This is a genomic window from Anaerotignum sp., assembly GCF_051877975.1.
In the GTDB taxonomy this organism is placed as follows: domain Bacteria; phylum Bacillota; class Clostridia; order Lachnospirales; family Anaerotignaceae; genus Anaerotignum_A.
Window position 1 is genome coordinate 57,672 of the sequence record NZ_JBJEJK010000057.1, and the last position, 50,426, is coordinate 108,097.

Below are 50,426 nucleotides of genomic sequence, written 5' to 3' on the forward strand. Positions count from 1 at the left end.
ATTATTATGAAGCAGCTTCGGTTATCCTCTTTGGCATTGGATTCATGAATCTGCTTCTGCAAAACAATCTGATTAAAAAATTCATTGGTTTGAATATCATGGATACGGCCACCTACCTTTTTCTGGCATCCAAGGGCTATGTTTCAGGCAGAGTTGCGCCGATCCTGACAAATGGCATCATTGATGCGGATTACTATGTCAATCCCATTCCGGCCGGTCTGGTTCTGACAGGTATCGTAGTATCCGTAAGTGTAACTGCGTTCTCTCTCGCTTTGGTTCTGAGATTATATAAGCATTATGGCTCTCTGAACATGGACGAGATCCTGCGTATGATGAGAGAGGAGGAAGGGGAATAATATGGAGCATCATTTGAATTTAGTACATAATATACCTTTCTTCAGCATCTTTTTTGCGATGTTCTGCGGTATTATCACACCATTGATTAAAAACGGACGTACTGCCCGCCGTCTGCACGGGTTCATGGTGCTGCTGGTGGGGGCTTTGTCTGTAGTCCTCCTGGTCAATGTTACCCAAAATGGGGAAGCATTTACCTTTATGATGGGGCATTTCCCTGCGCCTTGGGGCAATGAACTGCGTGTTGGCCCACTGGAAGCACTGCTGGCAGTATTGGTTAGCGTAGTTATGTTCCTGACGATTACGGGCGGCAGCGATATCATTTTTAAAGAAATTGTTCCGGAAAAACAGAATTTCTACTTCATTATGCTGAATGCTACCTTTGGTGCAATGTTGGCGATGACCTATACAAACGATATCTTCACAGGCTATGTTTTTATTGAGATTTTAACGATCGCATCCTGTACGCTGATCTTGGCGAAAGGAACAAAACAGGCAATTGTAGGTACCACCCATTACTTGGTATTTGGCTGTATGGGTTCCGGTCTGTTTTTGTTGGGGGTATGTATCCTGTATGGTATCACAGGGCAGCTGTTATTCCCCCAGATCAAAGAAGGGGTTGCGGCGCTGATGGCAACCGGGGAATATCATTTTGCCCTGATGATTGTAGTCAGCCTGATGTTTGTTGGTCTTGGTATCAAGAGCGCGTTGTTCCCGTTCCATTCCGCACTGCCTACCGCTTACGGTTCTACGATGACAACTTCCAGTGGGATCCTGTCTGGTCTGGTTTTGAAAGCATATATCATTTTGGCAATCAAACTGACCTTTGAAGTATTTACAATACAGACACTGGTAGATTTGAAGATTGCGGACGTTATGTTCGTTTTGGGTGTCCTTGGCATGGTCATGGGGTCTGTTTATGCCGTAAAGGAAAGCCGTATGAAGCGTATGCTGGCTTATTCCTCTGTGGCACAGATTGGTTATATCTTCATGGGCATTGGCCTGGGTTCTGTAGCCGGTATGCTGGCAGCATGTTTCCATGTATTTGCCCATGCAGTTACAAAATCTATGCTGTTCGTATGCTGTGGTGCGTTTATTGAAGATGCCGGCGGCAAGGAACAGCTGGAAAACCTAAAAGGTGCGGCTCACAGAAATCTTTTGGCGGGTATTGCATTTACGGTGGGCACCCTGTCTATGATTGGTGTGCCTTTGTTTGCAGGCTTTATTTCCAAGCTGTATTTTGCAATTGCGGCTGTGGAAATGACGGGTCTGCGGCTGATACTGGTTTTGGCGGCTCTGGCAATCTCCATGATTCTGAACGCCATGTATTTCCTGCCTTCTGTTATTGCTATTTGGACTCGTCCGAAAGAAGAAGGAGAAGAGACAACCAAAAAAGCTCAGGTTTCTCCTACATTCGCTCTGGCGATGGTATTGTTTATCGTAGTCAATCTGGTATTGGGGATCGGTTACCGTCCCATTATCGATGTAATGAAATTAGGCATCGAATTGATCCAGATGACATTGTGATGAGAGAATGAGGTGAGAAAAAATGAGCGGAACTGTACTTTTGCTGCTCCCAATGATTTTACCTTTTATCTTTGGTCTCATCATTGGCTTCCAGAAGGAAGAAAAGCAGCGCAATACTTTAGTTTTTATCGCAATGGCTGTTGAAGCAGGTCTGGTGTGGTATCTGTGCATGGGAGATCATTCCTTCCTTTTGTGGCAGATTACAGATCGTCTTTCCCTTGCGTATCATACGGACGGGCTGGCAAAATTCTTTGCATGCCTGATCAGTACGATCTGGCTGATCGTAGCAGTATTTTCCATGGAATATATGAAGCATGAGCATAAACCGGAACGGTTTTTCATGTTTTACACCTTTTCCTTGGGGGCATTGATGAGCCTGTGTTTTTCCGAAAATATGATGACATTGTATCTGTCCTATGAATTTATGACAATTCTGACAGCTCCAATGGTTATTCATACGGGTACACCGGAAGCAGTCCGTGCCGGTCTGAAATATCTGGGTTACTCTTTCTTTGGTGCAGGCTTGGGGCTGATGGGTTTCTTCTTCCTGAACACCTATTGCGAAACAACCACTTTCGCTGCCGGCGGTACGCTGAATATGGCGTTGGTGGCAGGGAATGAAAACCTGATGCTGATCGTGTTCTTCCTGATGGCTCTGGGCTTTGGCTGTAAGGCGGGTATGTTCCCCCTGCATGCTTGGCTGCCCACGGCCCACCCGGTAGCACCTTCCCCTGCATCTGCAGTCCTTTCCGGTATCATCACAAAGGGCGGCGTTATCGCTATCATCCGTGTGACATATTATCTGTTCGGCGTGGATTTCCTTCGGGGAACCTGGGCACAGACCGCACTGCTGGTGTTGTCCATCATCACTATCTTCATGGGCTCCATGCTGGCTTATAAAGAAAAACTGTTGAAAAGAAGATTAGCCTATTCCACCGTTTCCAACGTTTCCTACGTTGTGTTTGGGCTGATGCTGATGTGCCCCGCAGGTTTCATGGGTGCACTGCTGCAGGTAGTTTTCCATGCTGTTGCAAAGAACATCCTGTTCCTTTGCGCCGGTGCTATCATCTACAAAACCCATAAAACCTTCGTTTATGAACTGAAGGGAATTGGAAAGGAAATGCCTATCGTTATGTGGACATTTGCCTTGGCAGCATTGTCCCTGATCGGGATTCCTCCTACCAGCGGTTTTGTCAGCAAGTGGTATCTGGCACAGGGCGGTTTGCTGCCGGAAGCAGGCGTTTTGGGCATCGTCGGCGTAGCAGTGCTGATGGTCAGCGCATTGCTGACAGCAGGCTACCTGATGAGCATTGTGGTAAACGCATTCTTCCCCGGCAAGGACTTCAACTATGCTTCTTTGCAGAAAAAAGAACCAAATTGCTTGATGACGGTACCTCTGGTATTGCTGAGTATTGCAGTGGTTGGCTTTGGTATCCTGCCGCTGCCTTTGATGGATATCATCAGCAGTATCAGCGGAATGATTTTCTAAGGGAAAGGGAGGAAACATTATGAACGCATTTGCGACATTGTTACCGGTGATCTTTCCGATCATTGCAGGTGCTTGCCTGCTGCCGGTAAAATTTAGTGACAGAAAAGCCCGTGAAAGAGTTGTGCTGCCTATCGTTGTATTGAATGCGATTTTCGCTCTATATGCGATTTACGGCACAGAACCAGGCATGTTCACGCTTTTCCGATTCAGCGATAAACTGTCTCTGGCGCTGCAGATAGATGGCATGTCCAAGGTGTTTGGTACGATGGTTTCCCTTTTGTGGATCGTCACTACCATTTATGCCTTTGAATATATGACCCATGAAGGCCATGAGGACAGATTCTTCGCATTCTTTATTATGACATTTGGCGTCGTTGTTGGTATCGCTTTTGCTGCCAACTTCCTGACTATGTATTTGTTCTATGAATTCCTGACACTGGCCACATTGCCTCTGGTTATGCATCAGTTTGACAATAAGGCGCGCCATGCCGGGAAAATGTACATACTTTATATGATGTTCGGTGCATCTTTGGCATTCATCGGCTTCGTATTCATTCTGAGCTATGGCACAACGACGGATTTCCTCTATGGCGGTGTGCTGGATCCTGCATTGGTGGCAGGACATGAGGATATGCTTCGCTTTGTATTCGTGCTGGCATTCTTCGGCTTTGGCGTAAAAGCTGCGGTATTTCCTTTTTACCGCTGGCTGCCGAAGGCATCCGTTGCGCCTACACCCGTTACAGCATTGCTGCACGCGGTAGCAGTCGTAAAATCCGGTATTTTTGCCATCATCCGTCTGACATATTTTGCCTTTGGTACGGAATTTTTGGCAGGCACATGGGCACAGTATGTGATGCTGATTGCCGCTGCCATCACCATCGTGTTCGGTTCTACAGTAGCCCTGAGAACCCCTCACATCAAAAGAAGATTTGCATACTCTACCGTTTCCAATCTGTCCTATATCATCTTTGGCATTGCCGTGATGACACCGGCAGGCTTGGCGGCAGGTATGCTGCATATGGTTTACCATGCTGTTATCAAAATCACGCTGTTCTTTACTGCTGGCGCGATCCTGTATAAGACCCATCGGGAATACCTCTACGAGGTGGAAGGCTTTGGCAGGCTGATGCCCATTACCTTTGCCACCATGGCGATCACAGGCCTGGGGCTGGTAGGGGTGCCTCCCTTTGCCGGTTTCCATAGTAAATGGGCGTTGGCAACGGCAGCAGTTTCCAGCGGCAATCCTGTAACCTATATTGGTGTTGTTGCGTTGATTTTGTCTGCACTCTTGACGGCATTGTATATTTTCTCCATCATCATCCGGGCATATTTCCCCAGAGAAAAGGAATATCCTGCGGATTATTACCATCATGTATCTGACCCGAATAAATACATGACAGTGCCTTTGGTGATTTTGGCTATCGTTTCTATTATCATGGGTCTGATGCCCGACACACTGCTGGGTATTATGAATGACGCTATCTTGGGCGTACTGTAAAAGGAGGGGAGAAAGAATGGAACCTATTGCAACAACAAGTATCATATTACCGTTTTTGGTGTTCTTTCCTTTTCTGGGCGCAGTGATAAGCTATCTCATCGGCCGCAGCAATAAGGGCGCAAGAGACCTTTGGACATGGATTCTCTCCGCGGTGATTTTCGTTGCCAGCCTGATGCTCATTGGTAAGGAAACCGTTTATGAAATCTCCGGCTTCTGCGGATTGGGTATGAGCTTTGCCGCAGATGGATTTGGAACCATCCTGGCAGTGCTGACTTCTTCCATTTGGCTGATCACAACACTGTTTTCCAAGGAATATATGGCAGCAGAACGGAACAGGAATCGCTATTATTTCTTCGTATTCCTGACATTGGGTGCGACCATGGGTATTTTCCTTTCTGCTGATCTGTTTACAACATTTATCTTCTTCGAAATCATGTCCTTCACCTCCTTTGTATTGGTTATGCACGATGAAGAAGAATTTACAGTGCGTGCGGCGAAAACCTATCTGGCGGTGGCAGTTATCGGCGGTCTGGTAACGCTGATGGGTCTGTTTATGATGTATCAGAAAGCCGGCACATTGAATATGAGCGAGTTGACAGCCTTCATGCAGGCTCAGGAAAATCCTGCAGATTTCTATGCCATCGGCGTCTTGATCCTGTTTGGCTTTGCTGCAAAGGCCGGTCTGTTCCCGCTGCATATTTGGCTGCCCAATGCCTACACCGTGGCACCTGCGCCTTCCAGCGCGCTGCTTTCCTGCCTGCTGACAAAAACCGGTGTATTCGGCACGATTATCGTAAGCTGCAAGCTGTTCCTGCACGATGCAGTTTGGGGAAACTTTATTTTGATTCTGGGCATCATTACCATGGTCATGGGGGCAGTTCTGGCGGTATTCTCCGTAAATCTGAAGAGAACACTGGCTTGCTCCTCCATGTCTCAGATTGGCTTTATCATCATTGCCATCGGGATGCAGGGCTTGCTGGGCGAACATAACGCCCTGGCGGCCAGCGGTACTTTTCTGCATTTCCTGAATCACTCGCTGTTCAAGCTGCTGCTGTTTATCGGCGCAGGGGTGATTTTCATGAACCTGAGAGAACTGAACCTGAACAAGATACGTGGATATGGGAAAGAGAAACCTCTGCTGAAATTTATCTTCCTGATGCCTATTTTGGGGATCGGCGGTATCCCTCTGTGGAACGGATATATTTCCAAGACATTGATTCACGAAAGCATGGTGGAATATATCGAGCTTCTGGCGGAAGCAGGGCAGTCCACAACATTCATGCATTGCGCGGAAGCATTATTCCTGTTCTCTGGCGGGCTGACATTGGCATATATGACAAAGATTTTTGTATGTATCTTTATTGAGGATAACCCCTATGGCGTGCCTCAGTCTGTGAGAAAAGGCCCTTATATGAGCAAAATGATGGCTGTCATTTTGGCGGCAATCGCGATCCTGCTGCCCGTTTTGGGCTGCTTGCCGCATCAGACACAGGATGTTCTGGCGGCTATGGGCGCGCATTTCATGAATGCCCATACACCTGACCATGCCATCCATTATTTCGCATGGGTGAACCTGAAAGGTGCAGTCATTTCCATCTGTGTTGGCGTTATCGTTTACTTCCTGTTCATCCGCAAGGTGCTGATGAGAAAGGACGAAAACGGCAATTTGGTTTATGTGGATTGCTGGCCTGCATGGTGCAATATCGAAGAGAAGATCTATCGTCCTCTGCTGCTGATTGTTCTGCCCTATATCGGCGGTTTCTTCGCCCGTATCGCAGGCAACCTGCTGGACGGTTTTATCTCCATATTGCGTATGCTGATCTTCAATGATGACAATGGCCGTGTGGTTCCTCCGGAAGATAAATATTTCTCTGCTTATACGGATTATGAAGCAGACCACGAAATGTACCGGGAAGGCTTCGCGACCAGCCTGCTGCTGATCGGCATTGGTTTGACAATCGCGGTTATCTATATTATTCTTGCATAAGGCATAAGATTTTTGCCCCTGCTCCCAAAGAGCGGGGGCTTTTGCGTTAGAGGGAAGAAAGGAAGCAAAAAACAGCGATGGATTTTCTGTCTGCGGAAACTCTGTGATTGACAGCCGCATTTCCACAAGGTAAAATCAATATAGAGTATTCTGCAAAAAAAGGAGCAGGGAATATGAATTTTAAAAAATGGATCTCATTTGGCCTAGCTGGGTGTTTTCTTTTCAGCGGCTGCGCTGCGCAGAGGGAACAGGCACAGGCTGCACTGGAAAACAGTCAGCAGGAAAATAGATATGAAGCGACTTCTTTCGCTATGGATACGGTGATGACATTTACCATTATCCATGAGGATGGAGAAGAATTGCTGATTGATGCGGAACAGGAAATTAGAAGATTAGAAAATTTATTTTCTGTAACATTGGATGACAGCGAAGTAAGACAGATCAATGAGAATGCGGGAGACAAACCGGTTCATGTATCAGCGGATACACTGGCTTTGTTAAAGACAGGGGAAGAGTTGGGCGAGAAAACAGGAAATGCGTTTGATATTGCGATTTACCCAGTGGTAAAAGCATGGGGATTTACAGAAGAAGAACATAGTGTACCCTCGCAGGAAACGATTGACAGATTGCTTCCTTTGACAAATTTGGACGGTTTGATCCTGAATGAGGAGGATTCTACAGCATATCTGGAAAAAGAGGGCATGGCAATAGATTTGGGCGGTGTTGCCAAAGGATATGCTTCCGATCGGGTGAAGGATTTACTGAAAGAAAAAGGCGTAGAATCGGCATTGTTATCTTTGGGTGGCAATATCTGTGCCATTGGCAGCAAGCCTGACGGTAACCCCTGGAAAACAGCTGTGCAAAATCCCATAGATGAAAATGATTATGTAGGCCTGTTGGAGGCGACAGATACCTGTATCATCACTTCCGGCGGTTATCAGAGATATTTTGAAGAAGACGGCAAGCGGTATCATCATATTATCGACCCTGCCACAGGCTGGCCTGCAGAAAGCGGTCTGCTTTCTGTGACGATTGTTTGTGAGAGCGGTACGAAAGCTGATGCACTTTCTACGGCGTTGTTCGTGATGGGGCTGGAGGATGCACTGTCCTATTGGAAGAGCCAAAATGATTTTGAAGCAATTTTTGTGACAGAAGACGGAGAAGTTGTAGCCACAGAAGGGTTGAAAGACAGCTTTACATTTGAAGGAAAAGATAATGATTTTACTTATCGGCTGGCAGAAAGATAAAAGGAGGAACTTGATATGGGGAAATGCAGAGATTTTTTGAACACAGTAACATTTGAATGTGATTGGAAAGATATGGGGCTAATGGGCATTTGCGCGGGCTCCTTGGGGGCACTGGCAGGCATGGTTGTGCCTGAAAAATATAAAAATGCGGCAGCCTTTGGCGCAGGGGCAGGCTTTTTTCTCTCTGCGGTGGCAGTGACAGTGAAAAGCATTGAAGCGTCAAGAGAAAAGGATTTTGATAAAGATTTTGACGAGTGGGAAGATTTCGATGAGGAAGACTGCTTGACGGAGCATGCCGAAAAAGAAACCGAAGGGGAATAAACGAGAAAAAGAAAGGGTATTCAAGGAAAATTAGATTTTTTGATGCCCTTTTGTCATATATTGCGGAAAAACGGAAGGGTATCTGTTTTTTCGCTGTAAGGAGGTAAGGTTATGGGTATTTTGAAGGTAGGCATCGGCGCAGCCCAAGGGGTGCTGGCGGATACATGGAGAGAGTATTTCTATTGTCCCTCCATGGAGGCGGATGTTTTGGTGCAGAAGGGGGAACAGCGCCAATCCAAAAGAGGCTTGAATGCGAAAAAGAGTGAAAATATTATTTCCAACGGTTCCATCATTGCAGTCAATGAGGGACAATGCATGATGATTGTGGAGCAGGGAAAGGTGGTAGAGGTTTGCGCGGAAGCGGGGGAATTTCTTTATGATACTTCTGCAGAGCCCAGCATTTTTTATGGTGACCTGAAGGAAAGCATCAAAGAAAGCTTCCAACAGTTTGGTAAGCGTGTGGGGTTTGGCGGCGATACTGCCGGAGACCAGAGGGTATATTTTTTCAATACGAAAGAAATTTTGGGTAACAAATACGGCACATCCAACCCCGTACCGTTTCGTGTGGTAGATGCGAATATTGGTCTGGATATTGATATTTCCATTCGATGCCATGGGGAATATGCGTATCGAATGACAGACCCGGTTTTGTTCTATAAAAATATTTGTGGCAATGTGGAGGATACATATACCAGAGACCGCATTGATTCTCAGCTGAAAAGTGAAATGCTGACAGCTTTGCAGCCTGCCTTTGGCAAAATTTCCGCTATGGGTATCCGCTACAGTGCGTTGCCTGGCCATGCGATGGAACTTTCCCAGGCACTGAATGAGGTTTTAGCGGAAAAGTGGGGCGGCAGATATGGAATTGAAATCACATCCATCGGTGTGAACAGCGTGAAGGCTTCTGAGGAAGACGAAGCCATGATCAAAGAATTGCAGAGAAATGCCGCCCTTCGCAATCCTTCCATGGCGGTGGCGCATCTGGTGAATGCACAGGCGGAAGCTATGCAGGCAGCGGCGGCAAATAATAATGCAGGGCCTATGATGGCCTTTGCTGGTATGAATCTGGCGAATCAGGCGGGCGGCATGAATGCAGGTCAGTTGTTCCAAATGGCGGCTCAGCAGCAACAGCCCCCACAGCCTATGCAAGGCTGGAACTGTGCCTGCGGCAAAGCAGGAAATACAGGGAATTTTTGTACAGAATGCGGCGGCAGCAAGCCTGCGGAAAACTGCTGGATCTGTGAATGTGGTTCTCAGAATAAAGGCAAATTCTGCCCCCAGTGCGGGAAACCAAAGCCCACAGGCGTACCCCAGTACAAATGCGATAAATGCGGATGGGAGCCGGAAGACCCCACAAAGCCGCCCCGTTTCTGCCCGGAATGCGGCGATCCTTTTGGTGATGAAGACAGAAAATAAGACGGAGAAGAAAAAAGTCATCCACTCATTTCGGTGTGGATGACTTTTTCTTTATGGCAGGGGCAGAATCAAAGGTATGATTCCTGCCCAGCATATAAGCCAGTTTGACAAGACCTTTTTCCTCTTCTGAAAGCTCTCGGTTTAATTTTTCTTCTACATACAGAAAAAGAGATTTCGTATTTGTCCGCAGGCGTTTTGGTTTTTTCGCCAGCATAGTCAGCGGTTGAAAGGTCTCTGGTCTGATCTTTTGGGGATGGGTGATGGCGAAGATTTTTGCGGTATAGACTGCATCATTGAGGGCATCATGAAAATTTTCTTCCTCAGGAATGCCCAATTCTGTCACGGCATTTTTCAGCCCGATGGCTTTTCCTTCTTCATGGTGCAGATATTCCGCCGCGAAGGGTTGAATATTCAAAAACTGATCTGTCATGGCTTCTCCATCCAGATTGTAGAAGTAGATATTGCGGTAAAGGGATTTGATATCATCCCCGCCCCAAGTGCAAAGGATGGCAGGTTCTTTTCCGATGAAGGCCAAAAATGCCTGATAAGCTTCGGCAAAGGTGGGCTTGTCCGCCAGTTGTTCCGGGTGGATGCCTGTGATTTTTTCCACAAAAGGATGCAGCCGCGGGTAGATTTGGGGGCGGATCATGTAGTTGAAGGTGCCCAGCTGTTGGAAATTTTCATTTAGCTTCACGGCGCCGATTTGGATGATTTCAAAGGGACATTCGGGGTTGGGTTCTACTTTTTTTCCTGTTTTGAAGGGAAAGGACTGGTTGAATTCCAAGTCCAGTACGATATAATTCATTTTGCGTACCTCCTGTTCTGTTTCATAGTGTATCATGTTTTACAAGGGAAAGGAAGGGAAACTTGTATGTATCCGGTGCGTAAAGGGAAAAGCGGTGCAAAAGCTTTGGCAGAGGAAGTCCCTCTTGTGCATCCGAGGGGGGAATGATAAAATGATAGGCAAGAAGAAATGCGAAAGTGGGTGATAAAGACATGAAACTGACGTTTACAGAAGAACAGATCAAGCAAGAACTGAATAAAATCTATCTGGAGGAGGACGACCTTCTGATGGAAGGGGAATTTGTGACGGGCGAAGGAAAGCATTACATTATCACTGGCGTTGCTACCATTGAAGGAGAACGCTACCATGAATTTGAGATTGAATTTGAACTGGCGGAAGAGCCGGCGGAGGAAACACTGGAATCCATCATGGAAACAGAGTGGGATTGGTATGATTTTCTTTGTTGATTGGAGAGGAGGAAACTAAGATGGAGCAATTTCGGTTTTTTATGCCTGCGGATGCGTATTTTGGGCGGGGGTGTATTGCTGCCCATAAGGATGCAATGGCGAAGCTGGGGAAAAAGGCAATGGTCGTAACAGGGCGGACTTCTGCCAAGAAGAATGGCGCCCAGAAGGATATCACAGATGCTTTGGACAGTCTGGGGATCCAGTGGATTCTGTTCGATGAGATCGGCGAAAACCCTGATGTGGAGACAGTGGAAAAAGCGGCGGCTCTTGCTGTTCAGGAAAAAGTCGAATTTTTCATTGGCATCGGCGGCGGCTCTCCCATGGATGCATCGAAAGCCATTGCTGTGATGGCGGCACAACCGGAAAGAGGAACGGATGCCCTTTGGGATGCCAACAGCAAAGCATTGCCTATTGTGGCCGTGCCTACCACGGCGGGGACAGGTTCTGAAGTGACCCAGTATGCGATTGTAACCCTCCACGCAAAGCGAACGAAATCCAGTATCGCAGCTCATATTTTCGCAACAGTATCCTATCTTGACCCGAAATATATGGATACGCTGCCTGCGAAAACAACAAATAATACGGCTGTGGATGCCCTGACCCATCTCATTGAAAGCTATCTTTCCGCTAAGGCAAACTATGTCAGCAGAAAGATCGTGGAAATGGGTCTGTCAATTTTTAAGGAGTGCATTCCTGATTTGAAAGCCAGAAACTATCCTGCGGAAACAAGAGATAAGCTGATGCTGATGTCTGCCTTAGGCGGTGCGGCGATTGCCCAGACGATGACTTCTCTGCCCCATGGTATGGGATATTTCCTGACTTATGAAAAGGGATTGCCCCATGGTATGGCCAATGGCGTGCTGACCCAAGCCTATGTGGAACAGTTTCCCGCGGGAGATGTACATGTGGCAAAGCTGCTGGAATGCTTGGGATTCAAAGACACCAAGGAATTAGGCGCATTTTTGGATGATGTGCTTGATCATGAAGCAGCCTATACGGAAGAGGATATTAACTATTATACAGATCGTTTTATGGAACAGCCCGGGAAAATCGCAACCTTTCCTTATCCATTGACAAGGGAGGATGTTTATAATATGTACAAAAAATCCTTGATGAAATAAGTGAAAAGACTGGAAAGGCAACTTTCCGGTCTTTTTTCATATATTGAGGGAAAAAGGGGAGAAATGCCCATGCCCAGAGTATATTTAAGTCCATCCTTACAGGAATATAATCCCTTTATCAATGGCGGTTCAGAGGAGGAGATCATGAACTTGATCACAGATGCTATGGAGCCCTATCTGACCGCATCCGGCATCGAATTTCTGCGGAATGAGCCGGAAATGACCCTCGGCGAAGCCATTGCCGATTCCAATGCAAATAATGTAGATTTCCACCTTGCCATCCATTCCAATGCCTCTCCGGAATCCATTGCCGGCACCAGACAGGGACCGGTGGTTTATTATTACAGCACCAGCCCCTATGGCAGAGAAATGGCAGAGTTGATTGCAGAACAAATGCGGCAGATTTATCCAGACCCCAGCAAGGTACAGGTTATGCCTACAACAACCCTGCGGGAACTGCGGCGGACCAATGCGCCTTCTGCTCTGGTGGAAGTAGCTTATCACGATAATTATCAGGATGCCAACTGGATCAAACAAAATATCCAGCCCATTGCACGGGCGCTCAGCAAATCCTTGGCGGAATATTTTGGGATTCCTTTTGTGGAACCGGAAACAACATAAAGCTTGCACAGGCGCGAAAACATCGCGCCATTTTTTTATTATTAGAAAAATGGGAAAGAGTTAATTTTATTTTATACAAAAATCCAATGAGAAAAGGGAAATAGATTTAGCAGAATTTCCGAAACTAAAAATATTTGAAAATTTTTGCAGGAAATTTCGAATAATGGTCGAATAAAATTAAAAGTACAGATTGTGTATTCTCAATATACTGTATACATAAATAAGCCCCTGACGGACAGGCTCCGTTAAATTATATTTTAGGGAGGGAAACAAACTATGAAAAATTATGCAGCAAACAGAGTTAGAAACGTAGTTCTTTTGGGACACAGTGGTTCTGGTAAAACAACTTACTCCGAAGCAGCACTGTATTACTCCGGTGCAACAAAACGTTTCGGTAAAGTGGAAGAAGGAAACACTGTATCTGACTATGAAGCAGAAGAAATCCGCCGTAAGGTGTCTATCAATACATCCGTAATTCCTGTTGAATGGCAGGATACAAAGATCAACTTCCTGGATACACCCGGTTATTTCGACTTCGCAGCGGAAGTAAAACTGGCAATGAACGTAGCGGATACAGGCCTGATTATGGTTTCCGCCAAATCCGGCGTTGAAGTTGGTACAGAAAAAGCATGGGAATACTGTGAAGAAATGCACCTGCCCAGAATCATCTTCATCAACCAGATGGATGATGAAAATGCAGACTTTGAAAAAACATTGGCTGAACTGAGAAAAGACTTCGGGAAAGCTGTTGCGCCTCTGCAGATTCCCTTCGATGATGAAAACGGCAACTTTATTGGTTTTATCAATCTGATTAAGAGAGACGCAAGAAAGAAAGTAAACGGCAAGCTGCAGAAATGCGAAATGCCTGAAGAAAAGAAGGATCAGGTAGAAGTTCTGCGTTCCATGCTGGTTGAAGTAGCGGCAGAAAGCAGCGAAGAACTGATGGAAAAATTCTTCAACGATGAAGAACTGACAGAAGAAGAAATTTACGATGGTCTGCTGGCAGGTATCTCCAACCACAGCATTGCGCCTGTTATGTGCGGTTCTGCTACATTGGGCTATGGTGTTAAACTGCTGATGAACACTATCGTTCGTTTCACTCCTCCTGCTATCGAAGCAAGAGCAAACTTCCATGCTTTCCATGATGGCAAGGATGTTGTATTCTGCTCCACCGATGACGAAAGATTCTCCGCTTATGTATTCAAAACCATTGCTGACCCTTACATTGGCCGCCTGAACCTGTTCCGTGTGATGACAGGGAAACTGGATACAACCATGAGCGTTTATAATGAAGAAAAGGATACTGTTGAAAAAGTTGGCCGTTTGTATGTAGTACGAGGCAAAGAGCAGATCGAAGTGGATGAACTTCACTCTGGCGATATTGGCGCATTGGCAAAACTGTCCAATACATCCACACAGGATACCCTGTCCCTGAAAGATGCCAACATCATCATTCCTAAGATCGCACTGCCCGGTTCTGTTCTGTGCATGGCAATCCAGCCTAAAGGCAAGGGGGATGAAGATAAACTGTCCGCAGCTTTGTCGAAGATCAGAGAAGAAGATCCTACGATCAAAATGGAAGTTAACGCTGAAACAAAACAGACACTGGTTTATGGCGTTGGCGAACAGCAGCTGGATGTTATGGTACAGAAACTGAAAAATAAATATAAGATTGAGGTTGAACTGAAAGATCCCATTATTCCTTACAGAGAAACCATCAAAGGCAAAGCCTCCGTTCGCGGCAGATACAAAAAACAGTCCGGCGGTCATGGTCAATTTGGTGATGTTGTAATGGAATTTGAACCCAGCTATGATACAACAACACCGTATATTTTTGAAGAAAAGATCTTCGGCGGTTCCGTTCCCAAGCAGTACTTCCCTGCGGTTGAAAAAGGCTTGCAGGAATGTGTACAGAGCGGTGTTTTGGCTGGCTACCCTGTAGTAGGCCTGAAAGCAACACTGACAGATGGTTCCTACCATCCCGTTGACTCCTCTGAAATGGCATTCAAGATGGCAACATCTGTTGCTTTCAAGGAAGGTATCCCTCAGGCAAACCCTGTTATCTTGGAACCCATCGAACATGTTGAAGTGCTGATTCCTGATAAATACATGGGCGATATCATGGGCGATATCACAAAACGCCGCGGCCGCATCCTGAGCATGGATGCAGTTGGCATGAAGAAATGCATCGTTGCAGAAGTTCCTACAGCGGAAATGCACAAATATGCTACAGATCTGCGTTCTATGACCCAGAGCCGTGGGGAATACAGACATCGCTTTGAAAGATACGAAGAAGCTCCTATGGATGTGCAGAAACGTATCATCGAAGCTCGTGCAGCTGAAAAAGATAAATAATCTGTGGCATCTGCAACAGACAATCATAGGTTTCTATGATATAATGACTGCGAGAGGTAAATTTTACCTTTCGCAGTTTTTTTTGATGATTCATACTATTTTTGGATAAATTGATTGTAATTGCAAAAGCGTATGCTTTTGCGTATCGGGTTAAGAGGCCCTTACGGGTGGATTGAGGGCAGAGCCCTCAAGGTCTTAAAGGAGGAATCGTTATGTTGGATGTTGCAATCATTGGCGGTGGCCCTGCGGCTCTGTCTGCCGCTGTGAACTGCCGCCAGCGGAATAAATCTGTTTGTGTTTTTGGCAGAAGCTTGGATAGCTCTTTGCTGTTTGCGGCGGAAAAAGTGGATAATTATTTGGGCCTGCCGGATATCAGCGGGGAAGAAATGCTGAATCAGTTTTATACCCATGCAGTAAAGCAGGGGGTGGAATTCAAAGAAACCCGTATTAAGCAGATCCTTTCTATGGGCGATCGGTATATGATTAATGCGGATAATCAGTTTATCGAGGCGAAGGCTGTGATTTTAGCCACTGGTTTGAGCAAAAGCAGGGGAATATCCGGTGAAATGGATTATCTTGGTAAGGGTGTCAGCTATTGTGCTACCTGTGATGGCATGCTTTATCGAAATAAAAAGGTTGTGGTCGTTGGTGAAAATGAGGAAGGCGAGGCAGAGGCCAATTTTCTGGCGGATATCTGCGAAAGTGTAACCTATATTCCATTATATCAGCCTGTTTTGCATCTGAAAGAAGCGGTACAGGTGAAAGAGGGCAGACCAAAGGCGGTTTTGGGGACAAATGGTAAAGTTTCTTCTTTAGAAATAGAGGGAGAAACACTGGAGTGTGATGGTATCTTTTTTGCAAAGAACAGTACACCTCCGGAAAGTCTGCTTTTTGGACTGGAAACAGATGGAAAAAATATTCTGGTAGACCGCAGTATGGCAACAAATCTGCCGGGTGTTTTTGCTGCTGGTGACTGCACCGGTGCCCCTTATCAAATCGCCAAAGCGGTTGGAGAAGGGCTGGTGGCAGCCCTTTCTGCTGTTAATTTTATTGATGAAAAAGCACGGGAAAAGGAATAATTGCATAGAAAATAGAAAGAAAACTGCCAGTAAAGAAGCAAAATTGGCAGTTTTCTTTTGATTTATCAGATAAATTGTATAGAATTTTGGGAAAAATAAAAATGCAGTTGTTCATTTTTCTTTTACATTTGAATTTTATGTGAATTTTCAAAAAGGTACTTGAATATAACTGGATATGATGTTAATATATGTATTGTAATTAGCACTCGGGTGAAAGGAGTGCTAGCAAAAAGCGAAATCAAGGAGGTAGATTGAACATGAAACTTGCACCATTAGGAGATAAAGTCGTATTAAAACAGGTAGAAGCACAGGAGACCACAAAATCCGGTATCGTGCTGACTAGCCAGGCAAAGGAAAAACCGCAGGAAGCTATCGTAGTAGCCGTTGGCCCTGGCGGTATGGTAGGCGACACAAAGGTAGAAATGGTTGTAAAAGAAGGCGATCATGTACTCTATTCTAAATACGGCGCAATGGAAGTAAAATTTGACGGCGAAGAATATCTGATCATGCGTCAGAATGATATTTTAGCTATTATTACAGAATAATAATTTTAGGAGGCGTTTTTTATCATGGCAAAAGAAATCAAATACAGCACCGATGCCAGAAACGCAATGGCAGCAGGTGTAGACAAACTGGCAAATACAGTAAAGGTAACATTGGGACCCAAAGGCAGAAACGTTGTTTTGGACAGAAAATTTACATCACCCCTGATCACAAATGACGGTGTAACAATCGCTAAGGATATTGAATTGGAAGATCCTTATGAAAATATGGGTGCACAGCTGGTAAAAGAAGTTGCAACACAGACAAATGATGTTGCCGGCGACGGTACCACAACAGCTACAGTTCTGGCACAGGCAATGATCCAAGAAGGCCTGAAAAATATTGCGGCTGGCGCAAACCCCATCATCCTTCGCCGCGGCATGCAGAAAGCCACAGAAGCAACTGTAGCAGAAATCAAGGCAATGAGCCAGTCTGTAAAAACAAGCAAGCATATCGCCAATGTAGCAGCAATCTCTGCTGGTGATGAAGAGGTCGGCAAAATGATTGCAGAAGCTATGGAAAAAGTAACAAACGACGGCGTTATCACCATTGAAGAATCCAAAACAATGAAAACAGAACTGGCACTGGTAGAAGGTATGCAGTTTGACAAAGGTTACCTGTCCGCTTATATGTCTACAGATATGGATAAGATGGTAGCAGTTCTGGAAGATCCTCTGATCCTGATTACAGATAAGAAGATTTCCAATATCCAGGAAATTTTGCCTATTCTGGAACAGGTAATGCAGACAGGCAAAAAGCTGCTGTTGATTGCAGAAGATGTTGAAAGCGAAGTTTTGGCAACACTGGTAGTGAATAAACTGAGAAATGTATTCACATGCGTGGCTGTTAAAGCACCTGGCTATGGTGAAAGAAGAAAAGCACAGCTGGCAGATATCGCAGCTTTGACAGGCGCTCAGGTCATTTCCGAAGAAATTGGCATTTCCCTGCAGGATGCAACACTGGATATGCTGGGTTCCGCAAAAACAGTGCGTGTAGAAAAAGAAAACACTATCATTGCTGATGGCGCAGGCAGAAAAGAAGATATCGAAGCTCGTATTGCCCAGATCAGAAAAGGCATGGAAGAAACAGATTCTGATTTTGATAGAGAAAAATATCAGGAAAGACTGGCAAAACTGTGCGGCGGCGTAGCAGTTATCAAAGTCGGCGCAGCGACAGAAACAGAAATGAAAGAAAAGAAACTGCGTATGGAAGATGCCCTGGCAGCAACAAAAGCAGCAGTGGAAGAAGGTATCGTAGCCGGCGGCGGTACAGCACTGGTTCATGCCATCGATAAAGTAAAAAAAGCCTGTGCAGAATTGACGGGCGATGAAAAGACAGGTGCGGAAATCGTTATCAAGGCTCTGGAAGCACCTCTGCGTCAGATTGTAGCCAACGCTGGCCTGGAAGGCTCTGTCATTGTAAATAAAGTAAAAGACCTGGATGACAGCATGGGCTTCAATGCACTGACAGAAGAATATGTTGAAATGGTAGAAGCAGGCATCTTGGATCCTGCAAAGGTTACAAGAAGCGCTCTGCAGAATGCAACCTCTGTGGCATCTACTTTCCTGACAACAGAAGCAGTCGTTGCAGAACTGCCTGCAAAGAATGCTCCCGCAATGCCTGCTGACCCTGGCATGGGCGGATATATGTAATATAGCGATATCGCGGAGAAAGCCTCCAAACAATAATCCAAACAACAAAAGCTCCATTTGTTCTATTTGTAGAAACAAATGGAGCTTTTGTTGTTTGGGAAGGCTTGCGGAGCAAACGAATGAGCATGCCGAAGGGAGCGAATAGTGGCATTCTCCTTCGAGAAACAGTTTTGCCATTTTGAGGATTTTAAAAGGAGCTTTGACGGAACACAGCTTTGTTATCATTCAAATTTATGCAGGGCAATAAATGAAAAACCAGATTGAATTTTTTATGCAAAAAGATGTTTTTTTCTTCTGCGAAAAATACCAGGGACAGTTTTTTTCTTATGCAAAAAATTCAAACAATTTATCAATATTCCAAAAAATTTCTATGATTTTCCATATTTTTGTGAGAAACGACACATTTGTCTTTGTATAGCGGACGATGACAAAAAAACTGAAAAAAATGTCTTTCCAGAAGGAACTTTTTTTGGGATTTCTATTGACTTTGTAGAATTTCATCATATATAATTGTTGAGGTCGATGTTTAATCTTGTTTTAATGTTGAAAACTGTTTGAAATCGACGAAAAAAGAAAAAGTATTGAAGGAGGGATTTTTGTGTTACAGGTATTTGATATCATTGGACCTATTATGATCGGTCCTTCCAGTTCACATACAGCGGGCGCTGTGCGTATCGGCAAATATGCCCGTTCTGTTCTTGGTACAACACCCGTAAAGGCTGTGATTCGTTTCAGCGGTTCTTTCGCAAAAACATATAAGGGCCACGGAACAGATAAAGCAGTCATTGCAGGGATCCTTGGCATGGATACAGACGATGCCCGTATCCGCAACAGCATGGAGATTGCAAAAGAAGAAGGCCTGGATTTCACATTTATTGAACAGGACATCGATGGCGCACATCCCAATACCGCTGAGATCACATTAACGGATGCGAAAGGGAAGACTGCCTTGATTCAAGGCGCTTCTGTCGGCGGCGGCAACATCATCATCAATAAGATTAATGATACAGAGGTTTCCATCTCCGGTAAATCCGATACATTGGTTATCCCCCATGATGATATCCCCGGTATGATTGCCGTGGTAACAAATATCCTGGCGGATAAAGGCGTAAACGTTCACGGGTTCTCTCTGGGCAGAGACCATAAGGGCGGTACGGCTGTTATGACAATTGAAATTGACGGAAACTTTGATGAATCCATCAACGAAGCGATCTTGGCATGCCCCAATATTCATGCATCTACGATCCTGAAAGCAATTTAAGAAGGGGAGGTGGAAAAAATGAAATACGACTCTTTGGCAGACCTGGTTGCAGCAGCAGAGGCAGAAAATATGACTCTGTCCGCTTTCATCCTGAAAGATCAGGCAGCCATCGCTGAAAAAACCGAAGAAGAACTTTTTAAAACTATGGAACATGCGCTGCAGGTAATGAAGGAATCCGTTGCGGATGGCCTTGACCCTGTAAAACGTTCTGCCAGCGGCCTGACAGGCGGCGATGCTTTTAAAATGAATGAAGCAGTGAAAAATGGCAGAAATATCTGCGGGCCTTTCTTTGGCAAAGCAATGGTGAAAGCCCTTGCAGTATCCCAGACAAATGCCTGCATGGGCAGAATCGTAGCATCCCCTACAGCAGGCAGCTGCGGTATTCTTCCTTCTGCTCTGCTGACCCTGGCGGAAGAAAGAAATATTCCTGATAAAGACTTGGTAATGGCTCTGTTCACGGCATCTGCAGTGGGCATTGTGATTGCAACCAATGCCAGCGTAGCTGGTGCGGCAGGCGGCTGTCAGGCCGAATGCGGTGCAGCCAGCGCGATGGCGGCAGCGGCAATGGTAGAACTGTGCGGCGGCACACCCAAACAGTGTGAACATGCCTGTGCGATTGCGCTGAAAAATATTTTGGGTCTGGTATGTGACCCTGTTGCAGGTCTGGTTGAGATTCCCTGCATTAAGAGAAACGCCGGCGGCGTAGGCAATGCCATGGTTGCGGCAGAATTGGCTCTGGCAGGCATTGAAAGCCATATCCCTGCGGATGAAGTTATCGTTGCGATGAAGAAGATTGGTGACACCATGTCTCCCGCACTGAAAGAAACAGCAGAAGGCGGCTTGGCCTGCACACCTACAGGCAAAAAACTTTGCGAAAAAGTATTTGGTTGTTGCTAAGAGAAGCAAACCGGTATACTTTTCTATATTTTTCTTTTTCGTACAAACCGTAGAAAACAGCAATCATAAGAAATTTACAATTTAATAGGAGAAGGTAAAAATGAATATTATTCAGAAATGGAATAGCATTTCCTTAGTAAAAAGAATCATTTGCGGCCTGATCATTGGTGCAATCCTGGGTCTGGCTGTTCCTCAGTTAACTGTAATCGGTATTCTGGGTACACTGTTCGTAGGCGCTCTGAAAGCAATTGCTCCCATCCTGGTATTTTTCCTGGTAATGGCAGCTCTGGCTTGCGGTCAGGAAGGCGGCGGCAGAACTATGGGTCGTGTAGTTGTACTGTATCTGGTTGGTACATTCGCAGCTGCTGTTGTTGCAGTTTTGGCTTGCCACTTCATCCCCATCGTACTGCCTCTGGGCAGCGGTGCTTCCACAGAAGGTTACACAGCAGCAGGCTCCGTTGGGGAAGTATTCTCCAACCTGCTGTCCAACATCGTATCCAACCCCATCGGTTCTATGGTAAACGCTAACTACCTGGGTATTCTGTTCTGGGCAGTCATCTTTGGTCTGGCTCTGAAAAAAGCCAGCGATACAACAAAGAAAGCGCTGAACGATTTCTCCGAAGCAGTTACATTTGCAGTTAGATCTGTAATCTCCTGCGCTCCTTTCGGTATCCTGGGTCTGGTATTCTCCACAGTATCCGAAAATGGTCTGGGCATCTTCACAGAATATGGTAAAGTTCTGGCGGTTCTGGTTGGCTGCATGGCTTTCGTAGCTCTGGTTCTGAACCCCATCATTGTATTTACTCAGATCAAACAGAATCCTTATCCCCTGGTTGGGAAATGTCTGAAAGATTCCTTCATCACAGCATTCTTTACAAGATCCTCCGCTGCTAACATCCCCGTTAACATGACTCTGTGTAAAGAACTGGGTCTGGATGAAGACAACTACTCCATCTCCATCCCTCTGGGTGCTACAATCAACATGGGTGGTGCTGCGATCACAATCACAGTTATGACTCTGGCTTGCGTAAATACACTGGGTATGGAAGTTCCTCTGGCAATGAAAGTTCTGCTGTCCTTCGTAGCAGCAATCTCCGCTTGCGGTGCTTCCGGTGTAGCTGGTGGTTCCCTGCTGCTGATCCCTCTGGCTTGCTCTCTGTTTGGTATTCCCAACGATGTAGCAATGCAGGTTGTAGGTATCGGTTTTATCATCGGTGTAATTCAGGACTCCTGTGAAACAGGTCTGAACTCTTCTACAGACGCTCTGTTCACAGCTGCTGCTGAATTCCATGATATGAAAGCTGCAGGCAAAGATATTTATGCTTGGAGAAAGAAATAATTTTCTCATCTAAAATTTTTGCAACAAATATATTTCAAATGTATCATTACGGTTAGTACGAAAGCCCCTGCCTTTTTCGGCAGGGGTTTCTTTTATGGTTGTTTTTTCTTTTATATTTCTTTATAATAAGTAAAAGTCATACAAAGAAAGACAAAGGAGGATAATCAAATGATTGTTTTGATTGCGAAAAATACATTGAAAGAAGGAAATCAGGAGGAATTTATCCGTATTGCCGGAATACTGGCGGAAGAGACTAGAAAAGAACCCGGGTGCCTTTCCTATGATCTGGCAAAAGATGAAACAGAGGATACGGTTTTTTATTTTATTGAAAAATATAAAGATGAAGCTGCGCTGGAAGCCCACAGAGCCAGTGCATATTTTCAGACATATGTTCCTATGTTGGGGGCATTGCGTACAAAACCTTCTGAAGTATCTAAATGCGTAATCATTGATTTTTAAGGGGAAGAAAGAAAAGAGTGGTGTTATGGCAGTGCCGAAACTTTACAGAAAGAGATTTATGCCCAACGAGATCGTGTATTTGAAGGACGATGTCATCACCTATCAGGATGATGCTGTGATGGTGACAAAATGGAATGTGCTGCATCCTAAGGAAAAATTCAGCCATGGCATATCCTGTTATTATTTGGAAAAAGGGTGGAAAATTAGTAAATTCTTAAACAAAAAGGATGAGCTTGTTTATTATTATTGTGATATTATAGATACAGCGTATGATGAATTGAAAGATAGCTATCTCTTTACAGACTTGCTGGCGGACATCATCATTTCCCCCAATGGCACAGTCAAGGTGGTGGACCTGGCGGAGATTGCGGATGTTTTGGAAGCGGGTATCATCACAGAGAAAGAAGTGAAATTGGCTTTACGCAGACTGGATGAACTTCTGGGAGTGATCTATAACGGCGGGCTGCCGGAATTGCTGCGTTTTATTGAAACAGAAGGTGCAGAAAATGGGCAGTAACGTACACGACGGGCACAGAGACCGCATGCGGGAACGCTTTCTGCAGACAGGCCCCGATAGCTTTGCAGATCATGAATTGCTGGAAATGTTGCTGTACGGTGTAATTCCCAGAGGGAATACCAATGAGATTGCGCATCGGCTGCTGACAGAATTTGGATCCTTTTCCAATCTGATTGAATCAGATCCTTATGAGATTCAAAAGACTGCGGGGGTAGGAGAAAAAAGCGCAATTTTTCTTTCTATGCTCCATGAATTGATTCGAAGGTATCAAAGGGAAAAACTGGAACAGAAGCCGGCTTTGACTTCTATTCCACGGGCGGCAGAGTATTGTACGGCATTGCTGGCCTATTGCGTGACAGAACGGTTTTATGTGATTTGTCTGGACAGCAGAAGAAAGGTGATTCATACAGCGAAAATCGCGGAAGGAACAGTTGGGCAGGTGTATGTGCAGCCCAGAGCAGTATTGGAAAAAGCATTGCGATATTATGCGACAGGAGTTGTGCTTTGCCATAATCATCCCCGTGGTTCAGTGAAGCCCTCTAATGCAGATGTTGATTTGACAATGCAGCTGAAAGCGATGCTGGAGCCTCTTGATATAGAAGTTGTAGACCATATTATCGTTGGAGAAGGGGAATATTTTAGTTTCTTTCGGGATGGTATGCTAAAAAAGAAAACATAAAATAAGGAGGAATTTTTATGGATAAAAAGCTGTATCGTTCGAAAAATAATATGAAAATTTCTGGTGTATGTGGGGGTATTGCAGAATACTTTGGTGTAGATGCGACGATTATACGTCTGGTTTGGGTCTTAGGAACATTACTGAATTTATTTATCGGTATTGTGGCTTATGTGGCTTGTGTGTTTATCATTCCGGAAGACCCCGGCTGCATCGATGTGGAATATGAAGAAAAAAATTAAATGAGAAGAGACAGCATGAAGGAGTGTTTGTAAAAATGGCGGAAGAACAGAAAAAACGTATTTTCAGTGGCATGCAGCCCTCCGGTGTGATCACACTGGGAAACTATCTGGGGGCACTGAAAAACTGGACAAAACTGCAGGATGAATATGACTGTCTGTATTGTATTGTAGATATGCATGCGATCACGGTGCGTCAGGATCCTGTAAAGCTGCGGAAACAGGCGAGAGATCTGTTGGTGCAGTATTTGGCAGTAGGCTTGGATCCCGAAAAGAATATTATGTATTATCAGTCTCATGTGCCTCAGCATGCGGAATTGGGCTGGATTTTGAATTGCTATACCTATATGGGCGAGCTGAACAGAATGACCCAGTTCAAAGATAAATGCGCAAAGCATGCAGATAATATCAATGCAGGTCTGTTCACATATCCGACCCTGATGGCGGCAGATATCCTGCTGTATCAGACAGACCTGGTACCCGTCGGAGAAGACCAGAGACAGCATCTGGAGCTGACCAGAGATATTGCCAGCCGCTTCAATGGTGTATACGGTGATGTATTTAAGGTTCCCGAAGCATATATCGGCAAGGTTGGGGCCCGCGTTATGGCTTTGCAGGATCCTACAAAGAAAATGTCTAAATCCGATGAAAATCAGAATAATATCATCACACTGATGGATGACCCTAAGGTTATCATGAATAAGATGAAACGGGCGATGACAGATTCTGATAACGAGATTCGTTTCAGCGAGGATAAACCCGGTATTTCCAATCTGTTGAGCATTTATTGCGCAGTGACAGGGAAAACCATTCCGGAAGCGGAAAAGGAATTTGCCGGTATGGGTTATGGTACATTCAAAACAGCCGTTGGGGAAGCTGTGGTTGCCGACTTGGAACCTGTACAGAAACGTGTAAAGGAACTGGAAGCAAATAAAGATTATCTGGATGCTATTATTAAGAGCGGAGCAGAAAAGGCAAGCCGTCTGGCAGACAGAACATTGACAAAAGTACAGAAAAAAGTGGGATTTCCTCCCCGTATCAGATAAGGAAAGTTATCGTTTTTTTGAGAAATAGGGCGCACAAAGCAGTGCGCCCTTTCCTTTTGAAAAATCATATTGTATGAATCTGCAAACAAGAATATGAACAAAAAGTAAACAAAAAATGAACAAAAGTGCAGTGAATGAAAATTTTATGTTAAGAAGTCTTAACATACATTGACTAGATTTTTACCAAATGTTAGAATAAAAGAAAAACCTAGTAAAATTAGGGGGATTTGACTGTGAAATCGCTTTATTTCGGTTAATATGAAGAGAAATGGACAAATTTAACCTAATTTGCAGAAAGGAGAATGCGTTTGCTGCAAAATATAAAATTAAAGGAAAAAATAGCAGAATCATTGGCATCGGTTTTGCCGCTGACAGCCATCGTGCTCCTGCTCAGTGTGACGTTGATGCCTCTTTCTTCCGGCGCATTGGTGCTGTTTTTGTTTGGCGCGCTGATGCTGATTTTAGGGATGGGCTTTTTTACCTTGGGGGCGGATATGTCTATGATGCCTATGGGGGAAGGCATTGGTGTGGAAATGAGCCGTGCGAAAAATATTGGCGGACCTTTGCTGATCTGCTTTATTTTGGGGATGCTCATCACCATTGCGGAGCCTGACTTGCAGGTTTTGGCAGAGCAGGTTCCGGCAATTCCCAATATGATTTTGATTTTGGCTGTGGCAGCTGGTGTAGGGTTCTTTCTGATGGTTGCCCAGATCCGTATCTTGTTTCATATTCCGCTGGCAAAGATGTTGGTGTTCTTTTATGCCATTGTGTTTGGGTTGGCTATTCTGGCACCGGATTCCTTTGTGCCCGTTTCCTTTGACAGCGGCGGTGTAACGACAGGCCCTGTAACAGTTCCTTTTATCATGGCTCTGGGGATTGGTATGGCTACCCTGCGAAGCGATAAGAATTCCCGTGAAGATAGTTTTGGCCTGATTTCCCTTTGCAGTGTTGGGCCGATTCTGGCGGTGCTGCTGTTAGGAGTCTTTTATGAACCGGATTCAGCGTTGTATTCCGCAACAGAAATTCCTGTGGTGGAAACCACGAAGGATGCAGCGGCGTTATTTGCCCATGCGTTCCCGGAATATTTGGGTGAGGTGGCAGTTGCGCTGGTTCCCATTGTTTTGGTATTCATTGTTTTTCAGCTATTGCACAAACGATATAAGCATCATCAGTTGATGCGTATTGTAATGGGTTTTGTTTTTGCATATTTGGGATTGTGTTTGTTCCTTTGCGGTGTGAACGTTGGTTTCATGCCGGTGGGGCAGATGATTGGTGCAGGCATTGCGGAAAGCGGCCATTCCTGGCTGCTGATCCCCATCGGTATGGTCATCGGCTATTTTATCGTTGCGGCAGAGCCTGCGGTACATGTGTTGACAAAACAGGTAGAAGAGATCTCCAATGGTTTTGTGACGGCGAAAATGATGCAGAGTGCTTTATCGATTGGCGTTTGTATTTCTGTAGGCATTGCCATGCTGCGTATTTTGACGGGGATTTCTGTTTTGTGGTTCCTGATTCCCGGTTATGCTGTTGCATTGCTTCTGACCCGTTTTGTGTCTCCCATTTTTACCGGCATCGCCTTCGACAGCGGCGGGGTGGCATCGGGCCCCATGACTGCCACGTTTCTGCTTCCCTTTGCGATGGGGGCCTGTGAGGCCATGGGCGGCAATATTATGACGGATGCCTTTGGTATCGTTGCGATGGTAGCGATGACTCCTTTGATTACGATTCAGCTGATGGGCCTTCTTACACAGATGAAGGAAAAAGCAAAACAGCGTTATATCGAAGTGCAGCTTGCTCAACTGGAAGATGATATCCTGTATTTTGACTGAGATGAGGTGATGAGATGAGAATTTTACCAATGGAACCCATGAAGCTCATTGTTTCTATTGTGGAACGGGGACAAGGCAGAAATATGATCGAGTTATTCAATGGGCAGAAAGTCACCCATCATCTGCAGTGTGCGGGGAAGGGGACAGCAACCTCGGAAATCATGGATCTTCTTGGTTTAGATAGCCTGGAAAAAGATGTTGTATTCAGCGTTGGCAAGGCTACACTGGTGAATCAGCTGATGCGGGATCTGAATAATGAACTGCGGGGCAGTGCCCGTTCCAAGGGGATCGTATTTGATATGAAGATTACGGCTATGTCCCATGTTTTGGCATTGGCGATTCTGATGCCCGTTCGGGAAATGCAGGGAAGGGAGGATGTTATGATGGAAGAAGGAATGGAAAATAGTATGATTCTTGTGACAGTCAATCAGGGCTTCACAGAAGAAGTGATGGATACAGCCAGAAAGGCAGGTGCCCGCGGCGGTACGATCATCCATGCCCGCTGGGCAGGCAGTGAAAGTGCAGAGGAATTCTATGGCATTACGGTGCAGAAGGAAAAAGAGATCATTGCTATCGTTTCTCCCTCTAGCAAACGGAAAGATATCATGGAAGCAATCAATAGTAAGCATGGAATGAAAACGGAGGCAAGAGGGACTGTTTGCTCTCTAGCTATTGAGGATATGGTAAGACTGGGATAATGATGTAGAAAACTGTTTTTAAAATACTGAATCTGATTATAAGGTTCAGTATTTTTATTTATAAAAAGATAAGTATTAAAAGCCCTGCCAAAGGTCTTGCATGAATTTTCTATTTTTACAAAAGCTATCACAGGAGGGATGAGTATGTATTACCTGATACAGGAAGGCACATGGAAACAAACAAGAGAGACCCCCAAAGATGGCTTTATCGGTCTGTTTTCCTATGAAGAAATGGATGCGGCAGCAAAAAAACATAATCTTCCCATGGATGTGCTGGAAGAAGCCAGGCGGTTTAGCTATGGGCGATATGATTCCTATGAGACCTTTGACTGTGTCAGTCTGGAAATGCTGGATTTTGAAAATATCCTTCTGAGCAAGGGCAGTGTAGTTTCATTTCTGGAGCAAGAGAGAGCCTTTTTCTTCACTTCCCGCAAGGAAGAAGTGGAAAAGCTTTTAGAGGATATTTTTATTTTTCTGGGGGAAAAGTGCACCAGAGAGCGAGTGTTGTTCGCCTTTTTTGAAATGCAGACCAAAGGGGACGACCTTGCCTTTGATGGGATTGAAAAAGAGATCATGGATTTGGAACAGGCGCTGATCGCCACAGGAAAGCGGGACTGCGTTTCGGAAATCATCAGCCTGCGGAAACGGCTCATGGTCTTGAAGAAATACTATGAACAGTTTTTGAATGTGCTGGATATTCTGATAGAGAATGAAAACGGCATCTTTGACGGAAAGACGCTTCGCTCTTTTAAAATGCTTTACAGAAGGACAGAACGCCGCTTTCAGAATGTATTAAACATGCGGGAATATGTGACCCAAGTGCGGGAAAGTTATGAGGCAGAGGTGGATATCAGTTTGAATACCACCATGAAAATTTTTACGGTCGTGACCACCATTTTTCTGCCTCTAACTCTGATTGTAGGCTGGTATGGCATGAATTTTGATATGCCGGAATATGGCTGGAAACACGGGTATTTTTTTGTTACACTGATTTCTGTGGTCTGCATTTTGGCTGTTATTGCTATTTTTAAAAAGAAAAAATGGTTTTGATGTTCCCTCTTGGCGGACATCTGTAAAATTCTCCAGAACAAATTTTCAAAAAACTGTTGACAGAATGGTTCAACATGGTATAATTAGCAATGTATTAAATACAAGATATTGTGAATGCGTTGATGAGGACAGTAGTCCTTTCCTGATGCTACAGAGAGGGGTGCCTTGAAGTTTCTGCTTCATGGGTGTAAGCATCCTGCTAGGGAGAGTGTATGAAAACCACCTCTGAGCGGCTCCAATACAGCCCGGTGACTCCGTTATCGTCAAAAAAATGAGTGGTTTTAATGAACAATTAGGGTGGAACCGCGGGAGTATGTGCTCTCGTCCCTTTTCGTAGAGGAAAGCGGATGAAGGGCTTTTCTTTTGCCCAAAAACATCTGCTTTTGAAAAAAATGTTCTGAATAAAAAGGAGAGAAAGACTATGAAGATCACATTGAAAGACGGCGTTGTAAAAGAATTTGACGGCGCTGTATCCGTATTGGAAATCGCAAAGGCGATCAGCGAAGGTCTGGCAAGAAATGCTTGTGCAGGCATCGTTGACGGCGAAGTAAAAGACCTGCGTTATGTTGTAGAAAAAGACGCAGAAGTTTCCATCTGCACTTTTGAAGATGAAGCTGGTAAGATGGCATTCCGCCACACAGCATCTCATATTCTGGCGCAGGCTGTAAAACGCCTGTACCCTGAAGCAAAGATTGCCATTGGCCCTGCCATTGCAGATGGCTTCTACTATGACTTCGACAGAGAAAAAGCCTTCACAGAAGAAGAACTGGCTGCACTGGAAGAAGAAATGAAAAAGATCGCAAAAGAAGATATTCCTATCGAAAGATTTGAACTGCCCAGAGCAGAAGCGATCAAATATATGGAAGAAAGAGAAGAACCCTATAAAGTAGAACTGATTCAGGATCTGCCTGAAGATGCAGTTATCTCTTTCTATAAACAGGGTGACTTCACAGACCTGTGCGCAGGTCCTCACCTGATGAGCACAAAGAATGTAAAAGCCATCAAGCTGACATCTGTTGCCGGCGCTTACTGGAGAGGCTCTGAAAAGAACAAAATGCTGTCCAGAATTTATGGTACAGCTTACCCTAAGGCATCCGAACTGGAAGCTTACCTGAACATGATGGAAGAAGCAAAGAAACGTGACCATAGAAAACTGGGCAAAGAACTGAAACTGTTTGCTCTGATGGATGAAGGCCCTGGTTTCCCCTTCTTCCTGCCCAAAGGTATGGTGCTGAAAAACACACTGCTGGATTATTGGAGACAGATCCACAAAGAAGCAGGCTATGTTGAAATCTCCACACCTATCATCCTGAACAGAGAACTGTGGTATAGATCCGGTCACTGGGAACACTATAAAGATAACATGTACACAACAGTCATCGATGGGGAAGACTATGCTGTAAAACCTATGAACTGCCCCGGCGGTATGCTGGTTTATAAGCAGGAAATGCATTCCTACAGAGATCTGCCTATGCGCGTGGCTGAAATCGGTCTGGTTCACAGACATGAAAAGAGCGGTGCACTGCATGGTCTGATGCGTGTTCGTTGCTTCAACCAGGATGATGCGCATATCTTCATGACAGAAGAACAGATCAAAGATGAAATTTCCGGCGTAATCAGCCTGATTGACGGCGTTTATAAGCTGTTTGGTTTCAAATATCATATCGAACTTTCTACAAGACCTGAAGACAGCATGGGTTCCGATGAAGCTTGGGAAATCGCTACAGCTGGTTTGCAGAATGCTCTGGATGAAAACGGCATTGACTATGTTATCAATGAAGGTGACGGTGCATTCTATGGCCCTAAGATCGACTTCCATCTGGAAGACTCCATCGGCAGAACATGGCAGTGCGGTACAATTCAGCTGGATATGCAGATGCCCGAAAGATTTGAACTGGAATACACAGCAGCAGACGGCACAAAGAAACGTCCTGTTATGATTCACCGTGTATGCTTCGGCTCCATCGAACGTTTCATTGGCATCCTGATCGAGCATTTTGCAGGTCAGTTCCCCGTATGGCTGTCCCCTGTACAGGTTAAGATTCTGCCTATTTCTGAAAAATTCGCAGATTATGCGAAGAGTGTAGCAGATGCACTGGATAAAGAAGGTATCCGTGTAGAAACAGACAACCGTGCAGAAAAGATCGGTTACAAGATCAGAGAAGCAAGAAACGAAAGAGTACCTTACATCATCGTTGTTGGTGAAAAAGATCAGGAAGCAAATATGGTTTCCCTGCGTTCCAGAAAGAATGGCGAAGAAGGTCAGGTTGCTCTGGCAGATTTCATCGCAAGAATCAAAGAAGAAATTGAAACAAAAGTTCTGGATTGATTTTCAAAAAGAGAAGAAATGCAACAGGCGAGGGGAATTCCTCTCGCCTGTATTTTCTGAAAAAAGCAGAAAATATAGAAAAAAGATTTGACATTCGTGTATACCCATGGTATACTACTACGGTAAACAAAGAAGAAGTTCCGCTTCTCACCTTATGGCATGAGCAAATAGGGTTAATACAGTATTTGAAACAGGGGTAAGCTCTGTTTTTCTGTGTGCGGCGGATTCTTCCGGCGCTTTTTTATTTTATTATAAAGGCGCATGTGGAACAGTCTATTTGGGAGGTGCTTGACAATTACTGAATTAATGATTAACGAACAAATTAGGGACAAAGAGATCAGACTGATCGACGAAAACGGCGAACAGCTTGGTATCGTTTCCTCTAGGGAAGCCCAGAAAATCGCTGACGAAAGAAAGCTGGATCTGGTAAAGATCGCACCAACAGCGAAACCCCCCGTATGCCGCATCATGGACTACGGTAAATACAAATTCGATCAGGCAAAGAAAGAAAAAGAAGCCAGAAAGAAACAGAAAACTGTTGATGTAAAGGAACTGCGTTTGTCCCCCAGCATCGATACCCATGATGTTCAGGTAAAAGTCAAAAAAGCAAACGAATTTTTGAAGGACGGCGACAAGGTTAAAATCAGCATCCGTTTCAGAGGCCGTGAAATCGGTCATTCCAAAGTTGGCATGCAGATCATGGAAGATTTCGCAAAAGCAACAGAAGAATTCGGCGTAGTGGATAAACAGCCTAAAATGGAAGGCAAGAGCCTGGTTATGTTCCTGGCACCAAAGAACTGATCCGTAAAACGGAAGAAAACTATCACAAAACATTTTTAGGAGGATAATACAATGCCTAAGTTGAAAACAAAAAAAGCAGCAGCGAAAAGATTCAAAGTTACTGGCACAGGTAAACTGAAAAGAAACAAATCCAATACACAGCATATTCTTGGCAAAAAGTCCAGAAAGAGAAAAAGAAACCTGAGACACGCTACAACAGCTGACAGAACAGTTGAAAACAAAATCAAAAAGACACTGCTGCCTTACGCATAATCAAGCAGTCTTGGGACAACTATTTTTCGAGTATATTTAATTAGGAGGACTTTACAATGGCAAGAGTAAAAGGCGCGCTGAACGCTAGAAAAAAACATAAAAAAGTACTGAAGCTGGCTAGAGGCTACCGTGGTGCTAGAAGCAAACAGTACAGAGTAGCAAAACAGTCTGTAATGAAAGCAATGGCATTCGCATTTGCCGGCAGAAAACAGACAAAGAGAGAATACAGAAGCCTGTGGATCGTAAGAATCAACGCAGCAGCTAGACTGAACAATATTTCTTACAGCAAACTGATTCATGGTCTGAAAGTAGCTGGCGTAAACATCAACAGAAAAATGCTGGCTGAACTGGCTGTATCTGATCCCGCTGCTTTCACAAAACTGGCTGAAACAGCAAAAGCAAATATCTAATTCATTTTAATAAATGAAACATGAAAGGCTTCCTTTTGAGGGAGCCTTTTTCTTTCTATTTTTCTTTCTATAAAGAAAGGAGGGAATCGCTTTTGGAAACTGTTTTCGTCAAAGCCTTTGGTTTTTTATTTATGATTGCACTTGGCTTTATTTTAAAAAGAATTAGATTGTTTTCTTTGGGCGACAGTGAGTTTCTCAGTAAATTGGTACTAAAGATTACATTGCCTATGGCGATTATTTATAATTTTCAGGGATTGGAGCTGAACCACAGCTATTTAATGGCTATCGGGGTTGGTTTTGGGGTTCATGTTGCTGCAATTGCCGTAGTGCTTTTGCTGACGCGGAAAAAATCCCCTGCTCATAGGGCGTTTTACATTATCAATACGTCAGGCTATAATATTGGTCTTTGTACGCTGCCCTATATGTCCAGTTTTTTTGCGGCAGATGCCGTAGCGTTGGTCTGCATGTTCGATGTGGGCAATGCCATCATGTGCTTTGGCCTAACCTTTACCATTGCTATGATGATTGCAAAAGGGAAGGAGGGGGTTAATGGGAAGGAAATTTTAAAGACACTGTTTTCTTCCATGCCTTTTGTGACCTATCTGGTGATGATCCTGCTTTGTGCAGGAAAAATCCAGCTGCCTGAGCCTGTTTATACGGTTGCGGGGATGATTGGGCAGGCCAATGCTTTTCTGGCAATGTTGCTTATCGGTATCCTTTTTGAGCCAAAGATCAATAAAAGTGAGTGGAAGGATATGGCAGGGGTATTTTTGCTGCGCATGGCCTTAGGTATCGTTTTTGCGCTGCTGCTCTATCATTTCCTGCCTGTGCCGTTGATGTATCGGCAGATTTTAGCAATCATCGTCTTTTCACCTATTCTCAGTGTGGCACCTATCTATACGGAACGCTGCGGCTACAATCGTTCTGTGGCAGCAGTCTTGAATTCCTTTATGCTGCCCTTTAGTATGGTAGTGATGACTTTATTGCTGATTTTTCTAAAGGTATATTGAACAAAAAGAAAGCCCGGATATTAAAATCCGGGCTTTTTGTGTGTACAGAAACCGGAAAGGTATTTTTCAACAGATTCTGTAAAGCGTTTCATGGCCAGAGAAACCCATTTTTGCCGATGATATAAAACCTGCAGATCCATACGGATGTCATAGCCTTCTACAGAAAAAAGCTTGATCTTTCCTTCCTGCAGAGCGGAACGCAGGCGATAATCCGGTAAAAGAGAGACACCGAGATTCTGCTCTGTAAAATAGAGGATACAGGTGCTGTTAGCAATTTCCTGCATGCGATTTACTGTTGCACCCAATGCCATTGTTGTTTCATCAAAGGCCTGTCTGTAATTATTGTTTTTTTCTGTTAGGAAAAGGGTTTCCTGCATCAACCGTTGGGGTGGGATATTTTCCGCACCGGCAAGGGGATGATCTGCGGCAGCGAAAAAAGGAACGGTACAGGTTTTGGAATAGACTGTCTGCAAAGCGGGACGGTAAACAGGGCGATCCAATAACAGAATGACATCCAAAATACCTTTTTCCAATTGTTCATATAATTCCAGAGTCGTTCCGAGGCTTACTTCCGCAGAGACCTCTGGATACTTGTTAAAATATTCTTTCATCAGAGGAGGAAAAAAGGAACTAGCCACAGATTCCAAAATGCCAATGCGGAGCACACCGCAGGGAACATCATTTTCAGATACAGATTCCAGAGCTTCTGCCTCCAGCTTCAGCATTTCATTGGCGTAGGCAAGGAAGGTGCGGCCTCTTTCAGAGAGTGTCACCCGTTTACCGATGCGGTCGAATAAATCTACACCTAATTCTTCTTCTAACTGCTGGATTTGGGTAGTAATGGTGGATTGGGCATAGCCCAATGCCTCTGCAGCCTTGGAAAAATTCTCAAACTCTGCTACTTTGATGAATGATTTGATATTGCGAAGCTCCATATCAGTTCCTCCTTTTGCATTCTGATTCTATCTTACGAAGAAGGAGCCGAAAAGGCAAGAAGAATTTTGGTTGAAACCGAATGAAATGTTTCCGTTGAAAAGACATCGGTATTTGTAGTATAATACTGGAAATGAAGGGAGATGGACAACGTGATAGGCGAAAAAATTAAAGCAATCCGCATGGAAAAGGGAATTACAGCAAAAGATTTGGCGGAAAAAGCAGAGGTTACACCGGGTTATATCTCTCAGATTGAAAGAAACCTCATTAGTCCTTCACTTTCCGTATTGATGCGTATTGCAGAAGGCTTGGAAATTCCGCTGGTCTCCCTGTTTTCTCAGGAAGAACAGGAAGAAGTAACTGTGATCACAAAGGATAAACGAACAAAGATCCAGTTTGCTGATATCAATATGGAGTACCAGTTCGTAACACCCTATAGCCGTACTAAAAATACTTGCACACAAATGGAAGTGCTTTGTTTTCACCTTGGGCCCAAAAGCTGGGGCAGCACTATTGTGCAGTATCATGAGGAGGCTGGGGAATGTACGCTTGTCTTAAAAGGTACACTGGAATATCATATCGGCGATAAAATTTATACACTTCATGCGGGAGACAGCATCTATGTGCCTCCCAAGACATATCATCAGCTTTATAATCCCGGCGAGGAAGAAGTAGAAGCTGTGACAGCCATTTCTCCTGCACTTTACTAATACTAAATTCAGTCCAGCAGAATTCGACAGAATTCTATACTGGGCTGTTATTTTTTTCCTAAAATTCACGATAAGTGTATAAAATAGCTATATTTTTTCTGATAATTTAAATATACTAAAAAATATTTAAAAAGTTATTGACAGACAAGATTTGCAAGAATATAATATAGCTAAATTAAATTTAATTTATTTATATTTGGTTTCAACAAAAGATAAAGGTCGACAGAAGATAAAAAGACATTGTAGAATGACAAATGAGCTTTGAGGGAGGGAAAATCTATGAGTATCTTAACATCAAAAAAATTCCAAAAATACTTTGTTCCCGGTATTGTTTTCCAGTCCTGCGTTATTGCTGGCGGCTACGGCACAGGCCGTGAATTGGTGGAATATTTTATGGGATACGGCCCCAAAGGGGGTATTTTAGGGATGTGTATCGTATCCCTGTTGGTATGGTCTATCATCTGTGCGGTTTCCTTTGCCTTTGCACAGATTTTTAAAAAATACGATTACAAAAGCTTTATGAAAGAATTGATGGGACCTGGCTGGGTTATTTTTGAAATAGCGTATATCTGCTTTATCGTTATCGTGCTGGCAGTTGTATCCGCTTCTGCCGGTTCGATTCTGCATGAATTGTTCGGCTTGAATAAATGGATTGGTGTCATTGGGATGTCTGTAGCAGTATTTGCACTGGTTATGAATGGCTCCAGTCTGATTGAAAAAGTGCTGTCCGCATGGTCTTTCGTGCTATATGGTGTATATTTCCTGTTTTTAGTTCTGGTATTTGCAAATTTCAGTGACCAGATTGCAGGGAATATTGCTTCTGTTCCTGTAACAGGTAACTGGGTAGTGGGTGGTTTCCAGTATGCATTTTACAATCTGGCTATCATCATTGCTGTTCTGTATACCATTAAACACAGCGAATCGACTAAGGATGCAGCGATTGCCGGTATCATCTCCGGTTTCATCGGTATTTTGCCTGGTATCATCCTGTTTATTGCCATGTGTGGTTTTTATCCTGTTATCATCGATCAGGAATTGCCAATTGACTTTATTCTGTCTCAGATGAATATGCCTTGGCTGCGCTATGTTTTCCAGATTGTATTGTTTGGTACATTGATCGAAACTGGTTCTGGTCTGATTTACTCCATTACAGATCGTATTGATGAAGCATTCAAGAATAAGGGCAGGGAAACACCGAAATGGACAACACCTGTAGTTGCAGTTGTTTTGCTGGCAGGTACTACAGCGATTTCCTCCTTTGGGCTGACAGGCCTGATTGCAAAAGGGTACGGCACACTGGCGTGGGTAATGTTCATTGTATATGTAATCCCTATTCTTACATTGGGCTTGTATAAAATTTATAAGGCTAAAAAAATTTAACGTGAATCAACCGAATTTCTGTTGACAAATTTTTTCAGAGTACTATAATAAATTCTAAATTGTTTTTATCTAAAAACATGAAACACAAAAGAATTTTTGACGCAATAAGTCAAAGAAAAGTGAGGAGTGGTATCAATGGCTTTGAATACTGAAAAATGCAACGCTTTGGTTGAAAGGGATAAGAAGGTTATTGCCCCTACGCAGCACTTGTCTTATTATCCTATGGTAATTAAAAAAATCGATCAGGATGTGATTTACGACGAAGATGACAATCAGTTCATCGATTTCCTGTCCAGTGCATCTTCTCTGAATCTGGGCAGCTGCCATCCTGTAGTAACTGCAGCGGTAAAAGAACAGCTGGATAATTATTCTCAGTATACAATTGCCTATACATACGGCAAAAAAAGTATTGAATATGCAGAAAGACTGACTTCCGTATATCCTGGTGGTGTTCCTGCCAAGATCGTTTTCGGCAACTGTGGTTCCGACGGCAACGATGCTGCGGTAAAATTCGCAAGAGCTTATACAGGCAGAAGCAAAATCATTACATTTATCAATGCTTACCATGGCAGCACATATGGTTCTATCTCCATGTCTATGGTAACAACACGTATGCGTGCAAAAATGGGCCCTATGCTGCCTGATATCTATTGCTTCCCTTACTATGATGCATCTTATGATGATGAAACATGTGAAAAAGAATGTATCGCAGATATCGAAAGAGCATTTGCAACCTATCTGCCTGCAGATGAAGTTGCAGCAGTTATCATCGAACCTGTTCAGGGTGATGCAGGGCTGTTGGCTGCACATCCCATCTTTATGAAAAAGCTGTATGATCTGTGTAAGAAACATGGTATCCTGTTTATTTCCGAAGAAGTTCAGCAGGCATTCTATCGTACAGGCAAATTCTTTGGTATCGAACATTTTGATATCATTCCTGATGGTATCATCATGGGGAAATCCATTGGTGCTGGTTTCCCTCTGGGCGGCTTCATGGCAAGAGCGGAAATCATGGATTGCCTGCCTGCACCTGCACATCTGTTTACACTGGGCGGCAACGCAACTGCTTGTGCAGCCGGTGTTGCAGCTTTTGACTATATGCAGTCTGAAGAATTCCAGAAAATCCTGGCTGAAAATACAAAACTGATGCAGGAATGCCTGGATGATGTATGTGCCACATTCCCTGATGTTGCTACCGGCTTAAGAGGGATCAATACTTCCAGAGGTATCGTTATTACAAAGAAAGATGAAAATGGCAACGATGTTCCTGATGCAACAGGTACATTTAAGATTCTGTACAGAGCATATGAAAGAGGCCTGCTGGTTATTTCTCTGGCAGATAATATTCTGAGAATCCAGCCTCCTCTGAACATCAGACCTGAAAATCTGAAAAAAGGTTTCGAAATTATCAAAGCATCTATTCAGGATTATCTGAATGGGGATATCCCTGATGATGTAATGAAATTCCGCGCTGGTTGGTAATGAAAATCTTTTTCACAAAAGAATAATGATAAAAAGAGCCGCTCCGGTTTACCGGGCGGTTCTTTTTTGTGTACATCGGATAAGATTATTTGCAAAGAAGAAGGGAAATATCGTTGACATTGGTACCTGTAGGGCCAGTGATCAGAAGGGCATCTGCTTCTGCCAAAGCCCTGTTGGAATCATTTTCTGCCAGAATGGCAGGGATAGAGATCCCTTTGTTTTCTAAAATAGACTTCGTATTGCCATCTACAATGCCGCCGGCGGCGTCTGTAGGTCCATCGGTGCCATCGGAGCCTGCTGCTGCAATCACAACATTTTCCATGCCGGCAATACTTTCGGCTGCGGAAAGGGCAAACTCCTGATTTCTGCCGCCTTTGCCTTTGCCTGTGATGCGGACGATGGTTTCACCGCCGCAGATGATAGCACAAGGCGGCTTTATAGGCAGGCCATCTTTCTGAATGGTTTTTGCGATGGAGGCCAGAAATTTTCCTGCTTCTTTGGCTTCGCAATCCAGCATGTTTGTTAAAATCATAGGAGTATAGCCGAGCTGTTTCGCTGTCGAGGCTGCGTCTTGGCAAAGCTGGGTTACGCTGCCGGTGATTTCCATAGTTACGTTGGAAAGAGATTTTGGCGTTTCTTTGGCAAGCTGGGTCCGCATTTCGGCTGTCAGCTGCAAGTTGTATTTTTTCACGATATCGAAGGCTTCTTTGGAAGTAGATGTATCGGCGCAGGCAGGGCCGGAAGCAATGGAATCGGGTCTGTCCCCCAAGATATCGCTCAAAGCAATACAAAAGACATTGGCGGGAGCACAGAGTTCTGCAAATCTGCCACCTTTTACAGCGGAGAGATGTTTGCGGATGGTATTGATTTCTACAATATCTGCGCCGCATTTTAAAAGCTGGTCAGTGATATCCAGAAAATTTGCCAAGCTGAGGCTGCCTGCAGGTTTTTCAAATAGGGCAGAGCCGCCTCCGGAAACCAGAAAGAAAACAGTATCCTTTTCGTTTAGATCAGATACGGCTGCAATGATTTTCTTTGTCCCTTGGATGGTATTTTCATCAGGGAGGGGATGCCCTGCTTCCAGAATGGTAAAACCGGGGATATCACCCTGAGAATGATGATATTTCGTTAAAACGATGCCTGTATCAATTTTATGGGGAATATTTTCCGCCGCGGCCTTGGCCATGTTCCATGCGGCTTTGCCGATGGCAATGACGATGACTTTCCCCTGAAAAGCAAAATCTTTTCCGCAAATGGCTTTTTTTACTGCTTCATCGGGCAGAGAAGCTTCAATTGCATCGAGAATAATTTTTTTTGCATCAGATAACATCGGATTCATTTCTAATAACACCTCTTTGGTATTTCGTTGGATTTTTTATTAGTGTATCATAAGAAAAAAGAGAAGAAAAGGGACAAAGAGAATACCATTTTCAGAAAAGATTTTATTTTTGAATACGAAAAAAGCACCTAGGGAAAGGTGCTTTTCAGTAAAAAGGGGAGGGTATGTATACTATGTAATGTCTGTCCTTTCTCTTAAGGACATCTTTATCTTAGCTTTTCAATATGAATTGGGTATGGCTGAAATGTGAACAATCTGTAAACAAATCAAAGAAAATAGTTTAGCCCATAGATTTACCTTGGCTGTTTATATGGACAGGCGGATTTCTGAGGAAAATACATTGAAATTCCAAAAAAATGGGATGTTTTCTATGGATCGATTTTGTGATACAATGATTTGCAGAAGGAGTGATGCAAATGTTTGGAAAACAGGAAATAAAAGCATTTTTAGAAGAAAAAGGAATCCCTTTTGAATGGGTAGAGCATAAAGCGGTATATACAATTGAGGAAATGCAGGAGCTTGGATTGGAAGATATGGAGGATATCGCAAAGAATCTTTTCCTGCGGGATCAGAAGGGCAAACGCCATTTTCTGATCGTTATCCGTGCCGATAAACAGGCAAACCTGAAAGAACTGGGAGAAAGGCTGGGCATTGGGAAGCTGTCCTTTGCTTCCGAGGAACGTCTGGAAAAATATATGAAATTGAAAAAGGGCGCAGTGACTCCCCTTGGTGTGCTGAATGATGAAAATTGTGCAGTAGAAGTTTTCTTAGATGAAGATTTCCTGAAGATGAAGAAGATCGGGGTACATCCCAATGAAAATACAGCTTCTGTTTATCTGGCAACAGAAGATTTGCTGCATATCATCCGTGAACATGGAAACCCTCTGGAAATCGTTTCTTTTGCGTAAGTTTCCCATAAAAATCGTTGAGAAAGGCCTGCATTTGTGTTATACTAAAAAATACTTGTGAAAAGAGTATCTTTTTGCAAAATGAACACAGTTTGAGAGGAAAAAACAATGGAAATCAAAGCTGGAACTGCTGTCAAGCCCAGTGATCTGGAACTGGAAAGACAGCTGGAATATATTCGGGCCATTCGCAGGCAGAATGATGCTTTCGAAGCGGAAAACGGCCGGAAAAAGAAATTTTACTCTCTGGCCATGGGATGCCAGATGAATGCCCATGATTCTGAAAAGCTGGAAGGCATGCTTTCGGCCATGGGCTATGAACGGACAGAGGCAGAAAAAGAAGCAGATTTCATTATCTATAACACCTGCTGTGTCCGGGAAAATGCCGAGCTGAAGGTATACGGCAAGCTGGGCTGGCTGAAGCATTACAAAGAAACCAAAAACCCGGATGCTGTCATTGCCCTGTGCGGGTGTATGATGCAGCAGGAAACGGTTCTGGCGACGCTGCGTCAAAAATACCGTCATGTGGATATCGTTTTTGGCACCTTTAATCTGTACAAGCTGCCCGAATTGGTGGCAACTCGTATGGAAACAGGCGAAACGGTTTATGATATCTGGCAGGAACAGCATGAAGTGGTGGAAGATCTGCCGGCGATCAGGCATTTTCCTTATAAGGCTTCCGTTAACATTATGTTTGGCTGCAACAATTTCTGTTCTTACTGCATCGTGCCCTATGTGCGGGGCAGAGAACGTAGCCGTACCCCGGAGGATATATTGGCAGAGGTACGGAAGCTGGCAGCGGATGGCGTAAAGGAAATTATGCTGTTGGGTCAGAATGTAAATTCTTATGGAAAGAATCTGGAAACTCCCGTTTCCTTTGCAGAACTGCTGCGGATGGTAAACGAGGTGGAGGGGATTGAACGGATCCGTTTTATGACTTCTCATCCTAAGGATCTTTCCGATGAATTGATAAAAGCGATGGCGGAATGTGATAAGGTCTGCAAATATCTGCATTTGCCGGTACAAAGCGGCAGCAGTCAGATTCTCAAACGTATGAACCGCCATTATACAAAGGAATCCTATATGGAGCTGGTACGCAAGGCGAGAGAGGCTATGCCTGGTATTACGCTGAGCACCGATATTATTGTAGGGTTTCCGGGCGAAACAGAAGAAGACTTTCAGGAAACGCTGGATGTCATCCGTCAGTCTCGCTACAGTACAGCATTTACTTTTATCTATTCCAAGCGGACAGGCACCCCTGCGGCAACCATGGAGGATCAGGTGCCCGAGGATGTGGTAAAGGATCGTTTCGAGCGGATGCTGGATGTGCTGAATCCTATTGTGCATGAGGTGCATCAGGAACAGGTGGGCAAGGTGCTGACTGTGTTTGCGGAAGAAATGAGCAAACAGGATAAATCCATCTTGACGGGGCGTGCTGACAATAATATGCTGGTGCATTTCCCTGGTACAGAAGATATGATCGGTCAGATGATTTCCGTTAAAATCATCGATAACAAAACATTCTATTTAATTGGTGAAAGGATTTAAGGTGAAAAAGTATGGCAACAGTATTTGAAATGGCAAGAGCATTGGGCGAAGAACTGCAGAAAACTCCTCAGGTAGAAGCACTGCTGGCTGCAAAGGAAGCGTATGAAAAAGACCCTGAAATCGCAAAGCTGGTAGAAGAATATACAAAACTGCACTACGATTTCGAAGCAAAAATGCAGGCTGGCGGCATCCCTGTAGAAGAACAGAGAGCCTTCAACGAACAGATGAAAGAAAAAGGGGAAGCAATCAGAACAAATAAACTGGCTTCCGATTTGTATGTTGCAGAACAGAATTTTAACAATTTTATGAATTCCGTATTCAGCATCATCACAGCAACTCTGACAGGGGAAGAACCTGAAGCTGCCGGCGGCTGTGACCCCAGCTGCTGCTCTTCCTGCGGCGGCGGCTGCCACTAAGCCCATAAGTTGCGGAGCAAAACGGTGAATCGCAGGAAGCACTATGAATAGGCTTTCTATTATATTGTAATTTTACCCGAATGGGGGAAAGTGCGTGGATTTTCCTCTGTTCGGGTTTGCTTGTAAAAGGAGAAGGGGGAGGTTTATCCATGGCGAAGATCACGCCCATGATGCAGCAATACTTTGAAATCAAGGAAAACTATAAGCATTGTCTGCTTTTTTTTCGTTTAGGGGATTTTTACGAAATGTTTTTTGAGGATGCGGTCATTGCATCCAAAGAACTAGAGATCACCCTGACGGGAAAAGACTGGGGCCAGGAAGAAAGAGCGCCTATGTGCGGTGTGCCTTTCCATTCTGCAGATGGGTATATTGCCCGTCTGATTGAAAAAGGCTATAAGGTGGCAATCTGCGAACAGGTTGAGGATCCTAAAACAGCGAAAGGCTTGGTCAAGCGGGATGTTGTTCGGGTCATCACCCCCGGTACGGTGGTGGACAACACGGTTCTGGATGAAACGAAAAATAATTATATCCTCTCCGTTTACAGCAGCAGCAATGGATATGGCATTGCGGTCTGCGATGTGACTACCGGCGAATTTCAAACAACGGAATTTGGCAGCGTACAGGCAGCAGCCAAAATTTTGGATGAAACTGCACGATTCTCTCCTGCGGAGCTGATTTGCAACGGGGAATTTCTGGACAGCCCTTTGGCGAAGGAAATCGAGCAAAGATTTCGGTTGTATCTGAATGATATTGACAGCCGTATGTATGAATATAATACGGCAAAGGATGCCTTGCAGAAACATTTTAAGGTAAAGACGCTGGAAGGCTTTGGGCTGAAAAAGAAATTTCTGGCTGTTTCCGCTTCCGGTGCATTGATGTGGTATCTGAATGAAACGCAGAAAAACGACTTAAGCCATATTTCCACTCTGAAATATTACACAACAGGAGATTTTATGCTGCTGGATGTTTCCAGCCGCAGAAATTTGGAACTGACGGAGACCATGCGGGAAAAGAGCAAAAAAGGCTCTCTTTTGAGCGTTTTGGATAAGACCCAGACGGCCATGGGCGCAAGGCTTTTGCGCAAATGGGTGGAACAGCCTCTCCTTTCCAAAGATGAGATCAATCAGCGTTTGGATGGAGTGGAAGAACTTTATGATGATTTGTTCCTGCGGGAGGAAATCAAGGATATCCTTCGTTCCATGTATGATTTTGAACGTATCATGTCCCGGGTGGTCTATCAGAATGCCAATGCCAGAGATTTGGCGGCGCTGAAAAATTCCATTGAAAACCTGCCTTTGCTGAAAGATATTCTTTCCAGATGCGAAAGCCCTTATCTGGCGGAGCTCCATGAACAGCTGGATCCTCTGGAAAATATTCATACACTGATTTCTCAGGCGATTGTGGAAGATCCTCCCTTTTCTGTCCGGGAAGGCGGCATGATCCGGGAAGGGTTTAATGAAGAATTGGATACTTATGTGAAAGCAAAGGAAAACGGTACCACATGGATCAAGGAACTGGAAGAGGAAGAAAGAGAAAAAACAGGCATTAAAAACCTGAAAGTACGCTATAATAAAGTTTTTGGCTATTATATCGAAATCACCAAGTCCAACCTGGAAATGGTGCCGGAAACCTATATCCGCAAGCAGACCCTTGCCAATGCGGAACGCTTTATCACCCCGGAATTGAAGGAATTGGAAGAATTGATTTTAGGGGCAGAAGATAAAATCACCACATTGGAATATGATATGTTCTGCGAAATTCGCAACGCTGTTGCGGCAGAGGTGGAACGCATCCAGTATTGCGCCCACATTGTTTCTGTTATCGACTGCCTGCAGTCTCTGGGGGAAGTTGCCCAGAGCATGAATTATACGAAACCTGTGGTGGATGATGGTGATATCATCGAAATCAAAGACGGCAGGCACCCTGTGGTAGAAAAAATGATGGAGGGGCAGTTTATCCCCAATGACACCTATCTGGATCAGGAGGATACCCGCCTGGCTATCATCACAGGCCCCAATATGGCGGGGAAATCTACATATATGCGGCAGACGGCTCTGATTGTGCTGATGGCGCAGATCGGCAGCTTTGTTCCTGCGGAGGAAGCCCATATCGGCATCGTGGACCGCATTTTTACCCGCGTAGGTGCCTCCGATGACCTGAGCGCAGGGCAGAGTACCTTCATGGTGGAAATGACGGAGGTGGCGAATATCCTGAATAATGCCACCAGTAAGAGCCTGCTGATTTTGGATGAGATTGGCCGCGGTACCAGCACTTTCGATGGGCTCTCCATTGCCTGGGCGGTTTTGGAATATATTGCTGATACGAAACAGATCGGCGCAAAGACTCTTTTCGCTACCCATTACCACGAACTGAGCGAGCTGGAAGGAAAGCTTTCCGGCGTGAAGAATTACTGCATCGCTGTACAGGAGCAGGGGGAGGATATCATTTTCCTGCGGAAGATCCAGCGGGGCGGTGCGGATCATAGCTATGGGGTGCAGGTAGCCCGTCTGGCAGGTCTGCCCAATAAAGTTATCCGTCGCAGCGGGCAGATTTTGAAACAATTGAACGCGGCGGATATTACGAAAAAAGCAAAAAAAATCGCTGTGGAATCCAAAGAACAGATGGAAGAAACAGCGAAGCAGATAGATATGTTCAATATGGCAGAAACCCAGCTGGCAGATGAGATCAGCAAGCTGGATATCATGGCCATGACCCCTATCGAAGCCCTGCAGACCCTTTTTGAGCTGCAGAAAAAGGCAAAGGGGATGTAAGCTTTGAGGAAGGAGGAGACGCATGCAGAAAATCCGACTGCTGGACTCCAAAACCATCAATAAAATAGCGGCAGGGGAAGTGGTAGAATCCCCAAAATCCGTAGTAAAAGAACTGACAGAAAACGCCATTGATGCCGGTGCCAGCAGTGTGACGGTGGAAATCAAAGAAGGCGGTATTTCTTATATCCGCGTGGCGGATAATGGCTGCGGTATCCCTAAGGAGCAAGTAAAATCTGCTTTTCTGCGCCATGCTACCAGTAAAATGAGCCAGATCGAGGATTTGGAGCATATTTTTACTTTGGGGTTCCGTGGGGAGGCGCTTGCCAGTATCGCCGCTGTGGCACAGGTGGAAATGCTGACGAAAACCAAGGAGGAAGAAACAGGCACCCGCATCTGCATCAATGCAGGGGAGATTGAGAGGATGGAAGATGCTGCCTGTCGGGAAGGTACTTCCATTACGGTCAAAAACCTTTTCTATAATGTGCCTGCCCGCAGAAAATTCCTGAAAAAGCCTGCTACCGAAAGCGGCTATGTATCCGATTTGGTAAACAAGATTGCCTTGGGGCATCCAGAAGTGGCGATACATTATATCAATAATGGCACAACGGTGCTGCATACAGCAGGAAATAACGACCCCAAAACGGCGGTGTTTTATGTTTATGGCAAGGATGCGGCAAACAATATGCTGCCCATTGTCTATAAAAAGGGAGAATATGCCGTCAGCGGCTTGATTGGCAAGCCGGAGCTTTGCAGAGCCAACCGCAACTATGAAAACCTTTTCATCAACGGCAGATTTATTAAAAATCAGGTGGTTTCTTCTGCAGTGGAGGATGCTTATAAAACAAAGCTTCTTATCGGCAAATTTCCTGTATTCGTGCTGAATCTGGAGGTGGAGCCTGCCTTGGTGGATGTGAATGTGCATCCCGCCAAGCTGGAAGTCCGCTTTAAAAACGATGATGAAGTATACGAATTTTTCTATACAGCAGTTTCCAAGGTGCTGCAGGAAACAGTGCTGATTCCCAAGGCAGTTTTGGAAAAAAAGCCAAAGGAAAAACAGCCGGAGCTGGAACAGCAGACCTTGGCAGAGAATGCAAGGCAAGCGGAGCTGGCGGAAGAACCGCTCAGAGCCCCGGAAAGCACTGAAACGAAGCCAGTACAGGAAAAACCGAAATTTGAAAACAGAAGCCAATTGAAAACAGAAAAATTTGTGGAGCCTGCAAGGGCTTCTATGCCGGATAGAACTTCTTTGGGCGGCGGCAGAAGTGTAGATGAATTACTGAAGCGAAAACCTGCCCCCAGCAGCGCTGCCCAGAAAGCAGAGCCTTATTTGGAAAAGGAACCTGTGCAGGAAAAAGAAGCGGAATTGATAAAGGCGGAACCTGTAAAAGAACAGGAAACACCAAAACAGGAAGAAAACAAAGAAGAAAAGAAGCCCTTTTTCCAGAATTATAAAATCATTGGACAGGTGTTCCGCACCTATTGGGTCGTAGAGCAGGGGGATTGTCTCTATCTGATCGACCAGCATGCGGCTCATGAACGGATTCTTTATGAAGAGTTGATGAACCGCTTTAAAGAAGAGCAGGTGGTTTCCCAGCGGATGCTGACCCCTCTGATGCTGAACCTGACACCCATGGAAACAGAAGTCTTGAAGGATAATAAAGAACTACTGGAAAGCTTTGGTTTTGAATTGGAGGATTTTGGTGGGAGATATGCCCTGCGGGCTACGCCTTATCTATTGCAGAACCCCAGCAGTATCAGTTTCTTTACGGATATTTTGGATAGGCTGGCTGAGGAACGCATTACAAATGTATATGATACGAAAATACTGGCAGTGGCCACTATGGCATGCAAGGCGGCAGTCAAGGGACATGATGTGCTGAGCGTGAGAGAAGCGGAAGCTCTCATTCATCAGCTTCTGAAGTTGGAACATCCCTTTACCTGCCCCCATGGCAGGCCTACCATCATCCAGTTGACAAAATACGAAATGGAAAAAATGTTCAAACGGATTCAGAATTGAACGGATTCCGGAAGGAAAAGGTGAGTTTATGAAAAGACCCCTGATCGTCATTGGCGGGCCCACCGCCTGCGGCAAAACAGGATTTTCCATCAAGCTGGCGAAAAAAATCGGCGGAGAGATCATTTCTGCCGATTCCATGCAGATATACAGATATATGGATATCGGCACAGCTAAGGTGACCCCGGAGGAAGCCGATGGTGTGCCCCATTATTTGATTGATGAACTTGAACCTGATGAAGAATATAATGTGATGCTTTTTCAGAAAAAAGCAAAATCCTATATGGAAGAAATCTGGGCAAAGGGAAAAATCCCAATCCTTGTTGGCGGTACGGGTTTCTATATCAATGCCCTTTTGTACGATAATGACTTTACGGAAACGGAGAACGATACCTCCTATCGTGAGAAATGCTACAAACTGGCCCGGGAACAGGGCCCTGAAGTTCTTTATGAAAGATTGAAGGAAACCGACCCGGAATATGCCGCAAATATCCATGCAAATAACGTGAAACGAGTGACCCGTGCTTTGGAATATCATTATCTGACAGGACAGAAATTTTCCGAACACAATGCGGAGCAGAAGAAAAAGGAAATGCCCTATGATGCGGCGGTCATCATTCTGACTATGGACAGGGAACAGCTTTATGAACGCATCGAACTGCGCATTGACAAGATGGTGGAGCAGGGATTATTGGAAGAAGTGAAAGGCTTACTGGACAGAGGATACAGCCCGGATTTGGTTTCCATGCAGGGCATCGGCTACAAGGAATTCATTCCTTATTTTAATGGAGAATGCACCTTAGAAGAAGCCATAACACAGCTGAAAACCAACACCAGACATTTTGCAAAGCGGCAGTTGACCTGGTTCCGCCGGCAGGTGGATGGTCTTTGGATAGATTTGAGCAAATCTACAGCGGGAGAAGCATTGGAAGATGTGCTGGATTATTTAAAGAAGAAAAACATTTTGCAAACAGGGGATTTTTGATTCGTAAAGAAGGGATGATATGTGGTCGACGGTCTGGTTTGGCTATACATTTTTTGAGTTATTTGCTTATTTTATGATCTATAGCTTTTTCGGATGGGGAATGGAATCGGCTTTTGTTTCCATCACTACAAAAAAATGGGTCAACAGAGGCTTTGTCAACGGCCCAATGTGTCCCATCTACGGCACAGGGGCGTTGCTCATTATTTTGGTTCTGAGCCCTGTATCAGGAAATCTTCTCTTGCTGTTTTTGGGCGGGTTTTTCATTGCGACTGTGGTGGAATACCTGATCGGGGCAGCTATGGAAACGCTGTTTCATGCTACTTGGTGGGATTATTCGGAAAAGCCACTCAATATCAAAGGCCGTGTTTGTTTGGAACGTTCTTTGGAATGGGGGATCATAGCTGCCTTCGTGATGCGGGTGATACAGCCGGTCATCGCAAATTTTGTAGCAGAGATTCCCAGGGCCTGGGGCGAATTGGCAGGGACTGTCCTGCTGGCATATTTGGCAGTGGATACCACGATTACAGTGCTGCATGTGCTGCAGTTCAACGAAAAGCTGGAAGCCCTCAGCGAATCCCATGCCAATTTGCGGGAAAAACTGGAAGGCACCAAGCTTTATGGCACCAGACAGGAGATTATTGCCCATTTTGAAAATATGCCTGCCGTAGAAATTCTGCGGGAATTGAAGGAACGCATAGAAGAAGAAAACGAGCAGATTCAGTTGCTGCGGGAAGAAGAACGGCTTCGCTGGGAATATATGATGAACGATGTAAAAGAAAAAATGGAAAATCGTGTCAATGCCCTGAATCGAAGCGGTTTGATCGAACGGCGTTTGATGAAGGCTTACCCTGGACTACGTTCCAAGCGGTTTGATGAAGAATTAAAAGCCCTGAAACGGGAACTGGAAGAAAAAAGAAAATCAAAGAAGCAGAAAGGAGTTTCGAAATGAAAAGATCTTTCGCAAAATGCGTTGCTTTCTTTTTGGTGATGGCGGTAGCCTTTGGTGCAGCCGGATGTGGAAAAGATAAAGCAGAGCAGCAGGAAGAAAACGCTGTGGTGAGTGAGGAAAATGCGGAAACAGAAGAAGAAAGCAGCGATGAAGGCGCTGCAGCAAAAGGCCAAGCTGCGGAAAACGACGATGAGAAAACGACAGCGTCTGCGGTGAAAAAAGATTCCCTGCAGGAAGCTTTCGTGACTGCCGATGGTGCACCAGATGTGGTCGCATCTTCCGCGATTCTGATCGAAGCATCTACAGGCACGATCTTATATGAAAAAAATCCTGACCAGAAAATGTATCCTGCCAGCATGACAAAAATGCTGACAGCTTTAGTGGCTTTGGATTATTATGAACCAGAAGAATTGATCCAGGTTGGCACCGAGATTAACGAAGTTTCTTTGGACTCCAGTAAGGCGGGGCATCAGGTAGGCGAAACTTTGACGATGAAAAATGCCATCAGAGGGTTGATCATCCCTTCTGGTAATGACTCTGCCAATGTGGTTGCGGCGGCAGTAGCAAGAAGAGCAGAAAATGATGAGAGCCTTGGTTTTGCCAAATGCGAAGCTGTTTTTACAGAATTGATGAATGAGAAAGCAGAAAAGCTGGGCGCAACAAACAGCCATTTTGCCAATGCCCATGGGTATCATTCAGAAGATCATTATACATCAGCCCATGATATGGCTTTGATTGCCAGAGCCTTCATGGAAAATGAAACCCTGGCGGAAATTGCCAATGAAAAGAGCTTTTCCGGCAATGGCGCAGATAATATGTTTGAGAGCAATGAAAACATGAAGACCCAGGAATACGTATGGCGCAGCCATAACCTGCTCATTACAGATGGAGAATACAACTATCCTTATGCAACCGGCATCAAGACCGGGTTTACAGATGAAGCGGGGGATTGTGTAACGGCAGCAGCGGAAAAAGATGATGTGCAGCTGATTGCGGTCATTTTCAATTCCGAAGATCCCAACCGTTGGCTGGATGCAAAGAATCTTTTTGAATATGGATTCAATAACTATCAAAAAGTAGAAATTGCAAAAGCAAATGAAGCGATTGAAGAAATCCCTCTGACAAAACATAAAAAATCCGAAGGGGATACCCTTGCAGTGGTATTCCAGAAAGATATGGTTGCTTTCCTGCCTGCATCTGCGGCAAATAGCCTGAAAGTTACTGTGGCATATAACGAAACTTATGCGGTAACAGATAAAGAAGGAAAGGTTTCTTTGAAAGCACCGATTGAAAAAGGAGCGGAAATCGGTACAGTATCCTATGAAGTGAACGGCAAAACCGTTCTGGAAGCACCTGTTTATGCTGGCAGAGATGTCTCTAAAGGAACAATTTTCAGCTCTATTGGGTATTTCTTCAAAAATCTGTTCACCCTGAAAGGGCTCCTGACTCTTGTTGTTATAATTGTGGTGATTGCCATCATCGTGATTATCATCAGGATCATTGGGAACCGTAGATACAGCAGACGCGGCGGAGGCTATAGCTTTGGCTCCGGCTTGAATATGGGCGGCAGAAGAATGCCTCGCAGACGCAGAGGCGGCAGACGACGTTTTTAATCATAAATAAAAAAGAGTCCGAAAGGGCAATGTCATTAAGATAATAATGACATAAAAATAAAAAACACATAGTAATCGCCACTAAAGATGATTATTATGTGTTTTTG

At 44.6% G+C, this 50,426-nt stretch carries 45 protein-coding genes (1 of these 45 only partly in view); 42 read left to right on the top strand and 3 right to left on the bottom strand.

The features are described 5' to 3' along the window. The 8 genes from ACI39P_RS09150 to ACI39P_RS09185 form a co-directional block, all read left to right on the top strand. Positions 1-356: the 3' portion of a sodium:proton antiporter gene (locus tag ACI39P_RS09150; RefSeq protein WP_439720361.1), read on the top strand. The gene continues 19 nt to the left of window position 1, outside the view; the window shows 356 of its 375 coding nt (coding positions 20-375); the start codon falls outside the window, past its left edge; it ends in the stop codon at positions 354-356. A 1-nt stretch (position 357) separates the two neighbouring features. After that, positions 358-1,881 carry a complex I subunit 5 family protein gene (locus tag ACI39P_RS09155; RefSeq protein ID WP_439720362.1) on the top strand — a complete coding sequence of 508 codons (1,524 nt, stop codon included), beginning with the start codon at positions 358-360 and terminating at the stop codon, positions 1,879-1,881. 22 nt (positions 1,882-1,903) lie between these two features. Continuing rightward, on the top strand, positions 1,904-3,370 hold the full coding sequence (locus ACI39P_RS09160) for a complex I subunit 5 family protein (RefSeq protein ID WP_439720363.1): 1,467 nt from the start codon (positions 1,904-1,906) through the stop codon (positions 3,368-3,370). A 19-nt stretch (positions 3,371-3,389) separates the two neighbouring features. Beyond that, a complete protein-coding gene (locus ACI39P_RS09165) occupies positions 3,390-4,868 on the top strand; it encodes a complex I subunit 5 family protein (RefSeq protein WP_439720364.1) in 1,479 nt (492 codons plus the stop codon). A gap of 16 nt (positions 4,869-4,884) precedes the next feature. Next, entirely contained in the window at positions 4,885-6,855 is a 1,971-nt protein-coding gene (locus ACI39P_RS09170) for a complex I subunit 5 family protein (RefSeq protein ID WP_439720365.1), read from the top strand. Between the two features lie 173 nt (positions 6,856-7,028). Beyond that, positions 7,029-8,102: an FAD:protein FMN transferase gene (locus tag ACI39P_RS09175; protein WP_439720366.1), complete on the top strand. Its 1,074-nt coding sequence runs from the start codon at positions 7,029-7,031 to the stop codon at positions 8,100-8,102. A gap of 15 nt (positions 8,103-8,117) precedes the next feature. After that, on the top strand, positions 8,118-8,423 hold the full coding sequence (locus tag ACI39P_RS09180) for a hypothetical protein (RefSeq protein ID WP_439720367.1): 306 nt from the start codon (positions 8,118-8,120) through the stop codon (positions 8,421-8,423). A 111-nt stretch (positions 8,424-8,534) separates the two neighbouring features. After that, positions 8,535-9,839: an SPFH domain-containing protein gene (locus tag ACI39P_RS09185; protein WP_439720368.1), complete on the top strand. Its 1,305-nt coding sequence runs from the start codon at positions 8,535-8,537 to the stop codon at positions 9,837-9,839. 25 nt (positions 9,840-9,864) lie between these two features. Here the strand turns inward: ACI39P_RS09185 and ACI39P_RS09190 are convergent, their stop codons facing one another. Then, positions 9,865-10,644 (bottom strand): exonuclease domain-containing protein, encoded by a 780-nt coding sequence (locus ACI39P_RS09190; protein ID WP_439720369.1) that lies wholly within the window; start codon positions 10,642-10,644, stop codon positions 9,865-9,867. 191 nt (positions 10,645-10,835) lie between these two features. Between ACI39P_RS09190 and ACI39P_RS09195 the strand changes: the two genes are divergently transcribed. From ACI39P_RS09195 to ACI39P_RS09305, 23 genes are all read left to right on the top strand, one after another. After that, entirely contained in the window at positions 10,836-11,090 is a 255-nt protein-coding gene (locus tag ACI39P_RS09195) for a hypothetical protein (RefSeq protein WP_439720370.1), read from the top strand. 20 nt (positions 11,091-11,110) lie between these two features. Continuing rightward, a complete protein-coding gene (locus tag ACI39P_RS09200; RefSeq protein WP_439720371.1) occupies positions 11,111-12,211 on the top strand; it encodes an iron-containing alcohol dehydrogenase family protein in 1,101 nt (366 codons plus the stop codon). A gap of 69 nt (positions 12,212-12,280) precedes the next feature. Continuing rightward, positions 12,281-12,832, top strand: a complete 552-nt coding sequence (locus ACI39P_RS09205) for an N-acetylmuramoyl-L-alanine amidase (protein WP_439720372.1) — start codon at positions 12,281-12,283, stop codon at positions 12,830-12,832. Positions 12,833-13,108: 276 nt separating this feature from the next. Beyond that, positions 13,109-15,187: an elongation factor G gene (gene fusA, locus ACI39P_RS09210; RefSeq protein ID WP_439720373.1), complete on the top strand. Its 2,079-nt coding sequence runs from the start codon at positions 13,109-13,111 to the stop codon at positions 15,185-15,187. A gap of 212 nt (positions 15,188-15,399) precedes the next feature. After that, complete coding sequence (locus ACI39P_RS09215; RefSeq protein ID WP_439720375.1) at positions 15,400-16,266, top strand: FAD-dependent oxidoreductase; 867 nt, start codon at positions 15,400-15,402, stop codon at positions 16,264-16,266. Positions 16,267-16,523: 257 nt separating this feature from the next. After that, the gene (locus ACI39P_RS09220; RefSeq protein WP_439720376.1) at positions 16,524-16,811 is read left to right on the top strand and encodes a co-chaperone GroES; all 288 of its coding nucleotides are present in this window, start codon (positions 16,524-16,526) and stop codon (positions 16,809-16,811) included. Between the two features lie 24 nt (positions 16,812-16,835). Then, positions 16,836-18,461: a chaperonin GroEL gene (groL, locus tag ACI39P_RS09225; protein ID WP_439720377.1), complete on the top strand. Its 1,626-nt coding sequence runs from the start codon at positions 16,836-16,838 to the stop codon at positions 18,459-18,461. A gap of 598 nt (positions 18,462-19,059) precedes the next feature. Further along, positions 19,060-19,722: an L-serine ammonia-lyase, iron-sulfur-dependent subunit beta gene (gene sdaAB / locus ACI39P_RS09230; protein WP_439720378.1), complete on the top strand. Its 663-nt coding sequence runs from the start codon at positions 19,060-19,062 to the stop codon at positions 19,720-19,722. Between the two features lie 18 nt (positions 19,723-19,740). After that, positions 19,741-20,619 (top strand): L-serine ammonia-lyase, iron-sulfur-dependent, subunit alpha, encoded by an 879-nt coding sequence (sdaAA, locus tag ACI39P_RS09235; RefSeq protein WP_439720379.1) that lies wholly within the window; start codon positions 19,741-19,743, stop codon positions 20,617-20,619. Between the two features lie 100 nt (positions 20,620-20,719). After that, positions 20,720-21,958, top strand: a complete 1,239-nt coding sequence (gene sstT, locus ACI39P_RS09240) for a serine/threonine transporter SstT (RefSeq protein WP_439720380.1) — start codon at positions 20,720-20,722, stop codon at positions 21,956-21,958. A 168-nt stretch (positions 21,959-22,126) separates the two neighbouring features. Further along, positions 22,127-22,417 (top strand): antibiotic biosynthesis monooxygenase, encoded by a 291-nt coding sequence (locus ACI39P_RS09245; protein WP_439720381.1) that lies wholly within the window; start codon positions 22,127-22,129, stop codon positions 22,415-22,417. A gap of 25 nt (positions 22,418-22,442) precedes the next feature. Further along, entirely contained in the window at positions 22,443-22,934 is a 492-nt protein-coding gene (locus ACI39P_RS09250; protein ID WP_439720382.1) for a DUF402 domain-containing protein, read from the top strand. After that, positions 22,924-23,613, top strand: coding sequence for a RadC family protein (gene radC / locus ACI39P_RS09255; RefSeq protein WP_439720384.1), 690 nt, complete (start codon positions 22,924-22,926; stop codon positions 23,611-23,613). The genes ACI39P_RS09250 and radC overlap by 11 nt, the downstream gene beginning before the upstream one ends. Before the next feature lie 17 nt (positions 23,614-23,630). After that, on the top strand, positions 23,631-23,852 hold the full coding sequence (locus tag ACI39P_RS09260) for a PspC domain-containing protein (RefSeq protein WP_439720385.1): 222 nt from the start codon (positions 23,631-23,633) through the stop codon (positions 23,850-23,852). Between the two features lie 35 nt (positions 23,853-23,887). Further along, a complete protein-coding gene (gene trpS, locus ACI39P_RS09265) occupies positions 23,888-24,895 on the top strand; it encodes a tryptophan--tRNA ligase (RefSeq protein WP_439720386.1) in 1,008 nt (335 codons plus the stop codon). Between the two features lie 302 nt (positions 24,896-25,197). Then, complete coding sequence (locus tag ACI39P_RS09270; protein WP_439720387.1) at positions 25,198-26,724, top strand: DUF1538 domain-containing protein; 1,527 nt, start codon at positions 25,198-25,200, stop codon at positions 26,722-26,724. 14 nt (positions 26,725-26,738) lie between these two features. After that, positions 26,739-27,422 (top strand): hypothetical protein, encoded by a 684-nt coding sequence (locus tag ACI39P_RS09275; RefSeq protein ID WP_439720388.1) that lies wholly within the window; start codon positions 26,739-26,741, stop codon positions 27,420-27,422. 144 nt (positions 27,423-27,566) lie between these two features. Continuing rightward, positions 27,567-28,472, top strand: coding sequence for a CorA family divalent cation transporter (locus ACI39P_RS09280; RefSeq protein WP_439720389.1), 906 nt, complete (start codon positions 27,567-27,569; stop codon positions 28,470-28,472). A gap of 421 nt (positions 28,473-28,893) precedes the next feature. Further along, positions 28,894-30,801 carry a threonine--tRNA ligase gene (gene thrS, locus ACI39P_RS09285; RefSeq protein ID WP_439720390.1) on the top strand — a complete coding sequence of 636 codons (1,908 nt, stop codon included), beginning with the start codon at positions 28,894-28,896 and terminating at the stop codon, positions 30,799-30,801. Positions 30,802-31,107: 306 nt separating this feature from the next. Next, positions 31,108-31,602: a translation initiation factor IF-3 gene (infC, locus tag ACI39P_RS09290; protein WP_290715466.1), complete on the top strand. Its 495-nt coding sequence runs from the start codon at positions 31,108-31,110 to the stop codon at positions 31,600-31,602. Between the two features lie 51 nt (positions 31,603-31,653). Continuing rightward, positions 31,654-31,854 carry a 50S ribosomal protein L35 gene (rpmI, locus tag ACI39P_RS09295; RefSeq protein ID WP_439720391.1) on the top strand — a complete coding sequence of 67 codons (201 nt, stop codon included), beginning with the start codon at positions 31,654-31,656 and terminating at the stop codon, positions 31,852-31,854. 56 nt (positions 31,855-31,910) lie between these two features. Further along, on the top strand, positions 31,911-32,264 hold the full coding sequence (gene rplT / locus ACI39P_RS09300; RefSeq protein WP_320791769.1) for a 50S ribosomal protein L20: 354 nt from the start codon (positions 31,911-31,913) through the stop codon (positions 32,262-32,264). Between the two features lie 92 nt (positions 32,265-32,356). After that, positions 32,357-33,274, top strand: coding sequence for an AEC family transporter (locus ACI39P_RS09305; RefSeq protein WP_439720392.1), 918 nt, complete (start codon positions 32,357-32,359; stop codon positions 33,272-33,274). Positions 33,275-33,294: 20 nt separating this feature from the next. On the opposite strand, the gene ACI39P_RS09310 is transcribed toward ACI39P_RS09305, so the two are convergent. Then, positions 33,295-34,209 (bottom strand): LysR substrate-binding domain-containing protein, encoded by a 915-nt coding sequence (locus ACI39P_RS09310; RefSeq protein ID WP_439720393.1) that lies wholly within the window; start codon positions 34,207-34,209, stop codon positions 33,295-33,297. 150 nt (positions 34,210-34,359) lie between these two features. On the opposite strand from ACI39P_RS09310, the gene ACI39P_RS09315 reads away from it, so the two are divergent. The 3 genes from ACI39P_RS09315 to ACI39P_RS09325 all read left to right on the top strand — a co-directional run bounded on the left by ACI39P_RS09315 (position 34,360) and on the right by ACI39P_RS09325 (position 37,779). Beyond that, positions 34,360-34,917, top strand: a complete 558-nt coding sequence (locus ACI39P_RS09315) for a cupin domain-containing protein (protein WP_439720394.1) — start codon at positions 34,360-34,362, stop codon at positions 34,915-34,917. 279 nt (positions 34,918-35,196) lie between these two features. After that, complete coding sequence (locus tag ACI39P_RS09320; RefSeq protein WP_439720395.1) at positions 35,197-36,297, top strand: YkvI family membrane protein; 1,101 nt, start codon at positions 35,197-35,199, stop codon at positions 36,295-36,297. Between the two features lie 135 nt (positions 36,298-36,432). Continuing rightward, the gene (locus tag ACI39P_RS09325; RefSeq protein ID WP_439720396.1) at positions 36,433-37,779 is read left to right on the top strand and encodes an aminotransferase class III-fold pyridoxal phosphate-dependent enzyme; all 1,347 of its coding nucleotides are present in this window, start codon (positions 36,433-36,435) and stop codon (positions 37,777-37,779) included. Positions 37,780-37,864: 85 nt separating this feature from the next. Here ACI39P_RS09325 and ACI39P_RS09330 read toward each other — a convergent pair whose 3' ends face one another. Continuing rightward, positions 37,865-39,118 (bottom strand): DUF4147 domain-containing protein, encoded by a 1,254-nt coding sequence (locus ACI39P_RS09330; protein ID WP_439720397.1) that lies wholly within the window; start codon positions 39,116-39,118, stop codon positions 37,865-37,867. Between the two features lie 416 nt (positions 39,119-39,534). On the opposite strand from ACI39P_RS09330, the gene ACI39P_RS09335 reads away from it, so the two are divergent. From ACI39P_RS09335 to ACI39P_RS09370, 8 genes are all read left to right on the top strand, one after another. Further along, entirely contained in the window at positions 39,535-40,026 is a 492-nt protein-coding gene (locus tag ACI39P_RS09335) for a prolyl-tRNA synthetase associated domain-containing protein (RefSeq protein ID WP_439720399.1), read from the top strand. Between the two features lie 108 nt (positions 40,027-40,134). Further along, positions 40,135-41,571: a tRNA (N6-isopentenyl adenosine(37)-C2)-methylthiotransferase MiaB gene (miaB, locus tag ACI39P_RS09340; RefSeq protein ID WP_439720400.1), complete on the top strand. Its 1,437-nt coding sequence runs from the start codon at positions 40,135-40,137 to the stop codon at positions 41,569-41,571. An 11-nt stretch (positions 41,572-41,582) separates the two neighbouring features. Next, complete coding sequence (locus ACI39P_RS09345) at positions 41,583-41,987, top strand: YlbF family regulator (protein WP_439720401.1); 405 nt, start codon at positions 41,583-41,585, stop codon at positions 41,985-41,987. A gap of 149 nt (positions 41,988-42,136) precedes the next feature. Beyond that, positions 42,137-44,758 (top strand): DNA mismatch repair protein MutS, encoded by a 2,622-nt coding sequence (gene mutS, locus ACI39P_RS09350; RefSeq protein WP_439720402.1) that lies wholly within the window; start codon positions 42,137-42,139, stop codon positions 44,756-44,758. A gap of 22 nt (positions 44,759-44,780) precedes the next feature. After that, positions 44,781-46,775 carry a DNA mismatch repair endonuclease MutL gene (gene mutL / locus ACI39P_RS09355; protein ID WP_439720403.1) on the top strand — a complete coding sequence of 665 codons (1,995 nt, stop codon included), beginning with the start codon at positions 44,781-44,783 and terminating at the stop codon, positions 46,773-46,775. Positions 46,776-46,803: 28 nt separating this feature from the next. Next, positions 46,804-47,757: a tRNA (adenosine(37)-N6)-dimethylallyltransferase MiaA gene (miaA, locus tag ACI39P_RS09360; RefSeq protein WP_439720404.1), complete on the top strand. Its 954-nt coding sequence runs from the start codon at positions 46,804-46,806 to the stop codon at positions 47,755-47,757. A 19-nt stretch (positions 47,758-47,776) separates the two neighbouring features. Next, entirely contained in the window at positions 47,777-48,706 is a 930-nt protein-coding gene (locus tag ACI39P_RS09365; RefSeq protein WP_439720405.1) for a putative ABC transporter permease, read from the top strand. Continuing rightward, a complete protein-coding gene (locus ACI39P_RS09370; RefSeq protein ID WP_439720406.1) occupies positions 48,703-50,319 on the top strand; it encodes a D-alanyl-D-alanine carboxypeptidase in 1,617 nt (538 codons plus the stop codon). Before ACI39P_RS09365 ends, ACI39P_RS09370 begins: the two co-directional genes overlap by 4 nt. Positions 50,320-50,426 lie beyond the last annotated feature (107 nt).

Bases quoted from the DNA above. Each gene is read 5' to 3' on its own strand.
- ACI39P_RS09335 (WP_439720399.1), top strand. From the start codon at position 39,535: ATGTTTGGAAAACAGGAAATAAAAGCATTTTTAGAAGAAAAAGGAATC.
- ACI39P_RS09245 (WP_439720381.1), top strand. From the start codon at position 22,127: ATGATTGTTTTGATTGCGAAAAATACATTGAAAGAAGGAAATCAGGAG.
- ACI39P_RS09195 (WP_439720370.1), top strand. From the start codon at position 10,836: ATGAAACTGACGTTTACAGAAGAACAGATCAAGCAAGAACTGAATAAA.
- sdaAA (WP_439720379.1), top strand. From the start codon at position 19,741: ATGAAATACGACTCTTTGGCAGACCTGGTTGCAGCAGCAGAGGCAGAA.
- ACI39P_RS09205 (WP_439720372.1), top strand. From the start codon at position 12,281: ATGCCCAGAGTATATTTAAGTCCATCCTTACAGGAATATAATCCCTTT.
- ACI39P_RS09260 (WP_439720385.1), top strand. From the start codon at position 23,631: ATGGATAAAAAGCTGTATCGTTCGAAAAATAATATGAAAATTTCTGGT.
- ACI39P_RS09190 (WP_439720369.1), bottom strand. From the start codon at position 10,644: ATGAATTATATCGTACTGGACTTGGAATTCAACCAGTCCTTTCCCTTC.
- fusA (WP_439720373.1), top strand. From the start codon at position 13,109: ATGAAAAATTATGCAGCAAACAGAGTTAGAAACGTAGTTCTTTTGGGA.
- infC (WP_290715466.1), top strand. From the start codon at position 31,108: ATGATTAACGAACAAATTAGGGACAAAGAGATCAGACTGATCGACGAA.
- radC (WP_439720384.1), top strand. From the start codon at position 22,924: ATGGGCAGTAACGTACACGACGGGCACAGAGACCGCATGCGGGAACGC.
- ACI39P_RS09165 (WP_439720364.1), top strand. From the start codon at position 3,390: ATGAACGCATTTGCGACATTGTTACCGGTGATCTTTCCGATCATTGCA.
- ACI39P_RS09185 (WP_439720368.1), top strand. From the start codon at position 8,535: ATGGGTATTTTGAAGGTAGGCATCGGCGCAGCCCAAGGGGTGCTGGCG.
- ACI39P_RS09250 (WP_439720382.1), top strand. From the start codon at position 22,443: ATGGCAGTGCCGAAACTTTACAGAAAGAGATTTATGCCCAACGAGATC.
- ACI39P_RS09180 (WP_439720367.1), top strand. From the start codon at position 8,118: ATGGGGAAATGCAGAGATTTTTTGAACACAGTAACATTTGAATGTGAT.
- ACI39P_RS09310 (WP_439720393.1), bottom strand. From the start codon at position 34,209: ATGGAGCTTCGCAATATCAAATCATTCATCAAAGTAGCAGAGTTTGAG.
- ACI39P_RS09220 (WP_439720376.1), top strand. From the start codon at position 16,524: ATGAAACTTGCACCATTAGGAGATAAAGTCGTATTAAAACAGGTAGAA.
- ACI39P_RS09320 (WP_439720395.1), top strand. From the start codon at position 35,197: ATGAGTATCTTAACATCAAAAAAATTCCAAAAATACTTTGTTCCCGGT.
- mutS (WP_439720402.1), top strand. From the start codon at position 42,137: ATGGCGAAGATCACGCCCATGATGCAGCAATACTTTGAAATCAAGGAA.
- ACI39P_RS09325 (WP_439720396.1), top strand. From the start codon at position 36,433: ATGGCTTTGAATACTGAAAAATGCAACGCTTTGGTTGAAAGGGATAAG.
- ACI39P_RS09280 (WP_439720389.1), top strand. From the start codon at position 27,567: ATGTATTACCTGATACAGGAAGGCACATGGAAACAAACAAGAGAGACC.
- ACI39P_RS09365 (WP_439720405.1), top strand. From the start codon at position 47,777: ATGTGGTCGACGGTCTGGTTTGGCTATACATTTTTTGAGTTATTTGCT.
- rpmI (WP_439720391.1), top strand. From the start codon at position 31,654: ATGCCTAAGTTGAAAACAAAAAAAGCAGCAGCGAAAAGATTCAAAGTT.
- ACI39P_RS09270 (WP_439720387.1), top strand. From the start codon at position 25,198: ATGCGTTTGCTGCAAAATATAAAATTAAAGGAAAAAATAGCAGAATCA.
- miaA (WP_439720404.1), top strand. From the start codon at position 46,804: ATGAAAAGACCCCTGATCGTCATTGGCGGGCCCACCGCCTGCGGCAAA.
- ACI39P_RS09200 (WP_439720371.1), top strand. From the start codon at position 11,111: ATGGAGCAATTTCGGTTTTTTATGCCTGCGGATGCGTATTTTGGGCGG.
- rplT (WP_320791769.1), top strand. From the start codon at position 31,911: ATGGCAAGAGTAAAAGGCGCGCTGAACGCTAGAAAAAAACATAAAAAA.
- ACI39P_RS09170 (WP_439720365.1), top strand. From the start codon at position 4,885: ATGGAACCTATTGCAACAACAAGTATCATATTACCGTTTTTGGTGTTC.
- ACI39P_RS09370 (WP_439720406.1), top strand. From the start codon at position 48,703: ATGAAAAGATCTTTCGCAAAATGCGTTGCTTTCTTTTTGGTGATGGCG.
- ACI39P_RS09330 (WP_439720397.1), bottom strand. From the start codon at position 39,118: ATGAATCCGATGTTATCTGATGCAAAAAAAATTATTCTCGATGCAATT.
- ACI39P_RS09155 (WP_439720362.1), top strand. From the start codon at position 358: ATGGAGCATCATTTGAATTTAGTACATAATATACCTTTCTTCAGCATC.
- ACI39P_RS09215 (WP_439720375.1), top strand. From the start codon at position 15,400: ATGTTGGATGTTGCAATCATTGGCGGTGGCCCTGCGGCTCTGTCTGCC.
- groL (WP_439720377.1), top strand. From the start codon at position 16,836: ATGGCAAAAGAAATCAAATACAGCACCGATGCCAGAAACGCAATGGCA.
- mutL (WP_439720403.1), top strand. From the start codon at position 44,781: ATGCAGAAAATCCGACTGCTGGACTCCAAAACCATCAATAAAATAGCG.
- ACI39P_RS09160 (WP_439720363.1), top strand. From the start codon at position 1,904: ATGAGCGGAACTGTACTTTTGCTGCTCCCAATGATTTTACCTTTTATC.
- sstT (WP_439720380.1), top strand. From the start codon at position 20,720: ATGAATATTATTCAGAAATGGAATAGCATTTCCTTAGTAAAAAGAATC.
- ACI39P_RS09275 (WP_439720388.1), top strand. From the start codon at position 26,739: ATGAGAATTTTACCAATGGAACCCATGAAGCTCATTGTTTCTATTGTG.
- trpS (WP_439720386.1), top strand. From the start codon at position 23,888: ATGGCGGAAGAACAGAAAAAACGTATTTTCAGTGGCATGCAGCCCTCC.
- ACI39P_RS09175 (WP_439720366.1), top strand. From the start codon at position 7,029: ATGAATTTTAAAAAATGGATCTCATTTGGCCTAGCTGGGTGTTTTCTT.
- miaB (WP_439720400.1), top strand. From the start codon at position 40,135: ATGGAAATCAAAGCTGGAACTGCTGTCAAGCCCAGTGATCTGGAACTG.
- thrS (WP_439720390.1), top strand. From the start codon at position 28,894: ATGAAGATCACATTGAAAGACGGCGTTGTAAAAGAATTTGACGGCGCT.
- ACI39P_RS09345 (WP_439720401.1), top strand. From the start codon at position 41,583: ATGGCAACAGTATTTGAAATGGCAAGAGCATTGGGCGAAGAACTGCAG.